Annotated in this window: 63 protein-coding genes and 1 tRNA gene (2 of these 64 only partly in view); 18 read left to right on the top strand and 46 right to left on the bottom strand. The window is 63.7% G+C overall.

All coding sequences use genetic code 11. The features are described from left to right. Nucleotides 1-887: the 3' portion of a GTP cyclohydrolase II gene (gene ribA, locus C8N32_RS03915; RefSeq protein ID WP_107891161.1), read on the top strand. 205 nt of this gene lie to the left of the window's left edge; 887 of the gene's 1092 nt are visible here — the last part of the coding sequence; its start codon lies beyond the left edge, outside the window; the stop codon is at nucleotides 885-887. 2 nt (nucleotides 888-889) lie between these two features. Here ribA and C8N32_RS03910 read toward each other — a convergent pair whose 3' ends face one another. Further along, nucleotides 890-1072: a hypothetical protein gene (locus C8N32_RS03910; RefSeq protein ID WP_107891160.1), complete on the bottom strand. Its 183-nt coding sequence runs from the start codon at nucleotides 1070-1072 to the stop codon at nucleotides 890-892. A 127-nt stretch (nucleotides 1073-1199) separates the two neighbouring features. Here C8N32_RS03910 and C8N32_RS03905 point away from each other — a divergent pair, with 127 nt between their 5' ends. Beyond that, nucleotides 1200-1700: a L,D-transpeptidase family protein gene (locus C8N32_RS03905; protein ID WP_107891159.1), complete on the top strand. Its 501-nt coding sequence runs from the start codon at nucleotides 1200-1202 to the stop codon at nucleotides 1698-1700. On the opposite strand, the gene C8N32_RS03900 is transcribed toward C8N32_RS03905, so the two are convergent. The 3 genes from C8N32_RS03900 to C8N32_RS03890 form a co-directional block, all read right to left on the bottom strand. Then, complete coding sequence (locus C8N32_RS03900) at nucleotides 1691-2344, bottom strand: YggS family pyridoxal phosphate-dependent enzyme (protein ID WP_107891158.1); 654 nt, start codon at nucleotides 2342-2344, stop codon at nucleotides 1691-1693. The genes C8N32_RS03905 and C8N32_RS03900 overlap by 10 nt on opposite strands. Next, entirely contained in the window at nucleotides 2331-4487 is a 2157-nt protein-coding gene (locus tag C8N32_RS03895) for a tetratricopeptide repeat-containing sulfotransferase family protein (RefSeq protein ID WP_107891157.1), read from the bottom strand. Before C8N32_RS03895 ends, C8N32_RS03900 begins: the two co-directional genes overlap by 14 nt. A gap of 89 nt (nucleotides 4488-4576) precedes the next feature. After that, the gene (locus C8N32_RS03890) at nucleotides 4577-5590 is read right to left on the bottom strand and encodes a porin (protein WP_107891156.1); all 1014 of its coding nucleotides are present in this window, start codon (nucleotides 5588-5590) and stop codon (nucleotides 4577-4579) included. Between the two features lie 239 nt (nucleotides 5591-5829). Between C8N32_RS03890 and C8N32_RS03885 the strand changes: the two genes are divergently transcribed. The 4 genes from C8N32_RS03885 to holA all read left to right on the top strand — a co-directional run bounded on the left by C8N32_RS03885 (nucleotide 5830) and on the right by holA (nucleotide 10517). Next, nucleotides 5830-6342 carry a DUF3576 domain-containing protein gene (locus C8N32_RS03885; protein WP_170106726.1) on the top strand — a complete coding sequence of 171 codons (513 nt, stop codon included), beginning with the start codon at nucleotides 5830-5832 and terminating at the stop codon, nucleotides 6340-6342. Nucleotides 6343-6425: 83 nt separating this feature from the next. Continuing rightward, complete coding sequence (gene leuS, locus C8N32_RS03880) at nucleotides 6426-9017, top strand: leucine--tRNA ligase (RefSeq protein ID WP_107891155.1); 2592 nt, start codon at nucleotides 6426-6428, stop codon at nucleotides 9015-9017. After that, nucleotides 9004-9498 (top strand): LPS assembly lipoprotein LptE, encoded by a 495-nt coding sequence (lptE, locus tag C8N32_RS03875; RefSeq protein ID WP_107891154.1) that lies wholly within the window; start codon nucleotides 9004-9006, stop codon nucleotides 9496-9498. Before leuS ends, lptE begins: the two co-directional genes overlap by 14 nt. Next, nucleotides 9495-10517, top strand: coding sequence for a DNA polymerase III subunit delta (holA, locus tag C8N32_RS03870; protein ID WP_107891153.1), 1023 nt, complete (start codon nucleotides 9495-9497; stop codon nucleotides 10515-10517). Before lptE ends, holA begins: the two co-directional genes overlap by 4 nt. On the opposite strand, the gene C8N32_RS03865 is transcribed toward holA, so the two are convergent. Continuing rightward, nucleotides 10514-11686, bottom strand: coding sequence for a TIGR03862 family flavoprotein (locus C8N32_RS03865; RefSeq protein ID WP_107891152.1), 1173 nt, complete (start codon nucleotides 11684-11686; stop codon nucleotides 10514-10516). The two genes, holA and C8N32_RS03865, sit on opposite strands and share 4 nt — an antisense overlap. Nucleotides 11687-11759: 73 nt before the next feature. Here C8N32_RS03865 and C8N32_RS03860 point away from each other — a divergent pair, with 73 nt between their 5' ends. Then, a complete protein-coding gene (locus C8N32_RS03860; RefSeq protein WP_107891151.1) occupies nucleotides 11760-12065 on the top strand; it encodes an HNH endonuclease family protein in 306 nt (101 codons plus the stop codon). On the opposite strand, the gene C8N32_RS03855 is transcribed toward C8N32_RS03860, so the two are convergent. Next, nucleotides 12062-12688, bottom strand: a complete 627-nt coding sequence (locus C8N32_RS03855; protein WP_107891150.1) for an enoyl-CoA hydratase/isomerase family protein — start codon at nucleotides 12686-12688, stop codon at nucleotides 12062-12064. The two genes, C8N32_RS03860 and C8N32_RS03855, sit on opposite strands and share 4 nt — an antisense overlap. Continuing rightward, nucleotides 12685-13437, bottom strand: a complete 753-nt coding sequence (locus C8N32_RS03850) for an SDR family oxidoreductase (protein WP_107891250.1) — start codon at nucleotides 13435-13437, stop codon at nucleotides 12685-12687. Before C8N32_RS03850 ends, C8N32_RS03855 begins: the two co-directional genes overlap by 4 nt. 130 nt (nucleotides 13438-13567) lie before the next feature. Here C8N32_RS03850 and C8N32_RS03845 point away from each other — a divergent pair, with 130 nt between their 5' ends. The 6 genes from C8N32_RS03845 (at nucleotide 13568) to lpxK (ending at nucleotide 19725) form a co-directional block, all read left to right on the top strand. Next, nucleotides 13568-15064, top strand: coding sequence for a DUF2125 domain-containing protein (locus C8N32_RS03845; RefSeq protein ID WP_170106725.1), 1497 nt, complete (start codon nucleotides 13568-13570; stop codon nucleotides 15062-15064). A 50-nt stretch (nucleotides 15065-15114) separates the two neighbouring features. Continuing rightward, nucleotides 15115-16458, top strand: a complete 1344-nt coding sequence (locus C8N32_RS03840) for a TldD/PmbA family protein (protein ID WP_207187009.1) — start codon at nucleotides 15115-15117, stop codon at nucleotides 16456-16458. After that, a complete protein-coding gene (locus C8N32_RS03835) occupies nucleotides 16445-17215 on the top strand; it encodes an inositol monophosphatase family protein (protein ID WP_107891148.1) in 771 nt (256 codons plus the stop codon). The genes C8N32_RS03840 and C8N32_RS03835 overlap by 14 nt, the downstream gene beginning before the upstream one ends. Nucleotides 17216-17282: 67 nt before the next feature. Next, nucleotides 17283-17528, top strand: coding sequence for a DUF4170 domain-containing protein (locus C8N32_RS03830; RefSeq protein ID WP_107891147.1), 246 nt, complete (start codon nucleotides 17283-17285; stop codon nucleotides 17526-17528). Between the two features lie 44 nt (nucleotides 17529-17572). After that, the gene (locus C8N32_RS03825) at nucleotides 17573-18736 is read left to right on the top strand and encodes a 3-deoxy-D-manno-octulosonic acid transferase (protein ID WP_170106724.1); all 1164 of its coding nucleotides are present in this window, start codon (nucleotides 17573-17575) and stop codon (nucleotides 18734-18736) included. Beyond that, a complete protein-coding gene (gene lpxK, locus C8N32_RS03820; RefSeq protein WP_107891145.1) occupies nucleotides 18736-19725 on the top strand; it encodes a tetraacyldisaccharide 4'-kinase in 990 nt (329 codons plus the stop codon). Before C8N32_RS03825 ends, lpxK begins: the two co-directional genes overlap by 1 nt. Here lpxK and C8N32_RS03815 read toward each other — a convergent pair. The 3 genes from C8N32_RS03815 to C8N32_RS03805 are packed head-to-tail and all read right to left on the bottom strand — an operon-like array spanning nucleotide 19703 to nucleotide 22044. Beyond that, nucleotides 19703-20854, bottom strand: coding sequence for a CaiB/BaiF CoA transferase family protein (locus tag C8N32_RS03815; protein WP_107891144.1), 1152 nt, complete (start codon nucleotides 20852-20854; stop codon nucleotides 19703-19705). The genes lpxK and C8N32_RS03815 overlap by 23 nt on opposite strands. Further along, nucleotides 20851-21510 (bottom strand): DsbA family protein, encoded by a 660-nt coding sequence (locus C8N32_RS03810; RefSeq protein ID WP_107891143.1) that lies wholly within the window; start codon nucleotides 21508-21510, stop codon nucleotides 20851-20853. Before C8N32_RS03810 ends, C8N32_RS03815 begins: the two co-directional genes overlap by 4 nt. Then, nucleotides 21511-22044, bottom strand: coding sequence for a DUF721 domain-containing protein (locus C8N32_RS03805; RefSeq protein WP_107891142.1), 534 nt, complete (start codon nucleotides 22042-22044; stop codon nucleotides 21511-21513). Between the two features lie 84 nt (nucleotides 22045-22128). Here C8N32_RS03805 and C8N32_RS03800 point away from each other — a divergent pair, with 84 nt between their 5' ends. Together C8N32_RS03800 and C8N32_RS03795 are read left to right on the top strand one after the other, a co-directional pair. Next, nucleotides 22129-23208 (top strand): A/G-specific adenine glycosylase, encoded by a 1080-nt coding sequence (locus tag C8N32_RS03800; RefSeq protein WP_107891141.1) that lies wholly within the window; start codon nucleotides 22129-22131, stop codon nucleotides 23206-23208. 37 nt (nucleotides 23209-23245) lie between these two features. Beyond that, nucleotides 23246-24376, top strand: coding sequence for an alkane 1-monooxygenase (locus C8N32_RS03795; protein ID WP_107891140.1), 1131 nt, complete (start codon nucleotides 23246-23248; stop codon nucleotides 24374-24376). Nucleotides 24377-24430: 54 nt separating this feature from the next. On the opposite strand, the gene C8N32_RS03790 is transcribed toward C8N32_RS03795, so the two are convergent. From C8N32_RS03790 to C8N32_RS03780, 3 genes are all read right to left on the bottom strand, one after another. Beyond that, nucleotides 24431-25537, bottom strand: a complete 1107-nt coding sequence (locus tag C8N32_RS03790; protein ID WP_107891139.1) for a site-specific DNA-methyltransferase — start codon at nucleotides 25535-25537, stop codon at nucleotides 24431-24433. Between the two features lie 104 nt (nucleotides 25538-25641). Beyond that, the gene (locus C8N32_RS03785) at nucleotides 25642-26256 is read right to left on the bottom strand and encodes a ribonuclease HII (RefSeq protein WP_107891248.1); all 615 of its coding nucleotides are present in this window, start codon (nucleotides 26254-26256) and stop codon (nucleotides 25642-25644) included. A 44-nt stretch (nucleotides 26257-26300) separates the two neighbouring features. Then, nucleotides 26301-26753 (bottom strand): hypothetical protein, encoded by a 453-nt coding sequence (locus tag C8N32_RS03780; protein ID WP_107891138.1) that lies wholly within the window; start codon nucleotides 26751-26753, stop codon nucleotides 26301-26303. A gap of 163 nt (nucleotides 26754-26916) precedes the next feature. Here C8N32_RS03780 and C8N32_RS03775 point away from each other — a divergent pair, with 163 nt between their 5' ends. Further along, nucleotides 26917-27210: a hypothetical protein gene (locus C8N32_RS03775; protein ID WP_107891137.1), complete on the top strand. Its 294-nt coding sequence runs from the start codon at nucleotides 26917-26919 to the stop codon at nucleotides 27208-27210. Further along, the gene (locus tag C8N32_RS03770; protein ID WP_107891136.1) at nucleotides 27182-27886 is read left to right on the top strand and encodes a winged helix-turn-helix domain-containing protein; all 705 of its coding nucleotides are present in this window, start codon (nucleotides 27182-27184) and stop codon (nucleotides 27884-27886) included. Before C8N32_RS03775 ends, C8N32_RS03770 begins: the two co-directional genes overlap by 29 nt. Nucleotides 27887-28079: 193 nt before the next feature. Here C8N32_RS03770 and rpmD read toward each other — a convergent pair whose 3' ends face one another. The 33 genes from rpmD to C8N32_RS03605 form a co-directional block, all read right to left on the bottom strand. Further along, nucleotides 28080-28268 carry a 50S ribosomal protein L30 gene (gene rpmD, locus C8N32_RS03765; RefSeq protein WP_107891135.1) on the bottom strand — a complete coding sequence of 63 codons (189 nt, stop codon included), beginning with the start codon at nucleotides 28266-28268 and terminating at the stop codon, nucleotides 28080-28082. A 12-nt stretch (nucleotides 28269-28280) separates the two neighbouring features. Next, nucleotides 28281-28853, bottom strand: a complete 573-nt coding sequence (gene rpsE, locus C8N32_RS03760) for a 30S ribosomal protein S5 (protein WP_201132419.1) — start codon at nucleotides 28851-28853, stop codon at nucleotides 28281-28283. A gap of 7 nt (nucleotides 28854-28860) precedes the next feature. Then, on the bottom strand, nucleotides 28861-29220 hold the full coding sequence (gene rplR, locus C8N32_RS03755; protein WP_107891134.1) for a 50S ribosomal protein L18: 360 nt from the start codon (nucleotides 29218-29220) through the stop codon (nucleotides 28861-28863). An 11-nt stretch (nucleotides 29221-29231) separates the two neighbouring features. After that, nucleotides 29232-29765 (bottom strand): 50S ribosomal protein L6, encoded by a 534-nt coding sequence (gene rplF, locus C8N32_RS03750; protein WP_107891133.1) that lies wholly within the window; start codon nucleotides 29763-29765, stop codon nucleotides 29232-29234. A 10-nt stretch (nucleotides 29766-29775) separates the two neighbouring features. Further along, nucleotides 29776-30174, bottom strand: coding sequence for a 30S ribosomal protein S8 (rpsH, locus tag C8N32_RS03745; RefSeq protein WP_201132418.1), 399 nt, complete (start codon nucleotides 30172-30174; stop codon nucleotides 29776-29778). A 13-nt stretch (nucleotides 30175-30187) separates the two neighbouring features. After that, the gene (gene rpsN, locus C8N32_RS03740) at nucleotides 30188-30493 is read right to left on the bottom strand and encodes a 30S ribosomal protein S14 (RefSeq protein ID WP_107891132.1); all 306 of its coding nucleotides are present in this window, start codon (nucleotides 30491-30493) and stop codon (nucleotides 30188-30190) included. Nucleotides 30494-30512: 19 nt separating this feature from the next. After that, entirely contained in the window at nucleotides 30513-31076 is a 564-nt protein-coding gene (rplE, locus tag C8N32_RS03735) for a 50S ribosomal protein L5 (protein ID WP_107891131.1), read from the bottom strand. Then, entirely contained in the window at nucleotides 31069-31383 is a 315-nt protein-coding gene (gene rplX, locus C8N32_RS03730; protein WP_107891130.1) for a 50S ribosomal protein L24, read from the bottom strand. The genes rplE and rplX overlap by 8 nt, the downstream gene beginning before the upstream one ends. Before the next feature lies 1 nt (nucleotide 31384). Beyond that, nucleotides 31385-31753: a 50S ribosomal protein L14 gene (rplN, locus tag C8N32_RS03725; protein ID WP_011567679.1), complete on the bottom strand. Its 369-nt coding sequence runs from the start codon at nucleotides 31751-31753 to the stop codon at nucleotides 31385-31387. A 68-nt stretch (nucleotides 31754-31821) separates the two neighbouring features. Next, nucleotides 31822-32055 carry a 30S ribosomal protein S17 gene (rpsQ, locus tag C8N32_RS03720; RefSeq protein WP_107891129.1) on the bottom strand — a complete coding sequence of 78 codons (234 nt, stop codon included), beginning with the start codon at nucleotides 32053-32055 and terminating at the stop codon, nucleotides 31822-31824. Between the two features lie 15 nt (nucleotides 32056-32070). Continuing rightward, the gene (gene rpmC / locus C8N32_RS03715) at nucleotides 32071-32271 is read right to left on the bottom strand and encodes a 50S ribosomal protein L29 (RefSeq protein WP_107891128.1); all 201 of its coding nucleotides are present in this window, start codon (nucleotides 32269-32271) and stop codon (nucleotides 32071-32073) included. Between the two features lie 91 nt (nucleotides 32272-32362). Beyond that, entirely contained in the window at nucleotides 32363-32776 is a 414-nt protein-coding gene (gene rplP / locus C8N32_RS03710; RefSeq protein WP_107891127.1) for a 50S ribosomal protein L16, read from the bottom strand. A gap of 19 nt (nucleotides 32777-32795) precedes the next feature. Next, a complete protein-coding gene (rpsC, locus tag C8N32_RS03705) occupies nucleotides 32796-33494 on the bottom strand; it encodes a 30S ribosomal protein S3 (RefSeq protein ID WP_107891126.1) in 699 nt (232 codons plus the stop codon). After that, complete coding sequence (rplV, locus tag C8N32_RS03700; RefSeq protein WP_107891125.1) at nucleotides 33494-33874, bottom strand: 50S ribosomal protein L22; 381 nt, start codon at nucleotides 33872-33874, stop codon at nucleotides 33494-33496. The genes rpsC and rplV overlap by 1 nt, the downstream gene beginning before the upstream one ends. Nucleotides 33875-33879: 5 nt before the next feature. Beyond that, the gene (rpsS, locus tag C8N32_RS03695) at nucleotides 33880-34158 is read right to left on the bottom strand and encodes a 30S ribosomal protein S19 (protein WP_107891124.1); all 279 of its coding nucleotides are present in this window, start codon (nucleotides 34156-34158) and stop codon (nucleotides 33880-33882) included. 3 nt (nucleotides 34159-34161) lie between these two features. After that, nucleotides 34162-35001: a 50S ribosomal protein L2 gene (gene rplB, locus C8N32_RS03690; protein WP_107891123.1), complete on the bottom strand. Its 840-nt coding sequence runs from the start codon at nucleotides 34999-35001 to the stop codon at nucleotides 34162-34164. Nucleotides 35002-35095: 94 nt separating this feature from the next. Then, a complete protein-coding gene (locus tag C8N32_RS03685) occupies nucleotides 35096-35392 on the bottom strand; it encodes a 50S ribosomal protein L23 (protein ID WP_107891122.1) in 297 nt (98 codons plus the stop codon). After that, nucleotides 35389-36009 carry a 50S ribosomal protein L4 gene (rplD, locus tag C8N32_RS03680; protein WP_107891121.1) on the bottom strand — a complete coding sequence of 207 codons (621 nt, stop codon included), beginning with the start codon at nucleotides 36007-36009 and terminating at the stop codon, nucleotides 35389-35391. The genes C8N32_RS03685 and rplD overlap by 4 nt, the downstream gene beginning before the upstream one ends. Further along, nucleotides 36006-36731, bottom strand: coding sequence for a 50S ribosomal protein L3 (rplC, locus tag C8N32_RS03675; protein ID WP_107891120.1), 726 nt, complete (start codon nucleotides 36729-36731; stop codon nucleotides 36006-36008). The genes rplD and rplC overlap by 4 nt, the downstream gene beginning before the upstream one ends. Nucleotides 36732-36746: 15 nt before the next feature. Next, the gene (gene rpsJ / locus C8N32_RS03670; protein ID WP_037209276.1) at nucleotides 36747-37055 is read right to left on the bottom strand and encodes a 30S ribosomal protein S10; all 309 of its coding nucleotides are present in this window, start codon (nucleotides 37053-37055) and stop codon (nucleotides 36747-36749) included. A 56-nt stretch (nucleotides 37056-37111) separates the two neighbouring features. Beyond that, a complete protein-coding gene (tuf, locus tag C8N32_RS03665; RefSeq protein ID WP_107891119.1) occupies nucleotides 37112-38287 on the bottom strand; it encodes an elongation factor Tu in 1176 nt (391 codons plus the stop codon). An 85-nt stretch (nucleotides 38288-38372) separates the two neighbouring features. After that, on the bottom strand, nucleotides 38373-40514 hold the full coding sequence (gene fusA, locus C8N32_RS03660) for an elongation factor G (protein ID WP_107891118.1): 2142 nt from the start codon (nucleotides 40512-40514) through the stop codon (nucleotides 38373-38375). A 23-nt stretch (nucleotides 40515-40537) separates the two neighbouring features. Then, a complete protein-coding gene (gene rpsG / locus C8N32_RS03655; protein WP_107891117.1) occupies nucleotides 40538-41008 on the bottom strand; it encodes a 30S ribosomal protein S7 in 471 nt (156 codons plus the stop codon). A 12-nt stretch (nucleotides 41009-41020) separates the two neighbouring features. Then, on the bottom strand, nucleotides 41021-41392 hold the full coding sequence (gene rpsL / locus C8N32_RS03650) for a 30S ribosomal protein S12 (RefSeq protein ID WP_035253348.1): 372 nt from the start codon (nucleotides 41390-41392) through the stop codon (nucleotides 41021-41023). 277 nt (nucleotides 41393-41669) lie between these two features. Continuing rightward, on the bottom strand, nucleotides 41670-45890 hold the full coding sequence (gene rpoC / locus C8N32_RS03645; RefSeq protein WP_107891116.1) for a DNA-directed RNA polymerase subunit beta': 4221 nt from the start codon (nucleotides 45888-45890) through the stop codon (nucleotides 41670-41672). Nucleotides 45891-45957: 67 nt separating this feature from the next. After that, nucleotides 45958-50094 carry a DNA-directed RNA polymerase subunit beta gene (rpoB, locus tag C8N32_RS03640; protein ID WP_107891115.1) on the bottom strand — a complete coding sequence of 1379 codons (4137 nt, stop codon included), beginning with the start codon at nucleotides 50092-50094 and terminating at the stop codon, nucleotides 45958-45960. Between the two features lie 246 nt (nucleotides 50095-50340). Next, nucleotides 50341-50721, bottom strand: a complete 381-nt coding sequence (gene rplL / locus C8N32_RS03635) for a 50S ribosomal protein L7/L12 (RefSeq protein WP_107891114.1) — start codon at nucleotides 50719-50721, stop codon at nucleotides 50341-50343. 70 nt (nucleotides 50722-50791) lie between these two features. Then, a complete protein-coding gene (rplJ, locus tag C8N32_RS03630) occupies nucleotides 50792-51310 on the bottom strand; it encodes a 50S ribosomal protein L10 (RefSeq protein ID WP_107891113.1) in 519 nt (172 codons plus the stop codon). Nucleotides 51311-51757: 447 nt separating this feature from the next. Then, nucleotides 51758-52456: a 50S ribosomal protein L1 gene (gene rplA / locus C8N32_RS03625; RefSeq protein ID WP_107891112.1), complete on the bottom strand. Its 699-nt coding sequence runs from the start codon at nucleotides 52454-52456 to the stop codon at nucleotides 51758-51760. Between the two features lie 5 nt (nucleotides 52457-52461). Next, nucleotides 52462-52890: a 50S ribosomal protein L11 gene (gene rplK / locus C8N32_RS03620; protein WP_107891111.1), complete on the bottom strand. Its 429-nt coding sequence runs from the start codon at nucleotides 52888-52890 to the stop codon at nucleotides 52462-52464. Between the two features lie 101 nt (nucleotides 52891-52991). Then, on the bottom strand, nucleotides 52992-53525 hold the full coding sequence (gene nusG, locus C8N32_RS03615) for a transcription termination/antitermination protein NusG (RefSeq protein WP_107891110.1): 534 nt from the start codon (nucleotides 53523-53525) through the stop codon (nucleotides 52992-52994). Nucleotides 53526-53708: 183 nt separating this feature from the next. Beyond that, a complete protein-coding gene (gene secE, locus C8N32_RS03610) occupies nucleotides 53709-53900 on the bottom strand; it encodes a preprotein translocase subunit SecE (RefSeq protein ID WP_107891109.1) in 192 nt (63 codons plus the stop codon). An 86-nt stretch (nucleotides 53901-53986) separates the two neighbouring features. Further along, a tRNA-Trp gene (locus C8N32_RS03605) sits at nucleotides 53987-54062 on the bottom strand. 95 nt (nucleotides 54063-54157) lie between these two features. On the opposite strand from C8N32_RS03605, the gene C8N32_RS03600 reads away from it, so the two are divergent. Next, nucleotides 54158-54628, top strand: the 5' portion of a protein-coding gene (locus C8N32_RS03600; protein WP_170106723.1) for a class I SAM-dependent methyltransferase. The gene runs 375 nt beyond the window's last position; only the first 471 of its 846 coding nucleotides appear in the window; its start codon is at nucleotides 54158-54160; its stop codon lies off the right edge, out of view.

Genomic DNA, 54628 nt, shown 5'->3' with positions numbered 1-54628 from the left:
GGGCGCGCCCCTATGACGGGGACATCGCGCGCCTGATCCTGCCGCCGGATGTCGGACCCGCCTGGGTTCAATCGGTGGCCGACCCCGCCGATGACCTGACGAACCCGTTGCTCGGCCCGTTCCCCAGCCTGCGCGACGGCGACCCGGCCCCCTGCCGCACGGCGATTCGGCTGGCAAAGTCGGCACGTCTGCTGCCCGCCGTTCTGGCTCTGGACGTTCCGGCCCCCGAAACCTTCGCCGCCCGACACGGGCTGACCCGCATTGCGCTGACGGAGGCGGAGATCGCGTTATCCGCAGCCAGCCCGATGCACCCGGTCACCGCCGCACGGGTGCCCCTGAAAGTCTCGAAGGCCGGGCGTGTGCATGTCTTTCGCCCCGAAGATGGCAGCGAAGAGCATTACGCCGTCGAAATCGGGGCGCCCTCACGCGGGGTCCCGGTGTTGGCACGGTTGCATTCGGCCTGTTTCACCGGCGATCTGATCGGCAGCCTGAAATGCGATTGCGGTGCACAACTAAAGGCCGCTCTGGCTCAGATGGGGGCCGAGGGCGCCGGCGTTCTGCTCTATCTCAATCAAGAGGGGCGCGGCATCGGGCTGGCCAACAAGATGCGGGCTTATTCTCTTCAGGATCAGGGCTTTGACACGGTCGAGGCCAACCACCGCCTCGGCTTTGAAGACGATGAGCGCGATTTCCGAATCGGCGCCGGCATTCTGCGCGAGATGGGTTTTTCCGCAGTGCGGCTTCTTACGAACAATCCCGCAAAAATCCGCATGATGCAGGCCCACGGCATCGGCGTGGTCGAACGCGTGCCGCTCCGGGTCGGGAAAACCTGCGAAAACGCGGAGTACCTTGCCACCAAGGCGGCGAAATCGGGCCACCTGCTGTAGCGTCAGCCCTGACTTGGGGCGCGCATCATCTTGATTGCGGCCTGGATTCCCCGCCATTGCTCACTTTGGGCCGTATCGCCGCTGTCCTCGAACTGCCGGGCTTTGCGGGCGGCTTCGGCCTCGGCCTTATCGCCGTGAGCATCATAAAGCGCGCGGGCATATTCCGTGATCTTGGCCATTTCCATGGGACCTCTCCTTGATCTTGGATCAACCTCTCCGTGCAGGTCACCATAGCACATCCCGCATGCCCACGGACAGTCAGCCTGCCGCAGGGGCTTTTCTCCGACGCGAGACTGGGCCAAAGTCGCGCCCATGTCACCCGATGATCTGATCCTGACCCGGACTCACCTGCGCTTTGCCGGGCGGCGCTTTCCCTGCGCCACCGGACGCGCCGGCGTGCATGAGACCAAGCGCGAAGGCGACGGCGCCACCCCCCACGGCGTGCACCGCATCGCTGGCATGTTGTACCGGCCCGATCGCCTTGCCCCGCCCGCCCCCTGGGCACGCCCCATCGGGCCGGGCGACCTGTGGTCCGACGACGGTGCGGACCCGGCCTACAACCACCTTGTCCGTGCCCCCCACCCCTTCAGTCACGAACGGTTGTGCCGGGCCGATCCGCTGTATGACATCGTGCTGATCACCGATTGGAACTGGCCCGATGCCAAGCCGGGGCGTGGGTCCGCGATTTTTCTGCACCAGTGGCGCAAACCGCGCCATCCCACCGAAGGCTGCATCGCCTTCCGCCGCGATCACCTGCGCTGGATCGCCCGGCGAATCGTGCCGGGCAGCCGGGTGATCGTGCCTCACCCGTAAGCCCGCGCCCCGAAAATGGCCGACCCGACGCGGACATGGGTTGCGCCCAACGCGACGGCGGTCTCGAAATCGCCGCTCATCCCCATGGAAAGACCCGCCAGACCGTTACGCGCCGCGATCTTGCCCAGCAGGGCGAAATGCAAGGCCGGTTCCTCCTCCACCGGGGGGATGCACATCAGCCCGCGCAGGGGCAGATCCATCGACCGGCACTCCGCGATGAAGGTATCGGCATCCCCGGGCAAAATCCCGGCCTTTTGAGGTTCCTCACCGGTGTTCACCTGGATGAACAGATCCGGGCAGGCGCCGCGCTCCTGCGCCAGATCGGCCAGCCGGCGGGCCAGCTTCGGACGATCGACGGAATGGATGGTGCTGAACAGCTCCACCGCCTGCCGCACCTTGTTGCCTTGCAAAGGACCGATCAGGTGCAGATCCACACCCGTGAACCGGGCCATAAAACCCGGCCATTTTCCGGTGGCCTCCTGCACGCGATTTTCCCCGAACACGCGGTGGCCTTCTTCCAGCACGGCCTCGACCCGCTCCGGCGGCTGCACCTTGGACACGGCGATCAGCGTCACGTCTTCGGGCGCCCGCCCCACCCCCCGCGCAGAGCTGGCAATCCGGGCCTGAATGTCACTCAATCCCATCTGGGTCTCCGTCTTCGTTCAGCGCCGCGAACAGGGGCGCAAGATCATCCTTGTAGTGCTCCCACGCCGCGACCGAGGATTTGTAGATCGGCTGGCGCACCTGGTAGACGCTTAGCGTGCTGACCCGGCGGTCGGTTTCGTGGAAGGACAGGCAGGCGTCTTCCCACGGCAGGCCGCAGGCGGCAATCAGCTTGCGCGTTTCCACTTCGGGCGCCGCGATCAGGTCTTCGTACTGTATCTCGTGGAACCCCCCGGGAAGAACAGCCCGCCAGAACCCGACCATCTCTTCGAACAGGCGGTAGTAATGCCCCAGATCGCGCAGGTCATAGGCATAACGGTGCGTCCCTTCGGCGAACATGTTCTTGTAGATCGAAAACAGCGTATCCCGCGGATCACGGCGGACCAGTACGATATGCGCGCGCGGCAGAATCTTTCGCACCGCTCCCATGACCATGTAGGTCTGGATGGATTTGTCCGTCACTCGCCCGGCCTCCGAAAGTGCCCGCAGGCGCGTTTCCAGATTTCCGGCGATCTCGCGCAGGGTCGTGTCGGGAACATCCGCAAACGGTAAAAAGCCCTTGGGCGCGGCCATCGCCCCCGTCACCGCCCCGGCGAAATACCCCACCTCCCCCGCGCCGCCAACACGGGGGTGACTGGCGAGGATCTGCTCCACCAGCGTGGTGCCGGAGCGCGGCATCCCGGTCACGAAAATCGGGGCGAAATCCGGTGCATCGGGACTCGGGGTCAAATCTGCCCCCGAGAAGGCAGCCTTGAGACCGTTCACCTCGGCCCGACGCGCGGCAATGTCATAGGGGTAGCGGCGGCGCATCAGCGCGTTGCCGGTCACGAGGTAGGGAAAGACCTTGTCATGGGCCTTGACGGCCTCCTGCGCGCGGGCAAGGGCAAAGGCCAGATGCATGCGGCTGGCCACGCTCAGGCCGGGCTTTTCGTAGAGCGCCTCCATCTCCGCGATAAGGGGATCGCCGGGCCGGAACTTCACCGTCGCGGCGTAGACGCGGTAATGTTCCCCGTTTTCCGGCTCCAGCGCAATGGCGGCGCGGAAATCCCGCGCGGCGTCCTCGAAACGACCGAGGGTTTGCAGGAACAGCCCGCGCGCGCTGTGGGCAAAGGCCGATTCCGGGTCCAGGTCCAGCGCGGCTCCAAAGGCGGCCTCCGCCTCCGCATCCCGGCCCTGCGCCGCAAGGGCCTGCGCCAGCCGCACCCGAACAACGGCCGTATCGTGGCCGGCCTCCCGTGCGTCATGCAGGACTGTCTCCGCCGCCTCCGGGTCATGACCGACCATAAGTTGTTGGGCCAGCGCCAGATGCGCCTCCCGCAGCCGGGGCGCTGCGGCGACGGCCTTTCGCAAGGCGGCGATAGCCTCCTGCGCCCGGCCCTTGCGGGCCAGCGCCAGCCCAAGGTTGCAAAGCGCCGGCGGCAGCGCGGGCGCGTGACGCAAAGCCGTCTGGAAACTGGCAAGGGCGGCGTCCACCTCACCCCGGTTCAGCAAGACACGGCCAAGGTTGTTATGCGCCTCGGCATACTCGGGCGCACGCGCGATCGCGGCGCGAAAAGCGGCAAGGGCCTGTTCGGGGTTGCCCAGATCCCGCAGGCAGGTTCCGTGTATATTGGCCAGCAGGGCCACATTGGGGTGCGCCTTGCGCAGCGCGCGGGCGCGTTTTTCGGCACCGGCAACATCGCCCGATTTCAACCGCGCGACCAGTGCGCCGATCTCTCCCGGATCGGCATCCCCCGTCCCGATCCGGGTCTGACCCCGCGCGGACAGGCGGTCCTGAAGCGTCACGGTCAGCCTGGCAGGCAGGCGGGCGGCCTTGGCCTCTTGCAAGAACGCGCGGGCCCGCGCCGGATCGCCGAGCCGGGCCAGCAAGTCGGCCTCCTGTATCCAAAGGGCGGTTTCCCGCGGCTTCTGCTGCCGGGCCCGGGCCAGATGCGCCAGCGCGGCCTCCGTATTGCCACGGGCCTGCGCGATCCGGGCCAGTTGCACATGCGCCTCGGTCAGTTGAGGGGCGGCACGCAACAATGCGGTGTAAGCGGATTCGGCCTGATCGAAACGCCCCGCCTTATGCAGGCGCAAGGCGTCGTTGAACTGGCGTTTGATGGCGGCGGGGTTAAGCGGAAGCATGGGCGTATCCTCGGGTCTTCCCCGGCCATAACGCAAAAGAAAAGAGCGGGCAAATCGCCCGCTCTTCCCGCTTGAAAGTTCCGTGGAACTTAGAAGCTCATCGCGATACCCAGCGAGTAGGAATCGGCGTCGACGTCGATGTCGGCGTCGTCGAAGTCAACGTCGCTGTTGCCGTAGCCGAACTGAACGACGGCACCGCCGCCCAGGTCGTAGTTGGCAATCAGGCCGAAGCCTTCGGCTTCGTTGTCGCCGTTGAAGTCGTACTTACCGTAGTTGGCCGCCAGGGTCAGGGCGTCCATGGTGTAGGCAACACCAATGCCGATGTGGTCGGCATCGTCGTCGTCGCCGGTGTCGTCGATGTCGAGGCTGGAGTAGTTCAGCGCGGCTTCGAAGCCGTTGCCGAAGTCACCATAGATCGACACACCGTAGACGTCGGCGTCGTCGGTGGTCTGGTAGCCGAGACCGAAGCCGATGGTCATACCCGAGGCCAGGTTGGCGTCATAGGACACACCCACACCCCAGATTTCGTCGCTGCCTTTTCTGCCATCGTCGGTTTGCGCCAGCGAGGCCGAAATACCGAAGTTGCCGAAGTCGTAGTCGTAACGCAGGTTCTGCTCATCCCCGTACGGGTCGAGACCGGCGTTGCCGTTGAAGCCGGCATGCTCGGTTTCGTCGTCGGCGATGGAGCCACCGGCAAGGGCGACTTCTTTCAGGCGCTTGTCGTAGGCACCGTCGGTTTCACCCAGGGTCAGCGTGCCGAACGCACCCGAGATGAACACGGTTTCGTTGTCGTAGGACGAGTCGCCGTTGATCCGGGCCGGCGAGTTCGATTCTTCCAGTTCGACGTGGAAGCCGAAGGTCAGGCCGCCATCGGTTTCACCGGTGCCGTCAACGGCGATGGTGAAATCGTTGTGGAACTGAATGTCGTCGTTACTGACTTTCTCGCGGACCGTGCCGAGGGTATCGTCTTGATACTCGGTCACGTAATCGTAGCGCTCACCCCCGACGACACCCATTTCGGCGGAGCCGGAGATGGTGATGTCGGCGGCGGCGTAGCCCGCGGTGGCAACCAGTGCGGTGGTCGCGAAGAGAACCTTTTTCATGGTTTTCCCTCATGTTTTTCAGGTGCACCCCAATTCCCATCGAACTGGGTATGGGGATTTATCTCGCTCTTTGACCGGTCAAATGCAAGGAAACCGGCAGGCCTCCGGGCACAGGCGGGCAGAATGATGCAGCTTTGCCACACACCCGCCGGGGGGCGTTCCAGGACTTAACCCTGAAATAACTTGTTCCTGCTTCTGGGCTCGGCTACAGAACGGATGAGCGAAAAGAGGCGAATTCTATGGTGGTTTCCCCCAAGATACGCATGGCGGTTTGCGGTCTGGTCCTGGTTGCACTTTCCGGTTGCGGCGGCGGTGGCAACGGCTTGTTTGACCGGCGGCCCGCCAGCGAAGAGGCGCTGGAAAAACAGCGCGTCAACACCCCCGTCGGCGAACGCGAAGCGGAGAACCGCTCCACCATCTGGGACCTTTTCGAGAACCGCGACGACCCCAATACAACCGTCGAGGTCAACAAATATCTCTGGAACGCCTCTCTGGACGTTCTGAATTTCCTGCCGATCCAGTCGGTCGATCCGTTTTCCGGCGTGATCGTGACCGGCTATGGCACGCCTCCGGGTGGCGGGCGGGCCTATCGTGCCACCGTTTACGTGCAGGATCCGGCGCTGGACGCGCGGTCGCTGAAGGTGGCGCTGGCCAGCCGCGCCGGCCCCGTCAGCCCCGACACCGTGCGCGCCGTCGAGGACGCGATCCTGACCCGCGCCCGCCAGTTGCGTCAGCGTGACAGCAGACTCTAGGCCCACTGGACGCGGCCGCGCCGCAGCATTATCAAACCGCCGGGCCTTCGCGCCCGGCGTTTCACCTTGAAGAGGGACAACACATGGCGCGCTTTGCCCCGAGCGAGATCGAGCCGAAATGGCAACAGGCCTGGGAAAAGGCCGGCACCTTCACCGCCCGCCGCGAGGATGACAAGCCCAAATACTACGTGCTTGAGATGTTCCCCTACCCATCGGGCCGCATCCACATGGGGCATGTACGCAACTACACCATGGGAGACGTGATCGCGCGGTACAAATCCTCCTGCGGGTTCAGCGTTCTGCACCCGATGGGCTGGGACGCCTTCGGCATGCCTGCCGAAAACGCCGCCATGGAGCGCGGCGGCCACCCCAGGGAGTGGACCTATTCCAACATCGCCGTGATGCGCGATCAGATGAAACCCCTGGGGCTGAGCATCGACTGGTCGCGGGAATTCGCCACCTGCGATCCGGACTATTACGGACAGCAACAGGCAATGTTCATCGACATGATGGAGGCCGGGCTGGTTTACCGCAAAAACGCCACCGTCAACTGGGACCCGGTGGACATGACCGTGCTGGCCAACGAGCAGGTGATCGAGGGCAAGGGCTGGCGATCCGGCGCGCCAGTGGAACGGCGCGATCTGACACAGTGGTTCTTCCGCATATCCGATTATGCCGGGGAGTTGCTGGAGGCCCTGGGCGGTCTCGACAACTGGCCCGAGAAGGTCAAGCTGATGCAGCGCAACTGGATCGGGCGGTCGCGCGGGTTGCAGATGGCGTTCTCGACCATCGACGCCCCCGAGGGCTTCGACCGGATCGAGGTCTATACCACCCGCCCCGACACGCTGCTGGGTGCCAGTTTCATCGGGATCTCCCCCGATCACCCGCTGGCCAGGGCGCTGGAACAGGACAATGCCGCTCTCGCCGCCTTCAACGCCGGGTGCCGCCGCATGGGCACCAGCGAAGAGGACCTGGAAAAGGCCGACAAGAAAGGATACGACACCGGCCTGCGCGTGCGTCACCCTTTCGATACCGCGTGGGAGTTGCCGATCTATGTCGCCAATTTCATCCTGATGGATTACGGTACCGGCGCCATCTTCGGGTGCCCCGCCCACGATCAGCGCGACCTCGACTTTGCCCGGAAATACGGCCTGCCGGTGCTGGATACCTTTGTCGCGCAGAACAACGGCCAGCCTGTCGGGAACGAGGCCTTCGTTCCCCCGAAAAGCGAGACGGTCCGCTGGCTGCGCGCCTATGCCTGGGATGAGATCGCCACCGGGGAAGAGGCCATCGAGGCCGCCATCCGCTTTTGCGAATCGAACGGTGTCGGCCAGGGCGTGACCAGGTTTCGCCTGCGGGACTGGGGCCTGTCGCGCCAGCGTTACTGGGGCTGCCCGATCCCGGTCGTGCATTGTGGCGCCTGTGGCGTAGTGCCGGAGAAAAAGGAAAACCTGCCCATCCGCCTGCCCGATGACGTTACCTTCGACAGGCCGGGCAACCCGCTGGACCGGCACCCCACCTGGCGCGACTGCGCCTGCCCCGCCTGCGGCGCCCCGGCAAAGCGCGAGACCGATACGATGGACACGTTCGTGGACAGTTCGTGGTATTTCGCCCGTTTCACCGCACCGCGCGCCGCCACGCCCACCACCCCGGACGAGGCTGGCTACTGGATGAATGTCGACCAGTATATCGGGGGCATCGAACACGCGATCCTGCATCTGCTTTATTCGCGGTTTTTCGCGCGCGCGATGCACAAAACCGGCCACCTGCCCGCCAAGGCGATCGAACCTTTCGACGCGCTCTTCACCCAGGGCATGGTGACCCATGAGATCTACCAGACCCGCGATGCGAAAGGCCGCCCCGTTTATCACCTGCCCGAAGAGGTCGAAAACGGTCACCTGAAGGCCACGGGCGAGGCGGTGGAGATCATCCCCTCCGCCAAGATGTCGAAATCCAAGAAAAACGTGGTGGACCCGGTCAATATCATTTCAGGGTACGGCGCCGACACCGCACGCTGGTTCGTGCTGTCCGACAGCCCGCCGGAGCGTGACGTGGAGTGGACCGCCGCCGGCGCCGAGGCGGCCCACAAGCACCTCTCCCGCGTCTGGCGCCTCGCTGACGGTATCACGCAGGAGTTCAACGAAGGCGGTATCGCCGCTTATGAGGCCGAGGGTGCGGGCGCGGCAACAGAGGGGGAAGACGACCTGACCCTGCGCCGCGCCCTGCACCGGACGATCCATGATGTAACGATGGGGATCGAAAGCTTCGGGTTCAATACGTCCGTAGCAAAACTTTATGCCTTCACGAACGTTCTGGCGAAAACGAAGGCCGGTCTCGCGGCCCGGCGCGAGGCGATCATGACCATGGCGCAGCTGATGGCCCCCATGACTCCGCATCTTGCCGAAGAAATCTGGGAGATGCTGGGCGGTGCCGGCCTTGTGGCCGAAAGCCCCTGGCCCAGGGCCGATCCCGCGTTGTTGATCGAAGAGACGGTGACCCTGCCGATCCAGATCAACGGCAAGCGGCGCTCTGAACTTCAGGTCGCCCCGGACATGCCCAAGGAAGAGGTTGAAAAGCTGGTGCTGGAGGACGATGCTGTGCGGAAGGCGCTGCAAGGCGGCGCCCCCAAAAAACTGATCGTCGTTCCGGGCCGCATCGTCAATGTCGTCATCTGACCGCCGCACCTTCCTGTCGGGTCTCGCCGCGTTCGTTCCGGCGGGCTGCGGGTTCCGGCCGCTTCATGGAACGGAAGGCGCGGGGGGCGACCTGCGCGGGAGAGTGGCCATCGCGCCGCCCGAAACCCGGGACACCTTCGTTCTGAACGCCCGGCTGGAAGACCGTCTGGGCCGGGGAGAGGCCGCCGCCTACTCCCTGTCCTACGATCTTTCCACCCGGCGGGTCAGCCTTGCGATCAGCCGGACACAGGATACCACGCGCTACAACATCGAAGGCGCCCTGCGCTTTGCCCTGCGCGATCTTTCCACCGGCGCGGTCGTGCAAAGCGGGCAGGTACAAAGCTTTACCGGCTACTCGGCCACCGGCACGCCGATGGCCGCGCAGGTGGCCGAGAACGATGCGCGCGCGCGGCTGATGGTGATCCTCGCCGACCAGCTTGTCACCCGGCTGATGGCAGGGGCGGCAGGCCGGGCGCCATGAAGCTTGCCCCCCGCGATGCCCCGCGCTACTTCGCGCGACCGGAGCCAGACCGCACCGGCCTTCTGATTTTCGGGGGGGACGCGATGCGTGTTGCCCTGCGCCGCCAAGAGGTCATCGCCGCGCTGCTTGGCCCGCGGGGCGAGGAAGAGATGCGCCTCACCCGAATACAGGGCGGCGATCTGCGCGGCGACCCGGCGGCACTGTCCGATGCGATCAGGGCACAGGGATTCTTCCCCGGCGCGCGGGTGGTGTTCGTGGAGGACGCCACCGATGCCCATGCCCCAGCCATTTCCGCCGCAATGGAGGGCTGGCAGCCAGGCGATGCCCAGCTTCTCGTCACCGCCCGGCAGCTGGCGCCCAAATCCGCCCTGCGCGCCCTGTTCGAAAAACATCCCAACGCCTACGCCGCCGGGATTTACGACGACCCGCCCTCGCGCGCGGAAATCGAAGCGACGCTGGAAAAGGCCGGACTGGCACGGATCGATCGCCCGGCGATGGACGACCTGCTGGCGTTGGCGCAGGTGCTGGACCCCGGCGATTTCCGCCAAACAGTGGAAAAGCTGGCGCTTTACAAGCTGGGCGATGACACACCGGTTGCCTCCGCCGACGTTTCGGCCTGTGCCCCCGGCACGACGGAGGCCGCCCTTGATGACCTCATTCACGTCGTGGCCGAGGGGCGCGGAGGGGAGGTTGGCCCGCTTTTGTCACGGTTGGCGGCGCAGGGGGTACAGCCGGTCGGGCTGTGCATCGCCGCCAACCGGCATTTTCGCGCCCTGCACGCGGCCGCCAGCGATCCCGGCGGTCCGGCCAGCGGCATGTCCCGTCTGCGCCCACCGGTGCATTTCAAGTCCCGCGACCGGATGGTGCGGCAGGCACAGGCATGGGGCATGCGACGGCTGGAACAGGCGTTGTCGCTTCTCGTTGAGACGGACCTGACGCTGCGGTCCTCCCAACGCGGGCCGGCCATGGCGGTGATGGAGCGCAGCCTGATCCGGCTGGCGGTGCTGGCGCGACGCTAAAGCCGGCGCGCCGCGGCCTGCCCCGCCCAGCGCCCGGTGGCGAGACAGCCGGTCAGCAGGTACCCCCCCGTAGGGGCTTCCCAGTCCAGCATTTCCCCCGCACAAAACGTGCCCGGCCGGGCGCGCAGCATCAGGCCCTCATCCAAAGCGGCCCAGCGTACCCCCCCGGCGGTGGAGATCGCCTCCTCCAGCGGGCGCGGCCCTCTGTGTCGAACGGGCAACGCCTTGAGCACTTCCGCCAGCGCCTGTGGTTCTTGCGGCAAAGGGCGGGCGAATTCCTGCACCAGCGCCAGCCGCGCCCCCGTCAGCCCCAGCGTCTTGCGCAAATGGTTGGACAGGCTCATCTTGCCACGGTTGCGGGACAGGCGCGCCACCACCTGCGCCGGAGTCACGTCCGGCAGCAGGTCGATCTCCAGCGCCGCGCCCTCGCGCAGCGGACGGGACAGCGCGTAAATCGCGCCCCCTTCCAGCCCCCGGCGGGACAGGACGAACTCCCCGCGCTGCCATCCCCCACCGGCCCGTTGCGCGGTTCCCTTCACCGGTGCGCCGAACCAGCGCGCCATCGGGGCCGACCAAATCACCGTCAGGCCCATGTTGGCAGGGCGGAACGGCGCCATCTCCACCCCCTCTTCGGTCAGAAGCGGCGCCCAGCGCCCGTCAGAACCCAGCCGCGGCCAGCTTGCCCCACCCAATGCCAGAACCGTGACCGGCGGGGTCAATCGCACGCGCCCATCTGGGGTGTCGAAACATACGGCCTCCCCCTGCCACCCCGTCCAGCGCCAGCGGGTGCGCAGGTGAACACCATGCGCGCCCAACCGAGACATCCATGCCCGCAACAGCGGCGAGGCCTTCATCGCTTCGGGAAACACGCGCCCGGAACTGCCGGTGAAAACCGGCTGGCCAAGACCGCGCGCCCAATCCTGCACAGCGTCGGACCCAAAGGCCTCCAGCATCGGGCGCAGGTGCGGCGCCGCCTCGGCATAGGCCGTCAGGAATGTCTCGGGCGGGTCGGCCTTGGTCAGGTTCAGGCCCGATTTGCCCGCCATCAGCAGTTTGCGCGCGACCGAGGGCCGGGCCTCTGCCAACAGCACGGGGTGCCCGGCTTGTGAAAGGGCCTCCGCCGCCATCAGGCCCGCCGGCCCTGCCCCAATCACCAATGCACGATCCATTCCGCCCCCTTGCATGGTCACGCGACTGCGGGGCATGCTTTGCCCGCGAACCCCACCCCGCGCAAGGCCTGCGATGTCCGACATCCCCGTTTGTCCCCTGTGCGGGCGCCCCATCCCGCGGCACGCACCGCAAAGCGACCACCACCTCATCCCGCGGCTGCGGGGCGGAAAAGGCGGGCCGGTGGTGCGCCTGCACCAGATTTGTCACAACGAGATTCACGCCAGCCTGACCGAGACCGGGCTTGCCCGCGGCTACACCACAGTCGAAGCCCTGCGCAGCCATCCGCGGTTGGCGAAATTCATTGCCTGGATCCGCAAGCGCCCCGACGATTTCCACGCCGGGTCCCCCGGACCGCGCCGGGCGAGCCGCCGCCGCTAGAAGGATCGCCCCTCGCACATGGCCTTGATCCTGGCGCGGACCTGCGGATCGGCCGCCAGCGCAGGAGCGGCCAGATCCGCGACGGTGGCCTCAAGCGCCTCGGGTACGACGATGCGGTCGATCAGACCGAAGGCCAGCGCCTCCTCCGCGCTCAGCCGGGTATTGCCCATCAACAGCAGCTTGGCCCGCGCGGGACCGACCAGCGCCGCCAGGCGCGCCGGATCCGAAGGCTGAGGCAGGAACCCGAGCTTGATCGCCGGATAGAAAAACCTTGCCCCCGGCACCGCCAGCCGCAGGTCGCAGGCCAGAACCATGCCAAAGGCGCCCCCCGCCAGCGTCCCGTTGAGGGCGGCCACCGTCAGCGCCGGCAGCCGTGCAAGGGTACCCGAAACGCGTTCCCACACACCATCCGTGGCCAGGCCGTCATGGGCCTCCTCAAGGTCGGCGCCGGCGCTGAAAACCTTTCCGGTGCCGGTCAGCACCAGTGCCGCGGCCCGGGCGGCCTCGGCCTCCAGGGCAATTTCCTCGATCCGGGCCAGCATGGCGCGGGTCAGGGAATTGGCCTTTTGCGGACGGTTCAGGGTCACCCTCCACAGCCCGCCGTCTTTTTCCAGGCCGATCATGCCAGCCCCACACGGCGGCGGATCGCCTGCTCTCTGAGGGAAACCTCCTGCCCCAGAAATTCATCCGCTTCGGGGCCGCTCATCCAGACCAGCGCCCTGGCGGGCCAGGCGGGGGGGATGTGCTCTGCCCAGTCGAGGCGGCTGATCCGGTTCACACCGCTTTCGCGAATCCGTCGCTGCATGTCGGTTGCAACGGTACCGGGGGACAAGCCGAGGGCGCGGATCCCCCTGGCACGGTTTTCCCGGTCGGCGCTGCGGGTCAGCATCGCCACTCCGGCCTTGGAGGCGCAATAGGCGCTCCAGCCGTCCAGCGCATTGTGAGCGGCGCCGGAACTGACCGTCAGGATGGTGCCCCCCCCGGCCGAGATCATCCCCGGCAGCACCGCGCGCATCCCGTTGAAAACGCCTTTCAGGTTGATATCGATCAACGCCCCCCATGCTGCGGGATCGGCCTGTGCCAATGGCCCGATAGGGTCTATCACGCCTGCGTTGTTGACCAGAATGTCAAGCCCTCCAAACCGGGTCCGCACCTCTGTAACCACCTGGGAAAGGGCGGTGAAATCGGCCACGTCGCAGGGCAGGGCCAGCGCGCTTTCCCCGATTTCGCGGGCGAGCGTCGCAATCGCCGCGCCACTGCGGGCCACAAGCGCAACCCGCGCCCCGGCCTGTACGAATTCGCGCGCCGCCGCCGCGCCGATTCCCCGGCTGGCCCCGGTGATAAGAACCGTCTTGCCTGTAAGTCGTGCCATGTGTTCCTCCATCTTCCACCGGAGGTAACCCGGCACGGCGGGGTTTTCCAGTTGCAAGAGCGCATTGACTTACCCCACTGCAAGGAAGAAGGTTGCGCCGAAGTCATTGAAAGGGTCCGAGATGCGTTATATGAATTCTGTCCGTACAGGGGCTTTTGCCCTTTGTGTGTTCTCCTCCCCTGCCCTTGCGGACCTGACAGCCCGGCAAGTCTGGCAAGATTGGGGCAGCCATTCCGCCAGCTACGGGCAGACGGTCACCGGAACCGAGATGACCGTGGGCGATTCACTGGTCGTGACCGACATCAAGATATCGATGAAGCTGCCCGGGGGCGAGGTAAACGGCGCCATCGACCGCGTGGAATTCAAGGAAAACGGGGATGGTACGGTAACCGTGATCCTGTCGCCGGATTATCCGGTGAGCCTGAAAACCAAAAACCCCGACGGCGATGTGGAGGAGATGGAGACCCTCTTCCGCCAGGACGGGTTGAAAATGATCGCGTCAGGAGACGAGACGACCATACGCTATGATGTTACCGGCCCCGGGCTGAGTTTCGAGATGACGCGCCTGACGGTGAACGGGAAAGAGCGACCTCTGGAGCTTCTGATCCGCATCGCGGATATCGCGGCAAGTTATGGTTTTACTCTGACCGAAACCGGCCAGCGATCTGTCATGAGCGAGGGCACCGCCAGGTCCGTGAACTTTCGCGTCGCCTCTTCCGTGCCCATGGATGAGAGTGCCCCCGGAGAAGTCTCTTCGGCGCTGTTTTTGGGTGAGATAACCGATATCAGCGGGAAGTCTTCGTCCATCGTTCCCGACGGGATGAACTCGCTGAATCTGTGGACGGCAATCGGGACCGGCTTTGTTGGTGAGGGTGAGATTTCATTTGGTGCAACCTCCTACAGCAGCACGGTAAAAATGCCAGACCAGGAGGCAACAACCACGGCTGTCCGTTCCGGGGCGGGAAAGCTGGCGATTGAGCTTAGCGAAGCGGGTTTGCGCTACGGAGTCACCCAGACGGATGTCGTCCTCAGTTTCACATCTCCGATTTTGCCGATCCCCGAGCTAAATGTGGCCATGGAGCGCAGCGAAAGCCGGTTGATGCTGCCGCTCGTTCCATCTGATGAGCCGCGCGATTTTGCCCTGATGTCCACTACGAAGGGCCTGACCCTCAATGAAGATTTTTGGGCGATGTTCGACCCGTCCGGCGTGCTGCCGCGCGACCCCGCTACGATGGTGCTGGATTTGTCGGGGAAGATGCGCTTGCCGGTCGATGTTTTAGCCCCGACCCTGAAGAATTACCGGCCTGAGGTTGAGGTCGAAAGTGTCGCGCTCAACGATCTGACCCTTAGCATGGGCGGCGCCATCCTGACCGGTACGGGGGCGTTCACCGTCGACAATTCCACCGCTGTCCCCAACCCCGACGGCACGGTGAACCTGCGTCTCGAAGGTGGGAATGCACTGCTCGACAACCTCGTGACGATGGGGCTTGTGCCGCCCGATCAGGCCAACGGGCTGCGGATGATGATCGGGCTCTTCGCCCGCCCCGGCGAAGGGGAGGATACGCTGGTTTCCGACATCACGTTTAAAGACAGGCAAATTCTGGCCAATGGCCAGCGGCTCAAGTAAGCCGGACGGGGCACCTTCGGGTGCCCCGTCTCAACAACCGCCCGAGAATCATGCCCAACCCGGAAACCCTGCCCCAGACCCTGATCGAGGCCGCCCGCAAAGCGGGTGCCGACGCCGCCGATGCCATCGCCATCCACGGCACATCCCTGTCCATCGACGTGCGCGAGGGTGCTCTGGAACAGGCGGAACGCTCGGAAGGAACGGAAATCGGCCTGCGGGTCCTGGTGGGGCAGCGGCAGGCCTGCGTGTCGGCCTCTGACACACGTCGTGAAACGATCACCGAAATGGCGGCCCGCGCCGTCGCCATGGCCCGCGAAGCCCCCGAGGACGTGACCCTTGGCCTTGCCGCCTCCGCCGAACTGGCCCGTGACCGGGACATCGCCGCGCTGGAACTGGCCGATCCCGCCCCCGAGCCCGCACCCGCCGCCCTGGAGGAAGACGCCCGTCGCGCCGAGGCCGCGGCCCTGTCGGTCCGGGGGGTAACGCAGGTTCAGGCGGCCTCCGCCGGATATGGACGCCACGACATCCGGCTTGCGGCAAGCAACGGCTTTTCCGCAGGCTACAGCCGCACCGACCGGGGCATAACCTGCGTGGCGATCAGCGGAACGGGAACCGGGATGGAACGTGACTATTGCAGCGAAACCCGCGTCTTTCAATCCGATCTGCCCAGCCCGGAAGGGATCGGCGCCCTGGCCGGGAAACGGTGCGTCGCCCGCGCGGCCCCGCGCCGCCCGCAGACCGGCGCGTTTCCGGTTCTTTACGACGAACGGGTGTCGGCCTCTCTGGTGGGGCACCTGCTGGCCGCCGTGAACGGGGCGGCCATCGTGCGCGGGGCCTCCTGGTTGCGCGACGCGCTGGGCGATCGGGTCTTGCCTTCCGGGCTCTCCCTGATCGAGGAGCCACACCGCCCGCGTATCGCCGCCTCACGTCCCTTCGATGCCGAAGGGCTGCCCACGGCCCGTCGCGCAATCGTTGAAAACGGCGTCCTGACAGGCTGGGTTCTGGATCTGGGAACCGCACGCAAGCTGGGCCTTTCCAGCACCGCCAATGCCGTGCGCGGGGCCTCCTCTCCCCCCGCCCCTTCGGCCGGGAACGTCACGCTGACACCGGGGGGGCGCAGCCGCGCCGATCTGATCCGCGACATGGGAACCGGGCTTTTGGTAACATCTCTGATCGGATCGACGATCAACCCCAACACGGGGGATTATTCGCGTGGCGCAGCGGGGTTCTGGGTGGAAAACGGCGAAATCGTCTACCCGGTCAATGAATGCACCATCGCAGGTAACCTGCGGGACATGCTGCGCAGCCTGCACCCCGCCAACGACGCCCGCCCGCATTTGTCCCGGCGGGTCCCCAGCCTGCTGGTCGAGGGGCTGACCCTTGCCGGAGACTGATCTCGCGCTGTTGGTCCGCGCTGCACAGAAAGCCGGGGAGATCGCCCGGAACCACTGGGGAAAGGCGCCGAAGGTCTGGCACAAGCCGGGGCAAGGCCCCGTGAGCGAGGCCGACCTGGAAATAGATGCCGCCCTGCATGCCATCCTTTCCCCGGCGCGGCCCGATTACGGCTGGCTCTCCGAGGAAACCCCCGACAGTTCCGATCGCCTCAGCGCCGAACGTCTGTTCATCGTCGATCCGCTGGATGGAACCCGCGCCTTCCTGAACGGCGACAGGGGTTTCGCCCACGCGCTGGCCGTGGCGCGGGCCGGTGCAGTACAGACGGCGGTGGTTTTCCTGCCGCTGCTGGACAAGATATATACCGCACAGGCAGGACGGGGCGCGTGGCTCAATGGCGTCTCCCTTGCCGCCAGCACGCGGACGGACCCCGAAGGGGCACAGGTGCTGACCGGGCGCCCGGCGCTTGACCCCCAGCACTGGGCGGGCACGGTTCCGGCGCTGCGGCGTGCCTATCGGCCCTCGCTGGCCTATCGGCTTTGCCTTGTGGCCGAAGGGCGTTTCGACGCGATGCTGACCCTGCGCGACAGCTGGCACTGGGATATCGCCGCCGGGGCGCTGGTGGCACAGGAAGCCGGGGCGCGCGTCAGCGACAGCCGGGGCGGGGCGCTGCACTTCAACATTTTGCCCCCGGTGGCAATCGGTGTTCTGGCTGCGCCGCCGGCCCTGCACCTTGCCCTGACCGCGCGCCTGAGGTGACTTTTACCCGTCGCGGGCTTGGTCTAGGGTGCGCCCGCAAGATACGCGCGAAACTCCGGAGGATCTTATGCCACAGCGCCTGCACCTCGTCTTTGGCGGCGAACTGGTCGACCCCAGCAAGACCGCCTTCAAGAATGTCGACGAGATTCACATCGTCGGGATGTTTCCCGATTACGCCAGCGCCTACGAGGCCTGGAAGGCCGAGGCCCAGAAGACGGTGGACAACGCGCATATGCGTTATTTCATCGCCCATATTCACCGTTTGCGCGACGAAGAGGCCGAGGCCAGCCCGACCGAAGAGCTGGACAACTGAATCCCATGCCCCGACCGGGACAGCGATCTCTGACACGGGCACACATGGACGACGGGCCAGGGGACGGTCCCCTGCCCGCCCGCCCCGAAGGCCCGCTGATCTGGCTGCACCACCCCCCTGCGGCAGCCGTCGGTATGCTTGAGGAGATGCTTTCCCAGGTTCGCGAAGAACACCCGGACCTCACCGTCCTGCTGAGCCACCCCCCAGAGCACGGCAACGGCGGGATGCCTCCCAACGCCTGGACAATCGTCCAACACGACCCGCCGCCGGAGCGGGCCGCCAGCGCCGATTTCGTCGCTCATTGGCGGCCCGATCTCGCGTTCTGGTTCCCCGATGACGCGGTGTCCAGGCTCTCCAACGCCTGCATGGACAGCGGCACACGGAATTTTCTCGTCGCGACCTCGGTCCCCGATCGGTGGCGCGCACGCTGGGGCGGCCGCCGGTCGCGCAACCGCTTGCGCCGGTTCGACCACCTTTTCGTATCCCAGCCGCACGACCTGCCTCTTTTCCGCAGCTTTGGCTTCTCCCCGGATCAAATCAGCCTGGCAGGGCCCCTTGCACCACTGACCAAACCCCCCGCCTGTGACGAAGCCCTTCAGGACGCGCTGTCGTATCTGTTTGCCGGACGTCCCATGTGGCTGGCCATCGGCACCAGCCAGGCCGAAGATCCCCTGATTTGCGCGGCACAGGCCAATGCGATGCGGCTGTCGCACCGGCTGCTTCTGGTGCTTGCGCCCGACCGCCCCCAGCGAGCCCCGGCACTGGCCGATGCGCTGAGCGCGAAGGGCTGGCGCGTCGCCCGCCGCAGCCTGGGCGAAGAGCCGGAAGAGGACACTCAGATCTATCTGGCGGACAGCCCCGGGGAGGCGGGCCTGTGGTACCGGCTGGCCCCAATCTGTTTTCTGGGCGGTACGCTCGCCGGGGGTCGCGCACGCGACCCCTACGCCCCCGCTGGGCTGGGCGCCGCGATCCTGCACGGACCCTTCACAGGGGGATACGGCGAACGCTACCAGAGGCTGAACCAGATGGCCGGGGCCTGGCAGGTGCGCGACGCATCGGGGTTGGCGGAGGCGCTGAATGCCTTGCTCTCCCCCGAGCGTGCCGCCGCAATGGCGCTTGCCGCATGGAAAGTGGCAACCGAAGGGGCCGAAGCCGCCAATCGTATCGGCAGCCATGTGCTGCGTGCCCTCAGGGAAGGGGGCCACTGATGCGCCCGCCCCGCTTCTGGTACAGCGATCCGGACCGTCCTGCCCTTGCAGCCCGCGCCCTGGCCCCGATCGGCGCGCTTTATGCCCGCGCAACCGCCCGGCGGATGGCCCGGCCGGGGTTGCGCGCCGGAGTTCCGGTAATCTGTGTCGGGAACCTCAACGCCGGGGGCACCGGGAAAACCCCCACCGCCATTGCCCTGATCTTGCGCCTGACGGAACGCGGCCTGCGCGCACATGTCGTCAGCCGAGGCTATGGCGGGCACCTTGCGGGGCCCGTGCGCGTGAGGGAGCGCACCCATAGGGCCGCCGATGTCGGGGATGAACCGCTTCTCCTGGCGGCCTTCGCGCCGACCTGGGTCGCAAAAGACCGTGCGGCGGGCGTACAGGCGGCACAGGCAGGGGCGGATGTGATCGTGCTGGATGACGGGTTTCAGAACCCTGCGGTGATCAAGGACCTTTCCATTGTCACCGTCGATGCCGCCAAGGGGTTTGGCAACGGGCGCGTGCTGCCCGCAGGCCCCCTGCGCGAACCCGTGCCCACGGGCCTTGCCCGGGCGGACATGCTGCTGTCGATCGGGCCGCGCCCGGCCCAGCGCCACTTTACCAAAACCTGGGCGCATGCCCTGACCATACCCCACCTGACCGGTGTGCTGCACCCACTTCCCACCGGAATGGACTGGGACGGCATGCCGGTTCTGGCGTTTGCCGGAATTGGCCACCCGGAGAAGTTCTTCGCCACGGTCGAAGCCTTGGGCGCGCGGCTGATCCGGGCCGAGGCGCTGGAAGATCACCAGCCCCTGACCGAAGCCCTGATGAAGCGCCTTGAAATCGAGGCCCGGACCCTGAAGGCCCAGCTTGTCACGACGGAAAAGGACGCCGTTCGCCTGCCGCCCGCCTTCCGGCGGCAGGTGCTGACGGTTCCCGTACGACTGGTCCCGGACGATTGGGCGCCGGTGGACGCCGCGCTTACCCGGCTTTTCGGCGCGTAAGCGCGGCGCGCACTTCTTCCCCATGCTGATCGAGCCGCGGCGCGGGATCGTCCAGCGACAGCGTCGCGGCGGAAAAGGTGATCGGCGTGCGCACACCCGGCAGGCCGCCCGCATCGGTCTGGATCGCGCGGTGCACGATCTGTGGGTCGGCAAAGACTTCGGCCATGCTGTTGATCGGACCGGCGGGCACGCCGTGGCTCTCACACGCGTCCAGCAGCCCGGCCCTGGTAAAGCCACGGGTGGCTGCGGTCAGGCGTTCGGTCAGGCCGGCGCGGTTCATGACCCGGTCGGCATTGGTCGCGAACTCTGCCGCTTCGGCCAGCGCGGGCAGGCCCAGAAGGGCGCACAGGCGTGCGAACTGCCCATCATTGCCGACGGCGATGATGACATGCCCATCCGAGCAATCGAACACCTGATACGGTGCGAGGTTGGGATGCGCATTACCCATCCGCGTCGGCGCGGTGCCGGTGGTCAGGTAGTTCATCGCCTGGTTGGCGGTGATCGCGGTGGCCACATCCAGAAGCGACATGTCCACCTGCTGGCCCTTGCCGGTCGCGTTGCGCTGATGCACGGCGGCCAGGATTCCCACTGCGGCATAGATACCCGTGAATATATCGGTCACCGCCACGCCCACCTTCTGGGGCTGGCCACCGGGATCGCCGGTGATGGACATCAGCCCCGACATGCCCTGGATGATGAAGTCATATCCCGCGCGGTGGGCGTAGGGGCCATCCTGTCCGAAGCCCGTCACCGAACAATAGACCAGCCGCGGGTTCACCTGCTTGAGGCTGTCGTAGTCGAGCCCGTACTTGGCCAGCCCGCCGACCTTGAAGTTCTCGATCACGATATCCGCGTCGACCACGAGATCGCGCACCAGCCTTTGTCCCTCGGGGGTGCGAAAATCCGCCGCGATGGAGCGTTTGCCCCGGTTGCAGGCGTGGAAATAGGAGGCCGTGCGCTCCCCCTGCCGCTCTACGAACGGGGGGCCCCAGCGGCGGGTATCATCGCCCTGAGGGGCCTCGACCTTGATGACCTCGGCCCCGAGATCCGCAAGAATCTGCCCGGCCCACGGACCGGCAAGGATGCGGGCAAGTTCAACGACCTTCAGGCCGGAAAGGGGTGCTGTCATGGTTTGCTGGCCAGTTTCTCGTCAAGGATGGATTTCAGATCGGCATAGGACATGTTGGAATATTTCCGGCCGTCGATGACAAGGGAGGGCGTCGCGTCAATGCCATGCTTGGCAGTCTGCTCGTCCGACCACGCCACCAGCGCCTGCGCGGTATCTCCATCCTGCATGCAGGCAGAAAGCGTTTCCTCGGAAATGCCGGCACTGCGCCCGATTTTTTGCAGCGCGGCGGCGACATCGGCGGGTTCCCCGGCCTTGAGCCAGGCGCGCTGACGGTCGTAGATCATGTCCACGAGGCCGAAAAAGCGCATCTCCCCCCCGCACCGGGCAACCATCCCGGCCCACAGGGCGTACCTGTCCCAGTAGACTTCCTGATAGGCGAAATGCACCTTTCCGGTATCGATGTAATCTGCCTTGAGCCGCTTGAACACATCATCGTGGAAGTTGCCGCAATGCCCACATGTGAAAGAGGCGAATTCCTGCACCTTCACCGGTGCCTGCGGATCGCCCAGCGTCATCGCCGTGATCGCAACCGGCTTTGCCGTCTGCGCCTGCGCGGGGGCAATCGGCGGGAGTGTGGGGGTCTGGGTCGTCAGCCAGAAGCCGCCCAGGGCGGCCACGGCCAGTACGCCAAGCAACATGTGCGGGTAACGCGGCATTCAGGTCTCCTTTGCTTTCGGTCGGGACAGAACATTGCGGGCCAGTCGCTCCAGCGCGGTACGCAGGCTTTCATCCTGAACATCGGCGGAAAGCTTTTCGGCCCGCACGGCGGTCCCCGGATCGGGCGTGGCCGGGGCGCGGGAACGGGGCGCGAATTGAACCTGCCCTTCGGCAAAACCCGTGGAGGCCGTCTGGGTCAGGTGAATCCGGGCGATGGCGGCATAGCCGTAGCAGGCATTGACCTGTTCACGAACGGCCTCTTTGCGCATTTCCAGAACCGGCGCCAGCGCACCGGTCGTCAGGAGAGTCAGCGTGGCGCCAAAGCCTTTGCGCCCATATCTGATCTCCACCGGACGGCAGGTGGCGGCGATCTCCGGTCCCACGATCTCGGGCCAATGGGTCAGCAGGCGCGACTCGGCAAAGCCCCGTGTTTCCCCGACCTTGCGGATGCGCGGCTGGAGCAGCACCGAGGCGCGTTCAAATCCGCGCCCGCGCCGGGTCGCCGCCTTGGAAACGGTGGAGGTGCCTGTCATGCCTGTCAAAATCTCCCTTTCGGGCTATTCTATGCGGCTGATCGGGCGTCAGCCAGCGAAATGACCGGAAAAAGGGCATAAAACTTGCGTGACAAGGCACTTAGCAAAAACCTTCTGGAGTGGTACGACACCCACGCCCGAATCTTGCCCTGGCGGGTGGGACCGAAGGAACAGGCGACAGGTGTGCGCCCCGATCCATACGCGGTCTGGCTGTCGGAGGTGATGCTGCAACAAACAACTGTCGCGGCAGTGAAAGACTATTTTCACCGTTTCACCATGCGCTGGCCCGACATACGGGCACTGGCGGCAGCGGACGATGACGAGGTCATGGCCCAATGGGCCGGGCTGGGATATTACGCGCGGGCGCGCAACCTGCTCAAATGCGCCCGGACGGTGGCCGCGTCGGGCGGGCGGTTCCCCGACACGCGGGCGGCGTTGCAGGAACTGCCGGGTATCGGCCCCTACACCTCCGCCGCGATTGCCGCGATCGCCTTCGACAGGGCCGAACCCGTGGTGGATGGCAACGTGGAACGCGTGATGGCCCGCCTCTTCGCCATAGAGACCCCTTTACCAAAGGCCAAACCGGAACTGACCGCCCATGCCGCCGCCCTCACGCCCGGTCACCGCCCGGGCGATTACGCCCAGGCGGTGATGGATCTCGGAGCCACGGTCTGCACACCGAAATCGCCGGCCTGCGGAATCTGCCCCTGGCGCGGCCCTTGCGCCGCACGGGCGAGGGGCGCACAGACGGATCTGCCGCGCAAGATCCGCAAACCCCCAAAACCCACCCGCCACGGCATTGTCTATATCGGGCGACGGATGGATGGCGCGTGGTTGCTGGAACGACGCCCCGCCAGCGGCCTGCTGGGCGGCATGCTGGGCTGGCCGGGCAGCATGGGGGGTGAAACCCCGGCCTCCGCACCTCCGGCCCCCGGCCCATGGCGGCCACTGGGGGCTGAAGTGCGCCATACCTTCACCCATTTTCACCTGCGGCTGGAAGTGCAGGTCGCCTCACTGTCCCAAAACACCACGCCCGAGCGCGGCTTCTTCCTTGATCGTCAAGCCTTCGCCCCCGGCACCTTGCCCACGGTGATGCGCAAGGCCTTCGGTCTGGCCGCGACCTGCTGGACCGTTGAGGAAACCCGGGACTTGCCGCTAAAATGATCCGCGATGAAAGCCCCGTTTCCGCGCAAGGACCGCCATGACCCATATTGCCGCCTTCCGCAATGCCGCCCCCTTCTGGATCTCGCTGGGGATGGTGCCCCTTGCCCTGCTGGGGGCCCTTGCCGGCGGGTGGACGGTGGTCCTGCTGCCGGTTTATGGCTGGGTTTCGGTCACGCTGCTGGATGGCGTTCTGGGCCGCAACACCGCCAACCCCGACCCCGACACCCCGGAAGAAGACCTGTTCTGGTATCGGGTCGTCACGATGATCTGGTTCCCGATCCAGTTTCTGACGATCTTCGGCATGATCTGGTGGGTGGGCCGCGCCCCGCATCTGGGAACTTTGGAAACCATTGTGCTGTTTTTCGGCGTCGGCGTGATCTCGGGAACGGTCGGGCTGGTGTATGCCCACGAACTTCTGCACCAGCGCAACCGCCTGGAACGCTGGCTGGGCGACCTTCTGCTGGCCTCGGTGCTGTACAGCCACTTCCGGACCGAACATCTCCTGGTTCACCACCCCCATGTGGGGACGCCACGCGATGCCGTGACCGCCCGCTACAACGAGGGCTTTCATCGTTTCTTCTGGCGCGTGCTGCGGGAGGGACCCCGCTCTGCCTGGCGGGCTGAGCGGCTGATGCTGGCCCGCCGCGGGCTCCCTGTCTGGCACCGCTCCAACCCGTTCTGGCGTTACGGCGCGTTGCAACTGGGCGCACTCGCGCTGGCGCTGGCCCTGGGCGGCCCGGTGGGGCTGATGTTGTTCCTGTGGCAGGCGCTGGTTGCGATCTGGCAACTGGAACTGACGAACTATGTCGAGCATTACGGCCTGACGAGACGCTATCTGGGCGAGGGCAAATACGAACCCGTCCGCCCGCATCACAGCTGGAATGCCGATCACAAGGCGTCGAACTGGCTTCTGATCAACCTTCAGCGCCATTCGGACCATCACTACAAGCCCGCACGGCGGTTCCCGCTGTTGCAGACCTATTCCGAAGAGGAGGCACCGCAACTTCCGCTCGGATACCCGGCGATGACTTCTCTGGCGATGATCCCGCCCCTGTGGCGGCGGCGGATGAATCCCCGCGTGCGGGCATGGCGGCGACGGCACTACCCCGATATCGAAGACTGGGCGCCATATAAGGCGGCCGAGTTCCCGTGGCCTGCCGGCTCCTGAGATGCGGGATATACGGGGGGGGGCGCGAACGTGTGAGGCCCGCCCCGCCAGGGGTCAGTTCGGGCGGTCGGCCATTTCATCCCGGATCTGCTGGCGCAACCGATCGATGGGCACGGTCTTGCCATCGCGGCGAAAATGCCAGTATGTCCAGCCGTTGCAGGAAGGTGCGCCTTCGAACGCCGCACCAACCTGGTGGATCGACCCCTTCACGTCCTCCCCGACCAGCGTGCCATCGGCGCGGACACGGGCGGTCTTGCCGCGCGGGGATGTCAGGACTTCGCCCGGGCGCAGCAGGCCACGCTCCACCAGTTGACCAAAAGGAACACGTGGTGCGGCCCGCTTCGAAGCCGTGACCGTCAGGGCCTCGGCATCCAGTTTGCGCACCCGGGAAAGACGCCTGGCGGCAAGGTCGCGGTAGGTGGTTTCGCGTTCGATCCCGATGTAATTGCGGCCCAGCATCTTGGCCACGGCGCCGGTGGTGCCGGTACCGAAGAACGGGTCCAGCACCACGTCGCCGGGATTGGTGGTGCCGACCAGAACCCGATGCAGCAGGGATTCGGGCTTTTGCGTCGGGTGAGCCTTGTCCCCCCTGCCATCCTTGAGGCGTTCATGCCCGGTGCAGATCGGCAGTACCCAGTCGCTGCGCATCTGGATACCTTCGTTCAGCGCCTTCAAAGCCTCATAGTTAAAGGTGTATTTCGCCCCTTCGGATTTCGAGGCCCATATCAGGGTTTCATGCGCGTTGGTGAGGCGCTTGCCGCGGAAATTCGGCATCGGGTTGGACTTGCGCCAAACCACATCGTTGAGAATCCAGAACCCCTGGTTCTGAAGCTCCGCCCCCAGGCGGAAGACATTGTGGTAACTGCCGATCACCCAGATCGCGCCATTGGGTTTGAGGATGCGGCGCGCGGCCTTCAGCCAGTCCCGCGTGAAGGCGTCATAGGCGGCGAAGCTGTCGAACTGGTCCCAGTGGTCGTCCACCGCGTCCACGCGCGAATTGTCCGGGCGATGCAGATCGCCCCGCAGTTGCAGGTTATACGGCGGGTCGGCGAAGATGAGGTCCACGCTCTCCTCGGGAAGGCGGTTCATCACCTCGATGCAGTCGCCGGGCAATACTGTATCTAGTGGGAGCACAGGCGCCCCCTTTGCTGGTTTCGTCATATCTGCCTCAATGGTTCGCGCCTGTTTTTGGCGTCGTGTTATGAGGCCAATCTGAGTCATGGGCGATTCAGCGTCAATTTATTTTTGAATCAAGAGGTTAAGACTTATCCACAACACAAGATGTTGTGGACGGGGGCAAAGGAACGTCTATGGTGGGGGGTGACGCCAAGGCTTTGCAGCGCCGCCAGATGCGTCCTGGTCGGATAGCCGGCGTTCTTTTCCCAGCCATATCCCGGAAAATCCCGTGCGAGTCCCGCCATGATCCGGTCACGTGTAACCTTGGCAACGATGGAGGCCGCGGCGATCGACAGGCTGCGCCCGTCCCCTTTGACCACCGCCTGACCGGGGCAGGGCAGATCACGGGGCAGCCGGTTGCCGTCAACCAGCGCCAGTTCCGGTGCGCGGGGCAGTCCCGCCACCGCCCGGCACATGGCAAGGTGGCTGGCCTGAAGAATGTTGAGCCGGTCGATCTCTGCGACGCTGGCATGGGCAACCGAAACCTCCGCACCGGCCAGGATCGCCCCGAACAGGGCGGCACGGCGTGAGGCGGTCAGTTTCTTGGAATCGTTCAATCCGGTCGGCAGATTGGCAGGGTTCAAGATCACGGCAGCAGCAGTGACCGGCCCGGCCAAAGGTCCGCGGCCGACCTCATCGACGCCCGCGACGATGCGAACGCCAGCAGCCTCTTCGAAAGAGAGATCCGGGGCGGGGGCCGTCATGATGCCATCAAGCGCCAATCCGCCCCCGCCCGCAAGAGCAAAGCTCAGTGTCGGGCGACGCGATAGCCCTTCTGCCGCAGGCAATGCGCCCCATAGCCAAGGCGATCCCCCCGGCGGGTTTCCACGATGACCTCACAGGCACGGGGCAGACGCCCGCGATAGCCTTGCCGTTCCAGGCAGCGTTGCCCAACAACCTTCCGCGTCGCCCCCCGGCGGGTTTCGATATGGCGCACGCAGGCCCCCGGCAGCGCCCGTTTGGCACGGGATGGCGCGGGGCGGATTATCTCCTGACGCGGACGGTGGGGTTCAACCCTCGGGCGGCGGTCGCGCTGTGCGCGGGGCTTGTCGTCTTTTTCCAGCCCCTTGACGATCACGAACAGGGTCGCCGCCCCGAACAGCGCCTTGGCAATGTCATCGGCATCCGCAGCGCGGGCAGGGGCCGCACCGGCAACAGCCAGCGACAGCGCGGCGACGGCAGAGACAAGAAATTTAGGCATCTCAGGGTCCTTTCCGGTTGGGGCAGAACGCCCCGGTTGCAATACACCGACCCTGCCGGCTGCCCCCGCGGACAGGCAATAACGCGCCCCGGTTATCGGGTAACACCCCCTCAAACGCGGCTTGTTATTGAATAGCGGCGCGATCCGCCCCATCCTCAAGACCATGAAACACTGCTTTGTCTTTCCCCTCGGGCTCACCGCCCTGCTGCTCGCCGGACCTGCACTGGCGGGATGCTACGCCGACTACAAGGCCAAGCAGGACGATCCCCTGCGCCTGCATTACGGCGTCATCGAACTGCCCGATTCCGCCTGCTCCGGGCCCGGCGCCGCACGGGACGAAATCGCCCGCCGGATCGGGCACGGCGGCTGGTCTCTTCTGAACGTCATGTCGCTGTTCGGAGAGGAGGGGCTGAACGAAAGGCGGGACAGTGCCGGACATTACTTCCTTCGCTACTGACGCCCGGCGCGGCCTTGGCCGCGTGGTCACGGCGGGCATCGTGGGCATCGTGCTCCTGCTGGCAGCCGCGGCGGGTCTTCTGTTTACTGCCCTGCCCGACGCCAACGCCTTCAACGCCCGCGTGGAACGTCTGTTCATGGAGAACGATGCGCTGACCGGCGACGCGGAATTACGCCTGCTGGAAATCCTTGCCCGGTCGGGAACCGCATTTTCAGATGTCCTGGCATCCTACAGGATGGTGATTTTCGTACTGCTTGTCTTTGCCACAGCCCTGTTGGTGGCGGCGCTGGTATTCCTGGTGGCACTGGTCGTGCTGAGCCGCCGGATGGAGGAAATCGCGCGCAAGGGGATTCAGGTTTCCTCGTTGCTCATCAGTCGGGAAGAAAACACCGTGTTCCTCAACAACATGGAGTTCCGCCTGACCCCCGCCGCAATCGAAACCCTCGCCGTCCTGGCCGAAGCCCGGATGGACGACGACATCCTCTCCGGCGCCCAGATCGAGGCCGTGATCTCCGGCCGCGCGGAACATGACTGCGACGAGGCCTCCGGCGCCACCCGCATCAAGCGCCTGCGCGATGCCCTGGGCAACCAGATCGTCAGCGAACTCCTGATCCGGAACATCGCCCGGCGGGGGTACATGCTGAGCGTCGAGAAGGACGTGATCCGCATGCTGTGACCGGCGGGGCAAGGGCCGGCCCCCGTAGCGTACCCGCCGACGCGCCCCCGGACGTATCGGAAGCATCCCGTGCCCTGCGCTCTGGGCTGGAGCGGTGCGGTGCGGTGCGGCAGTCGTGGCTGCACAGGGCAGAACGGTCAAACGCAAAACGCCCCGGCTTCTGACCGGGGCGGAGCGAAGATCCTTGAGAGGCTCAGCCGCGCTCTTCGACGATCTCTACCAGATGCGGAATCTTGGCAACCATTCCGCGAATCGCGGGAGTGTCTTCCAGTTCGCGCGTCTTGTGCATCTTGTTCAGGCCCAGCCCGATCAGCGTCTGACGCTGGATGGCCGGGCGGCGGATCGGACTGCCGATCTGCTTGACAACGATTGTCTTCGCCATGGGTCGGTCTCCTTACGCTTCGGCCCTGGCCGGGGCGTCTGCCTCGGCATCGGGCTTTCTCAGGATATCGGCCACCTTCTTGCCGCGACGTTGCGCAACCTGACGGGGCGAGCTTTCCTTGGAAAGCCCATCCAGCGTGGCCCGGATCATGTTGTAGGGGTTCTGAGACCCGATCGACTTGGCGACCACATCCTGAATGCCCAGCATCTCGAAAACGGCACGCATCGGACCGCCCGCGATGATACCGGTCCCGGTGGGAGCCGTACGCATCACCACGCGACCGGCGCCATGGCGCCCTTCCATGTCATGATGCAGCGTGCGGCCTTCCCGCAGAGGAACGCGGATCAGGTTCCGCTTCGCCTGCTCGGTCGCCTTGCGGATCGCCTCGGGGACTTCCTTGGCCTTCCCCTTGCCGAAGCCGACACGGCCCTTCTGATCTCCGACCACGACAAGCGCGGCGAAGCCGAAGCGTTTCCCGCCCTTCACGGTCTTGCTGACACGGTTGATCGCCACGAGACGATCGGCGAATTCCGGGGTTTCCTCGCGGTCGCGACGGTCCCGACGGTTGTCTTCTCTTGCCATCATCGTCTCCTTAGAACTTCAGCCCGCCTTCACGCGCAGCGTCGGCCAGAGCCTTCACCTTGCCATGAAACAGAAAGCCACCCCGATCGAAGTAACATTCCTCGACCCCGGCCTTCCTGGCGCGTTCGGCGATCGCCGCGCCAACCTTGGCAGCGGCCTCGGCGTTGTTCTTGCCAGCCACACCCAGATCCTTCTCCAGAGAGGAGGCCGCGGCAAGCGTCACACCGTTTACATCGTCGATCACCTGAACGCTGATGTTCTTGTTGCTGCGGTGAACACTCAGGCGCGGACGCCCTGCGTTCATCTTGCGAAGTTTGTTCCGGACGCGCAGGCGGCGTTTCAGGAACAGGTCTCTTTTGCTGTTTGCCATCTTTCGCGCCCTTACTTCTTCTTGCCTTCCTTGCGGAAGATATACTCGTCCTTGTAGCGAATACCCTTGCCCTTGTAGGGCTCCGGTGCGCGCCATTCGCGGATGTTAGCCGCGACCTGTCCGACGAGTTGCTGATCAATGCCTTCCACGACCACTTCCGTGGGCTTCGGCGCCGTAACGGTCACCCCCTGAGGTACTTCGAAATTCACTTCGTGGCTGTAGCCCAGCGACAGCTTCAGGACATTGCCCTGCATCTGCGCGCGGTAGCCGACGCCCTGAATCTCGAGTTCCCTCTTGAACCCGCTGGTCACACCCGTGACCAGATTCTGCACCATGCTGCGGGCCATGCCCCACTGCTGGCGGGCCCGCTTGGAGCTGCCGCGGGGAGTAACGGTCACATTGTTGTCTTCGACCGCGATGGTGACATCGTCGGTCGCGGTGAAGTTGCGGGCCCCCTTCGGACCCTTTACTTCGATGGTCTGGCCGGAGACGGACGCCGTAACACCCGACGGCAGCTCGACCGGTCTTTTACCAATACGAGACATTCCGACCTCCTTAGAACACCGTGCAGAGCACTTCACCGCCAACGTTGGCGGCGCGCGCTGCTGCATCCGACATCACGCCCTTGGACGTGGAGACGATGGAAACGCCAAGGCCCTGACGAACCTGGGGGATTTCCTTCACCCCCATGTACACGCGGCGACCGGGCGTCGAAACGCGTCTGAGTTCGCGGATCACCGGGGTGCCCTCGTAGTATTTCAAGGCGACTTCCAGTTCCGGCAGGCCACTGGTCCCGGTCACGGTCTCGTAGCCGCGGATGTAGCCTTCGTCCAGCAGCACATCCAGAACCCAGGCGCGCAGCTTCGACGCGGGCGTGCGCACCTTGGACTTGCCACGCATTTGCGCATTGCGAATCCGGGTGAGCATATCACCGAGAGGATCGTTCACAGACATCTCATTCCCCTCCTTACCAGCTCGATTTCACCAGGCCGGGGATCTGGCCCTGAGAGCCCAGTTCCCGCAGCATGATCCGCGATACTTTCAGCTTGCGGTAATAGGCGTGCGGACGCCCCGTCAGCTGGCAGCGGTTGTGCAGACGCGTCGGAGACGAATTGCGCGGCAGCTTCGCCAGTTTCAGGCGCGCCTTGAAACGCTCTTCCATCGGTCGCGCCTCGTCGTTGGCGATCTCCTTGAGCGCGGCCCGCTTGGCGGCATGTTTCTCCACCAGCTTCCGGCGCTTGATCTCGCGTTCGACCATTGCTTTCTTAGCCATGTTTTCTCTCCTCCCGCGATCAGCTGTTGAACGGCATGTTGAAATGCTTCAACAGCGCCTTCGCTTCCGCGTCGGTCTTCGCGGTGGTCGCAATGACGATGTCCATGCCCCAGACCTCATCGACCTTGTCGAAGTTGATCTCGGGGAAAACGATGTGTTCTTTCAGGCCCATCGCATAGTTCCCGCGACCGTCGAAAGATTTCCCGGAAACCCCGCGGAAGTCGCGGACACGGGGCATCGCGACGGTGATCAGACGATCCAGGAATTCATACATCCGGTTGCCGCGCAGGGTCACCTTGGCGCCAAGCGGCATGTCTTCCCGCACACGGAAACCGGCGATGGATTTCTTCGCCTTGGTCACGACGGCACGCTGGCCGGCGATGGTGCTCAGGTCTTCCTGAGCGGACTTGACCTTCTTGGAATCGCGAACCGCCTCGGCACCGGCACCGATGTTCAGAACGATTTTGTCCAGACGCGGAATCTGCATGTCGTTCTTGTAGCCGAACTCTTCCTTGAGAGTGGGGCGGATCGTTTCACGATAAAGCGTCTTCAGACGCGGGGTATAGGTGGCGGCATCAAGCATCGATCACTTCCCCCGATTTCTTGGCATAGCGGACCTTCTTGCCGTCTTCCATGCGGAAGCCGACACGGGTCGGACCACCGTCCCTGGGGTCGACCAGAGCAAGATTCGACAGATCGACCGGCATCGCCTTGGGCAAGCGTCCGCCCTGGGACTGTTGCGACTGGCGGGTGTGGCGAATCGCCATGTTGATACCGTCCACAACCGCCTTGCCGACTTTCGGGTCTACCGAGGCAATGGTACCCTCGCGCCCCTTGTCCTTACCGGCCAGAACGACGACCTTGTCGCCTTTTTTCAGCTTCGCAGCCATCTTACAGCACCTCCGGGGCGAGCGAGATGATCTTCATGAAGTTCTTCGCCCGCAACTCACGCACGACGGGGCCGAAGATGCGGGTGCCGATCGGCTCGTTGTTGTTGTTGAGAATCACTGCGGCGTTGCGATCAAAGCGGATGGCAGTCCCATCTTCACGGCGCACTTCCTTGGCAGTACGCACGACCACGGCCTTGCGCACGTCGCCCTTCTTCACTCGGCCGCGCGGGATGGCTTCCTTCACGGACACAACGATGATGTCACCCACCGACGCGTATTTCCGCTTGGAACCACCCAGGACCTTGATGCACTGAACCCGGCGCGCGCCGGAGTTGTCAGCAACATCCAGATTGGTCTGCATCTGGATCATGTGGTTTCTCCCGACCTATGGGGATGTTCCCGAAAGGGCCCCAGGGTTTCGATCAAACCGGGATGTGGTCAGGCTTGCGCCACCACCTCCCAGCGTTTCGTTTTGGACTTGGGCGCGCATTCCTGAATGCGAACCACATCCCCAACCTTGTACTGGTTGTTCTCATCGTGAGCCCGGTACTTCTTGGACTTACGAATCGTCTTCTTCAGAACCGGGTGCGTGAAGCGACGCTCAACCGAAACGGTAACGGTCTGGGCGTTCTGTTCGCTGGTCACGGTGCCTTGCAAAATACGTTTGGGCATCTTTTCAGGCTTCCCTTATTTCGCCGCCTGCGCGGCTTTTTCGTTCAGCACCGTTTTCACGCGGGCAACGTCACGGCGAACGGCACGCATGCGGGCAGTGTTCTCAAGCGCAGCGGTCGCTTGCTGAAACCGAAGGTTGAAAGCCTCCTTCTTGAGGCTCGCCAGCTCTTCGCGCAGCTGATCGGGCGTCTTGTCTCTCAGTTCCTGGGCGTTCATCGCCTCGTCCTCTCATCAGAAGTCACCAGACAGAGCCGGCGCTTTTCCAACAGAATAACCGGACCCCCGCCACCGGAGGTCCGAATAAAACTCACCAGTCTTCGCGCTGTACGATCCGGGTCTTGATCGGCAATTTCATCGCAGCCAGACGGAGCGCTTCTCTTGCCACAGTTTCGGATACGCCGTCAATCTCAAACATGACGCGACCGGGTTTGACCTTGGCCGCCCAGAAATCGACAGATCCCTTCCCTTTCCCCATCCGAACCTCGGTCGGCTTCGACGACACCGGAGTGTCGGGGAAAATGCGAATCCAGACGCGGCCCTGACGCTTCATGTGACGCGTCAGCGCCCGGCGCGCGGCTTCGATCTGGCGCGCGGTGATGCGCTCGGGCTGGGTGGCTTTGAGGCCGAAAGTCCCGAAGTTGAGCTCAAAACCGCCCTTCGCCTGGCCGTGGATGCGACCTTTGTGAAGTTTGCGGAACTTCGTACGCTTGGGTTGAAGCATGATGTCTCTCCTTCAGGGCTCAGCGGCGCGGACGGGACGGCCCGCCCTCCTGGAGCTCCTGCTGGCGACGGTCGCGGGCACTGGGATCGTGCTCCATGATTTCGCCTTTGAAGATCCAGACCTTGATCCCGATAATGCCGTAGGGCGTGGAAGCCTCGGCTTGCGCATAATCGATATCGGCGCGCAGGGTATGCAGCGGCACACGTCCCTCGCGGTACCACTCGGTCCGGGCGATCTCCGCCCCACCAAGACGACCCGCAACGTTGACCCGGATTCCCTGAGCCCCCATGCGCATGGCATTCTGCACGGCGCGTTTCATGGCCCTGCGGAAACTGACGCGGCGCTCCAACTGCTGCGCGATCGATTCGGCGACCAGCTGCCCGTCCAGTTCCGGCTTGCGGACCTCGACGATGTTCAGGTGCAGCTCACTGACGGTCATGTTCGCCAGCTTCTTGCGCAGAACCTCGATATCCGCGCCCTTCTTGCCGATGATCACACCGGGGCGCGCGGTATGGATGGTCACCCGGCACTTCTTGTGCGGGCGCTCTATGATGATGCGGCTGACACCGGCTTGCCGGCACTCATCCTTGATGAACTCGCGGATGCGGATATCCTCCAGCAGCAGATCGCCGTAATCCTTCGTATCGGCGTACCAGCGGCTGTCCCAGGTGCGGTTCACCTGCAGGCGCATGCCGATCGGATTGACCTTGTGACCCATTACACTTGCTCCTCGACCTGGCGAACCTTGATGGTGAGTTCGGAGAACGGTTTCACGATCCGGCCAAAACGGCCGCGCGCCCGCGGGCGCCCCCGCTTCATGACCAGATTCTTGCCGACATAGGCCTCGGCAACCACCAGTTCATCCACATCCAGGTTGTGGTTGTTCTCGGCGTTCGCGATGGCGGACTGAAGGCATTTCTTCACGTCCTGCGCAATCCGTTTCTTCGAGAAAGTCAAGTCGGCCAACGCCGTCTCGACCTTTTTGCCCCGTATCATCGCGGCGACCAGATTCAGTTTCTGCGGTGAGGTGCGAAGCATGCGGGCCTTGGCCATCGCTTCGTTCTCGGCCACGCGGCGGGGGTTTTTAGCCTTACCCATGACGCTTACCTCTTTTTCGCTTTTTTGTCGGCCGCGTGACCGTAATAGGTCCGCGTCGGCGAATATTCACCGAATTTCTGGCCGATCATGTCTTCGGTCACCAGCACGGGGATATGCTTCTTGCCATTGTAGACGCCAAAGGTGAGGCCCACGAATTGCGGCAGAATCGTCGAGCGGCGCGACCAGATCTTGATGATTTCCTTGCGACCCGACTCGCGGGCTTTCTCGGCCTTCCTGAGGACATAAGAGTCGACAAAAGGGCCTTTCCAAACAGAACGTGCCATGACTTAGCGACCCTTCTTGCGAGCGTGGCGTGAGCGGATGATGAACTTGTCCGTCGCCTTGTTCCGGCGCGTACGCGCGCCCTTGGTGGGCTTGCCCCAAGGCGTCACCGGATGACGGCCCCCCGAGGTCCGGCCTTCACCACCGCCATGGGGGTGATCGATCGGGTTCATGACGACACCGCGGACCGACGGACGCTTGCCCAGATGACGGTTGCGCCCGGCCTTGCCAAGGTTCTGGTTCGAATTGTCCGGGTTCGACACGGCACCGATGGTGCACATGCATTCCTGGCGAACCATACGCAATTCGCCCGAAGACAGGCGGATCTGGGCGTAACCACCATCGCGGCCAACGAACTGGGCGTAGGTACCCGCAGCGCGGGCCAGCTGACCGCCCTTGCCAGGCTTCAGTTCCACGTTGTGAACAATTGTCCCGATCGGCAGGCCGGAGAAAGGCATCGCATTCCCCGGCTTCACGTCAGCCTTGGCAGAGGCGATCACCATGTCGCCGACGCCAAGACGCTGCGGTGCGAGAATGTAGGCCTGTTCGCCGTCTTCATAGCGGATCAGAGCGATAAAGGCCGTCCGGTTCGGATCATACTCGATCCGCTCCACAGTGGCCGGAATATCAAACTTCGTACGCTTGAAATCGACGATACGGTAAAGACGCTTCGCGCCACCGCCACGCCGGCGCATCGTGATCCGTCCGGTGTTGTTCCGGCCGCCCTTCTTGGTCAACCCCTCCGTGAGGGATTTGACCGGACGCCCTTTCCAAAGCTCCGAACGGTCGATCAGAACCAGCCCACGCTGGCCCGGCGTCGTCGGTTTATACGACTTGAGTGCCATGCTTTCTGTCTTCCGTCAGCTTGGAGGCAAATGCCCCGGGTTACAAATGGCCCGGCCCCGGGCGAACCCGGGGCCGGAGATTCGGCGCCTTCTATCAAAGACCGGTGGTCACGTCGATAGTATTTCCCTCTTCGAGGGTCACATAGGCTTTCTTCACGTCGCGGCGGCGGCCCATAAGGCCCCGAAACCGTTTCGCCTTGCCCTTGGCGATCGTCGTATTCACGGCCTTCACCTTCACACCGAAAAGGCTCTCGACAGCTTCCTTGATCTGGGGCTTGTTCGCACCCATCGCCACCTCGAACACCACGGCGCCGTTTTCGGACGCCAGGGTGGCTTTCTCAGTGATGACCGGCTTGCGGATCACATCGTAATGTTCGGGCTTCACGCTCATTTCAGTCGGGCCTCCAGTGCTTCGACACCGGCCTTCGTGATCACCAGCGTGTCACGGCGCAGGATGTCGTAGACGTTCGCACCCACCGACGGCAGAACATCGAGACCTTCGATGTTGCGCGCGGCCTGTGCGAAGTTTTCGTTCACGCTGACCCCATCGATCACCAGCGCGCGCTTCCAGCCCAGGGCCTTGACCGACTTCGCCAGAAGCGAGGTTTTGGCTTCGGCGATCTCGGCGCTGTCCAGCACAACCAGTTCACCGGCTTTCGCCTTGACGCTCAGCGCATGGCGCAAACCCAGCTTGCGGAATTTCTTCGGCAGGTCATGGGCATGGCTGCGCGGGGTCGGCCCCTTGTACACACCACCTTTGCGAAAGATCGGCGCGTTGCGATCCCCGTGGCGGGCACCCCCGGTGCCCTTCTGACGGTAAATCTTCTTGGTCGAGTAGCTGGTCTCAGACCGGGTTTTCACCTTGTGGGTACCAGCCTGCGCCTTGTTGCGCTGCCAGCGAACCACACGGTGCAGGATATCGGCGCGCGGATCCAGACCGAAGATCTCGTCACCGAGATCGACGGTTCCGGCCTTGGCGCCATCCAGCTTGATCACGTCAAGTTTCATTCTTCGCCTCCTTCGGCCGGCGCTTCGGCAGCGGCGGCCTCAGCCTTGGCCGATTTCAGGGCCGCAGGCAGAACCACGTTTTCCGGAACCGGCTTTTTCACCGCATCCTTGATGGTCACCCAACCGCCCTTGGCACCGGGAACCGCCCCTTTGATCATGATCAGCCCACGTTCGGAATCGGTTTTGACAACCTGCAGGTTTTGCGTGGTCACACGGGCAGCGCCCATATGGCCGGCCATCTTCTTGCCCTTGAACACGCGGCCCGGATCCTGACACTGGCCAGTCGAACCGTGCGAGCGGTGGCTGATCGACACCCCGTGGCTGGCCCGCAGACCGCCGAAGTTGTGCCGCTTCATCGCACCGGCAAAGCCCTTGCCGATCGAGGTCCCGGAAACGTCCACATACTGACCTTCGAAATAGTGATCCGCGGTAATCTCCTCGCCTACGGCGATCAGGTTTTCCGGGGCCACGCGAAACTCGGCCACCTTGCGTTTCGGGGCCACGCTGGCCTTGGCAAAATGCCCGCGCATCGGGGCGGATACCCGCTTGGCCTTGGCCGTACCGGCCCCCAGCTGAACCGCGGTGTAACCGTCGGTCTCGGCAGTGCGCTGTGCAACGACCTGACAGCCGTCAAGCTGAAGGACCGTCACGGGAATCTGCTTCCCGTCCTCCATGAACAGCCGGGTCATGCCGACTTTCTTTGCAATTACTCCAGAGCGCATCTCTCCGTGCCCTCCTTAAACCTTGATCTCGACATCGACACCGGCGGCAAGATCGAGCTTCATGAGCGCGTCCACCGTCTGCGGGGTCGGGTCGATGATGTCGAGAAGCCGCTTGTGCGTGCGGATTTCCCACTGATCACGGGACTTCTTGTCGACGTGGGGACCACGAAGAACCGTGAATTTCTCAATCTTGTTCGGCAGCGGAATGGGCCCGCGCACCTGTGCACCGGTCCGCTTGGCCGTGTTGACGATTTCCTGCGTGCTGGCATCCAGAACGCGGTAGTCAAAGGCCTTCAGCCGAATGCGGATATTCTGACTTTGCATGTTTCTAGCCCTTCAGGCTGAAGGGCGGGCACCACGGCCCGCCCGGCCATTTGCGGTTACTCGATGATTTTGGAGACGACGCCTGCGCCGACGGTACGTCCGCCTTCGCGGATGGCGAAGCGCAGTTTCTCTTCCATCGCGATCGGCGCAATCAGTTCGACCTTGAACGACACGTTGTCCCCCGGCATCACCATCTCGGTGCCTTCGGCCAGTTGCACGGTGCCGGTCACATCCGTCGTGCGGAAGTAGAACTGCGGACGGTAGTTCGCGAAGAACGGCGTGTGACGGCCGCCCTCATCCTTCGTCAGGATGTAGGCCTCCGCCTCGAACTTCGTGTGCGGCGTCACCGAACCGGGCTTGCACAGCACCTGGCCACGCTCAACCTGGTCACGGTCGATCCCCCGCAAAAGCGCCCCGATGTTGTCTCCAGCCTCGCCTCGGTCCAGAAGCTTGCGGAACATCTCAACGCCCGTGCAGGTCGTCTTCTGCGTCGCCTTGATCCCGACAATCTCAACCTCGTCGCCAACGTTGATGACCCCGCGCTCAACTCGGCCCGTCACAACCGTGCCACGGCCCGAAATCGAGAAAACGTCCTCAACCGGCATCAAAAACGGCTGATCAACCGCACGCTCGGGCGTCGGAATGTAATCGTCAACCGCTGTCATCAACTCACGGATCTTGTTTTCCCCAATCTCGGGATCGCGCCCCTCCATCGCGGCAAGTGCAGATCCCGCCACAATCGGAATGTCGTCGCCGGGATACTCATACGAAGACAGAAGCTCGCGAACCTCCATCTCGACAAGCTCCAGAAGCTCCGCGTCGTCAACCTGATCAACCTTGTTCAGAAAAACGACCATCGCCGGAATGCCAACCTGGCGGCCAAGAAGAATGTGCTCTCGCGTCTGCGGCATCGGACCGTCAGCAGCGTTCACAACCAAAATCGCGCCGTCCATCTGCGCCGCGCCCGTGATCATGTTCTTCACGTAGTCCGCGTGACCGGGGCAGTCCACATGCGCGTAGTGACGGTTCTCCGTCTCGTACTCAACATGCGCCGTCGAAATCGTGATCCCGCGTGCCTTCTCCTCAGGCGCGCCATCAATCTGGTCATACGCCCGAAAATCCCCGAAATACTTCGTGATCGCAGCCGTCAGCGTCGTCTTCCCGTGGTCAACGTGACCAATCGTGCCGATGTTAACGTGCGGTTTCGTACGTTCAAACTTTGCCTTAGCCATTATGGCCTCCTTGGTTTCGGTGTCGGTGCGTGCACGGCACGCACCCTACGGGGTGGTAGGGTGCGCCCAAAGGCGCACCGAAAAATCACGCGTACTTCGCCTGAATCTCTTCGCTGATATTCTGCGGTACCGGCTCATAGTGATCGAACTGCATCGTGAACTGCGCGCGGCCCGAGGACATCGAGCGCAGGGTGTTGATGTAGCCGAACATGTTGGCCAGCGGCACGAAGGCATTGATGACGATCGCATTGCCGCGAGTCTCCTGCCCCTGCACCTGGCCACGCCGCGAGGTCAGGTCGCCGATGATGCCGCCGGTGTATTCCTCCGGGGTCACGACCTCGACCTTCATGATCGGCTCAAGCAGCTTGGCACCGGCCTTCTTCAGGCCTTCGCGCATGGCGGCCCGTGCCGCGATCTCGAACGCCAGAACGCTGGAGTCCACATCGTGGTAGGCCCCATCGATCAGCGCGACCTTGAAGTCGATCACCGGGAACCCGGCCAGCGGACCCGAATCCATGACCGACTGGATGCCCTTTTCGACGCCGGGAACGTATTCCTTCGGCACGGCGCCGCCAACGATACGGGATTCGAAGCTGTAGCCTTCGCCCGGCTCGGTCGGAGCCAGAACCATCTTGACGCGCGCGAACTGACCGGACCCGCCCGACTGCTTCTTGTGCGTGTAGTCGATCTCGGCCTCATGGCTGATGGTCTCACGATAGGCCACCTGCGGCGCCCCGATATTCGCCTCGACCTTGAATTCCCGCTTCAGACGATCGACAAGGATATCCAGGTGAAGTTCGCCCATACCCTTCATGATGGTCTGGCCGGACTCGATGTCGGTTTCGACACGGAAGGACGGGTCTTCGGCGGCCAGACGCGCCAGCCCCTGGGACATCTTCTCCTGGTCGGCCTTGGTTTTCGGCTCTACCGCAATCTCGATCACCGGATCCGGGAAGGTCATGGTCTCCAGAACCACCGGCGCTTTCGGATCGCACAGGGTGTCGCCCGTCGTAGTATCCTTCAGACCGGCCAGCGCGATGATGTCGCCGGACCCCGCCCATTCGATCTCTTCGCGCGAGTTGGAGTGCATCATCATCATACGCCCGATGCGTTCGCGCTTGCCTTTTGTGGAGTTCAGGACGCTGCCACCCTTCTCCAGGCGACCCGAATAAACCCGCGTGAAGGTCAACGAACCGACGAACGGGTCGTTCATGATCTTGAACGCCAGCCCGGCGAAAGGCTCATCGTCGCCCGGCTTGCGGGCGATGTTGCGGGTTTCGCTCTCATCATCGGGCGAGAAGCCCATGTAAGGCGGAACGTCCAGAGGACCCGGCAAGTAGTCGATCACCGCGTTCAGCAACGGCTGCACACCCTTGTTCTTGAAGGCGGACCCACACAGAACCGGCACGAAAGTCATGCTCAGCGTGCCCTTGCGGATCAACTCGCGCAGGGTGGCGATATCGGGCTCGTTGCCTTCGAGATAGGCCTCCATCGCGTCGTCGTCCATTTCGACGGCGAGTTCGACCAGTTCGGCGCGCATTTCCTCCGCCTTGTCCTTCAGGTCATCGCGGATGTCCTGAATGACCCAGCTTGCGCCCAGATCTTCACCTTTCCAGACCCATTCCTTCATCGTCACAAGATCGACAATACCTTCCAGCGCGTCTTCCGCGCCGATGGGCATCTGGATCGGCGCCGGGGTCGCCCCGGTGCGGTCCTTGATCATGCGGACGCAATTGAAGAAATCGGCACCGATCTTGTCCATCTTGTTGACGAACACAACGCGCGGCACCTTGTAGCGGTCAGCCTGCCGCCAGACGGTTTCGGTCTGCGGTTCGACACCGGCGTTGGCGTCCAGAACGGCCACGGCCCCGTCCAGAACGGCCAGAGAACGCTCCACCTCGATGGTGAAATCGACGTGGCCGGGGGTGTCGATGATGTTGAAGCGGAACTTGGCCCCCTGAACGTCATCCCCGTAATCGGAGGTCGGCGTCTTGCCGTCCTCGGTGCGGAACCAGAAGGTCGTGGTCGCCGCCGAGGTGATGGTGATGCCGCGCTCCTGCTCCTGCTCCATCCAGTCCATGGTGGAGGCCCCGTCATGGGTCTCCCCCATCTTGTGGGATTTGCCGGTGTAGAACAGGATACGCTCGGTGCAGGTGGTTTTCCCCGCATCGATATGGGCCATGATACCGAAGTTACGGTACCGTTCCAGAGAGTATTCGCGTGCCATCGGTCTGTCCTGCGCCTAGTCGGTTACCAGCGGTAATGGCTGAAAGCCTTGTTGGCTTCGGCCATCTTGTGGGTGTCTTCACGCTTCTTGACGGCCGACCCGCGGGATTGCACCGCATCGATCAACTCGCCTGCCAGGCGCTCTTCCATGGTGTTCTCGTTACGGCCGCGACTGGCGGTGATAAGCCAGCGGATCGCCAGCGCCTCGCGCCGCTCGGGGCGCACCTCTACGGGCACCTGGTAGGTGGCACCGCCCACACGACGCGAGCGCACCTCGACCGAGGGCTTCACATTGTCAAGCGCCTCGTGGAACACCTCCACGGGGGCCCGCTTCAGCTTCGTCTCGATCCGGTCGAGGGCGTTGTAAACGATGCTTTCGGCGGCAGATTTCTTGCCGTCGATCATCAGGTTGTTCATGAACTTGGTCAGCACGCGATCGCCATACTTGGCGTCGGGCAGAATTTCACGTTTCTCGGCGCGATGGCGACGGGACATAGACGTCTCTCCTTACTTCGGACGCTTCGCGCCGTATTTCGAGCGGCGCTGCTTACGGTCTTTGACGCCCTGGGTATCCAGCACACCCCGCAGGATGTGGTAACGGACACCGGGAAGGTCCTTGACCCGGCCGCCGCGGATTAGCACGACCGAGTGTTCCTGAAGGTTGTGGCTTTCGCCGGGGATGTAGCTGATCACCTCGAACCCATTGGTGAGGCGCACTTTCGCCACTTTCCGCATGGCGGAGTTCGGCTTCTTGGGTGTGGTGGTATAAACGCGCGTGCAAACCCCGCGCTTCTGCGGACAGGCCTGCAGATGCATGGATTTCTGGCGCTTTACTTTCGGCTGCCGCGGCTTGCGGATCAGCTGTTGGATCGTCGGCATTCCGGTTCCCCGTGTTGCAACCCGTTCAAATCTCAAAAGCGTCTCATGCGTCCACGAAACGCCAATACCGCATGCGTTCCCCTTGATGTTCCGGGAACGACGCGGTGGAATTCCAGAGGATCGGGGCATAACGCCCGGATCATGACCACTTCAGTTCTGATTTTCAGACACGGCAAGCAAGGCCGCCGGCCCGAGTGCGCGCGGTATAAGCAGAGTCGCAAGACTTGTCAACACCGCCCCGCACATCCCCCGGCCCCAAAAGGGCCGGGGGCATTTTTCATTCCTCGCCCGAAAACTCGGCCCCCGGCGAAGTCTCCTCTTCCGGCGCGACAAGCGCGGCGGCGGCTTCCGCCTCGGCGCGACGCGCCTCGATGACTTTCTGATCCCGCTCACCCGCAATCCGGCGGACCCGCTGGGTGGCCCCGCCCGTTCCCGCCGGGATCAGGCGCCCGACGATGACGTTCTCTTTCAGACCAACCAGCTTGTCCACCTTGCCCTGTACCGAAGCCTCGGTCAGGACGCGGGTGGTTTCCTGGAACGACGCGGCCGAAATGAAACTGCGGGTCTGCAACGACGCCTTGGTGATCCCAAGCAGGATCGGTTGCCCCTGCGCAGGGCGTTTGCCCTTGGCCAGAGCCTTCTCGTTGGCGGCCTCGAACTCGGTCTTGTCGACATGCTCACCCTTCAGAAGCGTCGTTTCCCCGCTGTCGAGGATTTCCCACTTCTGAAGCATCTGGCGCACAATGACTTCGATGTGCTTGTCATTGATCTTGACGCCTTGCAGACGATAGACCTCCTGCACCTCGTCGATCATGTAATCGGCCAGCGCCTCGACTCCCATGATCGCCAGGATGTCATGCGGGGCCGGGTTACCGTCCATGATGTAGTCGCCCTTCTGCACGAAGTCGCCTTCCTGCACCGGGATGTGCTTGCCCTTGGGCACCATGTATTCCACCGGGTCCAGCGTGTCGTCGGCGGGTTCGATGGAGATGCGGCGCTTGTTCTTGTAGTCGCGCCCAAAGCGGACATACCCGTCGATCTCGGCAATGATGGCATGATCCTTCGGGCGACGCGCCTCGAACAGTTCCGCCACCCGCGGCAGACCGCCGGTGATGTCCTTGGTCTTGGCCCCTTCGCGCGGGATGCGTGCAACCACGTCACCGGCCCTGATGTCCTGCCCGTCCTCGATCGAAAGAATCGCATCCACCGACATCGGGTAGGTCACCGGGTGGCCGGCCTCGTTGCGCACGGGCTCCCCGGTCGCGGAGTCCACGACCAGAATTTCCGGCTTGAGGTCGCTGCCCTTGGGCGCGGCGCGCCAGTCGGAAACGATCTTCTGGGTCATGCCGGTTGCATCGTCCGTGTCCTCGCGCACCGAAATCCCGGTGACAAGATCCACATATTTCGCCACACCGGCCTTCTCCGCAATGATCGGCAAAGTGTAGGGATCCCACTCGAACAACTTCTCGCCACGCTGGACCTTCTGCCCGTCCGCGACAAACAGCTTGGTACCATAGCCCAGCTTGAAACTGGCCCGCTCCACGCCGTTCTCGTCAATGATCGCAATCTGCATGTTGCGCCCCATGACAATCAGGTCGCCGCCGGCATTGGTCAGAAGGTTGGCATTGCGATACTCGATCTTGCCGTCCTGGCCGGCCTCCTGGAACGATTGCTGGCCGCCCTGCGCGATACCGCCGATGTGGAAGGTCCGCATCGTCAGCTGCGTGCCGGGTTCCCCGATCGACTGGGCCGCTATAATGCCGACGGCCTCGCCGACATTGACCATCGTGCCGCGGGCCAGGTCGCGCCCGTAACAATTGGCGCAAACGCCTTCTTCGGCCTCGCATGTCAGCGGGCTGCGGATACGCACGCTGGCAAGCCCGGCGGCCTCGATGGCATCGGCCTTGCGCTCGTCGATCAGTTCGTTGCGGCTGGCGATCACCTCGTCGGTGCCCGGCTTGAGCACATCCTCGGCAGCAACGCGGCCCAGCAGACGTTCAGCCAGGGTGGCCACGATCTCACCGTCATTCACCGCGGCTTCGCAGGTAATGGCGTTCTCGGTGCCGCAATCCTGGCTGCGCACGATGCAGTCCTGCGCCACATCCACCAGACGTCGGGTCAGGTACCCCGAGTTGGCGGTCTTGAGCGCGGTATCGGCCAGCCCTTTCCGGGCGCCGTGGGTGGAGTTGAAGTATTCCAGAACCGTCAGGCCTTCCTTGAAGTTCGAGATGATCGGCGTCTCGATGATCTCTCCCGAAGGCTTGGCCATCAGGCCCCGCATCCCGCCCAGCTGTTTCATCTGCGCTGGCGACCCTCGCGCCCCGGAGTGGGACATCATGTAGACGCTGTTGGGCTCCTTCTCGGCACCGGCGTCATCCACCCGAACGGCCGAGATCTCTTCCATCATCGCGTTCGCCACCGCGTCCGAGCATTTCGACCACGCATCGACAACCTTGTTGTATTTCTCACCCTGGGTGATCAGGCCGTCCATGTATTGCTGCTCGAATTCCTTGACCTGGTCGCGGACCCCTTCGACGATCTCCCACTTCCTCTCGGGGATGACCATGTCGTCCTTGCCAAAGGAAATCCCGGCCTTGAACGCCTCGCGGAACCCCATGCCCATGATCTGGTCGCAGAAGATCACCGACTCCTTCTGCCCGCAATAGCGGTAGACGGTATCGATGACCTGCTGAACCTCCTTCTTGCGCAGCAGGCGGTTGACCAGTTCGAACGGCGCCTTGGCGTTGAGCGGCAGCAGCGCACCCAGCCGGACACGCCCCGGCGTGGTCTCATATCGCTTGAAAACCTCGTTGCCCTGGTCGTCGATCTGCCTGATCCGCGCGGTTACCCTGGCGTGCAGATGAACTTCGCCGGCATCCAGTGCATGCTGCACCTCATCCACATCGGCGAAAACCATGCCTTCGCCCTTCATGCCCTCACGCTCCATCGTGATGTAATAGAGGCCAAGGATCATGTCCTGCGACGGCACGATGATCGGGGCGCCGTTGGCGGGAGACAACACGTTGTTGGTAGACATCATCAGCACACGCGCTTCCAGCTGGGCCTCAAGGCTCAACGGAACGTGCACGGCCATCTGGTCGCCGTCGAAGTCCGCATTGAAGGCCGAACAGACCAGCGGGTGAAGCTGGATCGCCTTGCCCTCGATCAGCACCGGTTCGAACGCCTGAATGCCCAGCCGGTGCAGCGTCGGCGCACGGTTCAGCAGCACCGGGTGCTCGCGAATCACCTCGTCGAGAATGTCCCAGACTTCGGGGCGTTCCTTCTCCACCAGTTTCTTCGCCTGCTTGACGGTGCTGGACAGCCCCTTCGCCTCCAGCCGCGAGTAGATGAACGGCTTGAACAGTTCCAGCGCCATCTTCTTGGGCAGGCCACACTGGTGCAGTTTCAGTTCAGGCCCGGTCACGATCACAGACCGGCCCGAGAAGTCCACCCGTTTGCCCAGAAGGTTCTGGCGGAAACGGCCCTGCTTGCCCTTCAGCATGTCGGAGAGGGACTTCAGCGGACGCTTGTTGGCCCCGGTGATGACGCGCCCGCGGCGGCCGTTGTCGAAGAGCGCATCGACCGATTCCTGCAACATCCGCTTTTCGTTGCGGACGATGATATCGGGCGCGCGCAGCTCGATCAGCCGCTTGAGACGGTTGTTCCGGTTGATCACCCGGCGATACAGGTCGTTGAGGTCCGACGTTGCGAAGCGGCCGCCATCCAGCGGCACCAGCGGACGCAGTTCCGGCGGAATCACCGGGATAACCGTGAGAATCATCCATTCCGGCCGGTTTCCGGATTCAAGGAAACTCTCGACGACTTTCAGCCGCTTGATGATCTTCTTGGGTTTCAGTTCCCCCGTGGCTTCGGCCAGTTCCTCGCGCAGGCGCTCGGCCTCGGCCTCCAGATCGATCGCCGACAGCATCTCCCGGATCGCCTCGGCGCCGATCCCGGCGGTGAACGCGTCCGTCCCGTACTGGTCCTGCGCGTCGAGGTATTCTTCCTCGGTCATCATCTGGCCATAGCTCAGGTCCGTCAGGCCCGGCTCGATGACAACGTAGTTTTCAAAATACAGCACCCGCTCCAGATCGCGCAGGGTCATGTCCAGCATCAGGCCGATGCGGGAGGGCAGAGACTTGAGAAACCAGATATGCGCAACCGGCGCGGCCAGTTCGATGTGGCCCATGCGCTCCCGCCGGACCTTTTGCAAGGTAACCTCGACCCCGCATTTTTCACAGACGACACCGCGGTATTTCATCCGCTTGTACTTGCCGCACAGGCACTCGTAGTCCTTCACCGGGCCGAAGATGCGCGCACAGAACAGGCCGTCGCGCTCGGGCTTGAACGTCCGGTAGTTGATCGTCTCGGGCTTTTTGATCTCACCGTAGGACCACGACAGGATCCGTTCCGGCGAGGCCAGCGAGACCTTGATCTCGTCAAACTGCTTGGGCGAGGCCAGCGGGTTGAACGGGTTGGGGGTAAGTTCCTGGTTCATTTTCAAATCCTTGAATTCGGGCAGAGGGGGACGCGGCCCGCTGACCGGGCCGCGCGGCGCGATGCCGTCAGTCCTCGTCCTCCACGTCCAGGAGTTCCATGTTCAGGCCGAGGCCACGGACTTCCTTCACCAGAACGTTGAAGGATTCGGGCACACCGGCCTCGAAATTGTCCTCGCCCTTGACGATGCTTTCGTAGACTTTCGTCCGCCCGGCCACATCGTCCGACTTGACCGTCAGCATCTCCTGCAGGGTATAGGCAGCCCCATAGGCTTCCAGCGCCCAGACCTCCATCTCCCCGAAACGCTGACCGCCGAACTGCGCCTTGCCGCCCAGCGGCTGCTGGGTGACGAGGCTGTAGGGCCCGGTTGACCGCGCGTGGATCTTGTCATCCACCAGATGGTGCAGCTTCAGCAGGTACTTGACGCCGACCGTGACGGGGCGAGCGAACTTCTCGCCCGTACGGCCGTCGAACAGGTCGCTCTGGCCACTGGTGTCGAACCCGGCGCGGGACAGCGCCTCGTTGACATCCGCTTCCTTGGCGCCATCGAAGACCGGCGTGGCGATCGGCACCCCGCGGGTGACGTTGCCGGCCGCCTCGACCAGCCGCGGCTCGTCCATGCCCTGGATGCCTTCCTCGTAGACATCGTCGCCATAGGCAATACGCATCGCCTCACGCACCGGCGTCAGGTCGCCTGAGCGACGATACTCATCCAGCGCATCGTCGATCTTGAGACCAAGGCCGCGCGCGGCCCAGCCCATGTGGGTTTCAAGGATCTGCCCGACATTCATACGCGAGGGCACCCCCAGCGGGTTGAGTACCAGATCCACCGGCGTCCCGTCAGACAGAAAAGGCATATCCTCCATCGGCACGACCTTGGAGACGACCCCCTTGTTTCCGTGGCGGCCGGCCATCTTGTCGCCCGGCTGAAGCTTGCGCTTCACGGCGATGAAGACCTTGACCATCTTCATCACCCCCGGCGGCAGGTCGTCACCCCGGCGCACCTTCTCGACCTTGTCTTCGAAACGATGCTCCAGCGCACGCTTCTGGGCCTCGAACTGGGCGTTCAGCGCCTCGACCTGCGCGGCGTCGGCCTCATCGGCCAGCGCAAGTTGCCACCACTGGCCCTTCGACAGGGCTCCCAGCAGATCTTCGGTGATTTCCGAATTCGCCTTGACGCCCTTGGGCCCCTTCACCGCGGCCTTGCCCAGAATCATGGTTTTCAGGCGCGCGTAGATGTTGCGCTCAAGGATGGCAAGTTCATCGTCCCGGTCGCGGGCGAGACGCTCAACCTCTTCGCGCTCGATCTGAACGGCACGCTCGTCCTTGTCCACGCCATGGCGGTTGAAAACCCGCACCTCGACGACGGTCCCGTAATCCCCCGGCGGCAGACGCAAAGACGTGTCGCGGACGTCGGATGCCTTTTCCCCGAAAATGGCGCGCAGCAGCTTTTCCTCCGGCGTCATCGGGCTTTCGCCTTTCGGGGTGATCTTGCCCACCAGAATGTCGCCCGGCCCCACCTCGGCCCCGATGTAGACGATCCCTGCCTCGTCGAGGTTGCGCAGGGCTTCCTCCCCGACGTTGGGAATGTCGCGGGTGATCTCTTCCGGCCCAAGCTTGGTATCGCGGGCGGCGATCTCGAACTCCTCGATATGGATCGAGGTGAACACATCGTCGCGCACGATCCGCTCGGAAATCAGGATCGAGTCCTCGTAGTTGTAACCGTTCCACGGCATGAACGCCACGACCACGTTCTTGCCGAGCGCCAGTTCCCCCAGGTCGGTGGAGGGACCATCTGCAACGACCTCGCCCTTTCCGACGGTGTCGCCCACCTTTACCAGCGGGCGTTGGTTGATGCAGGTGTTCTGGTTCGACCTCTGGAACTTGCGCAAGCGATAGATATCCACCCCCGGATCGCCCGGCTCCAGGTCCTCGGTTGCGCGCACAACGATCCGGGTGGCATCCACCTGATCGATCACGCCCGCGCGCCGCGCCATGATCGCAGCCCCCGAATCCTTGGCCACGACCCCCTCGATCCCGGTTCCCACGAATGGGGCGTCAGCCTGCAGAAGCGGCACAGCCTGACGCTGCATGTTCGCCCCCATCAGGGCACGGTTGGCGTCGTCGTTCTCAAGAAACGGAATCAGCGACGCCCCGACCGAAACCAGCTGTTTGGGGCTGACGTCGATCAGGTCCACCTGCTCGCGCGGGGCCAGCATGTATTCCCCCGACTGCCGGGTGCTGACCAGATCGTTCTGGAAACGGCCCTGATCGTCCAGATGCGCATTGGCCTGGGCCACGGTGTGGCGCATTTCCTCTGTGGCGGACATATAGTGAACCTCGTCGGTCACCTGCCCGCCCACGACCTTGCGGTAGGGGGTCTCGATGAAGCCATACTTGTTCACGCGCGCATAGGTGGCGAGGCTGTTGATCAGGCCGATATTCGGACCTTCCGGTGTCTCGATCGGACACATCCGACCATAGTGGGTCGGATGCACGTCACGCACCTCGAAGCCCGCGCGTTCCCGCGTCAGACCACCCGGCCCAAGCGCCGAAAGCCGGCGCTTGTGGGTGACTTCCGACAGCGGGTTGGTCTGGTCCATGAACTGCGAAAGCTGCGAGGACCCAAAGAACTCCCGCACCGCCGCCGCAGCGGGCTTGGCATTGATCAGATCCTGGGGCATGACCGTGTCGATCTCGACCGAGGACATGCGTTCCTTGATCGCGCGCTCCATTCGCAGCAGGCCGACGCGGTACTGGTTTTCCATAAGCTCGCCGACCGAGCGCACCCGGCGGTTGCCCAGATGGTCGATATCGTCGATCTCCCCCTGGCCGTCGCGCAGTTCCACCAGTGCCTTCACACAGGCGATGATGTCCTCCCGGCGCAGCGTGCGCTGGGTATCCGGCGCATCCAGATCAAGGCGCATGTTCATCTTGACCCGGCCAACGGCAGACAGGTCATACCGCTCGGCATCGAAGAACAGCGTATCGAAAAGGGCGCTGGCGGCCTCAACGGTGGGCGGCTCACCCGGACGCATGACACGGTAGATATCCATGAGCGCGGTCTCCCGGCTCATGTTCTTGTCCTGCGCCATGGTGTTGCGGATGTAAGGGCCGACATTGACATTGTCGATGTCCAGAACCGGGATGTCGGTAATGCCCGCGTCCAGCAAATCCTTCAGCGTTCCGCCGGTGATTTCGCCATCCTTGTCGTAATCCAGCGTCAGTTCGTCACCCGCCTCGACATAGATCGCGCCGGTGTCTTCGTTGATGATGTCCCTGGCGGCAAACCGGCCGACGATATGGTCGAACGGCACCAGAAGTTCGGTGACCTTACCCTCGTCGATCAACTTTTTGACCGTGCGCGGTGTGACCTTCTTGCCGGCCTCGGCGATAACCTCGCCGGTCGCGGCGTCGATCAGGTCATAGGTCGGGCGCGTGCCGCGGACGCGCTCGGGGAAGAAGGTGGTAACCCACCCTTTTTTCTTCTCGAGACGGAACGGCACCGTATCGTAATAGGCATCCATGATGCCTTCCTGATCCAGCCCCAGCGCGTAGAGCAGCGTCGTCACCGGCAGCTTGCGACGGCGGTCGATGCGGGCAAAGACGATGTCCTTCGCGTCAAACTCGAAATCCAGCCAGGACCCGCGATAGGGAATGATCCGGCAGGCGAACAGCAGCTTGCCGGAGGCATGGGTCTTGCCCTTGTCATGATCGAAGAACACGCCCGGAGAACGATGCATCTGGGACACGATCACCCGCTCGGTCCCGTTGACGATGAACGTCCCGTTGGGAGTCATCAGGGGCATGTCGCCCATGAAGACGTCCTGCTCCTTGATATCCTTGACCGACTTGGCGCCGGTATCCTCGTCCACATCGAACACGATCAGGCGCAGAGTGACCTTCAGCGGCGCGCTGTAGGTCATGTCACGCTGCATGCATTCTTCAACGTCGTATTTGGGCCTCTCCAGCTCGTAGCGGACAAACTCCAGTACGGCAGTCTCATTGAAATCCTTGATCGGAAAAACCGACTGGAAAACCCCCTGAATCCCTTCGCCGTCGGCCGGCTCCGGCGCGTCGCCGGATTTCAGGAACAGGTCATAAGAAGATTTCTGAACCTCGATAAGGTTGGGCATCTCCAGGACTTCCCGGATCTTGCCGAAATATTTGCGAAGTCGTTTCTGGCCAACGAACGTCTGCGCCATGTGCCTTGTCACCTTTCGTCTGTCGCGTGCACGCACTGCCGTCGGGCTCCGGCGGCGCGCCGCTCACGAATGAAGGGGGTCAGGTTCCATTCCTGCGGCCGTCCCACCGGCCGCGCCCGAACCTCGAACCACGCCTTGGAAAAGGCTTTGCACCAAGCCCTTGCCAAGACAGGTTCGGCTGGGCCCGGATTCTTCCGGACCCAGCCTCGTCTCAATGGATCGCAAGCCTCACGGCCCGCGCCCGGATCACTTCAGCTCGACTTCGGCGCCAGCCGCTTCCAGCTTCGCCTTGATGTCTTCGGCTTCGGCCTTGTCGATGCCTTCCTTCACGGCTTTGCCGCCGGCCTCGACCAGTTCCTTGGCTTCCTTCAGGCCCAGCCCGGTGATGGCACGGACTTCCTTGATCACGTTGATCTTGGAGGCGCCGGCCGACTTCAGGATAACGTCGAACTCGGTTTGCTCCTCGGCCGCTGCGCCACCGGCGTCACCGGCGGGGCCAGCCATGACAACGGCGCCACCGGCGGCGGGCTCGATGCCGTATTCGTCTTTCAGGATGGTTTTCAGTTCCTGGGCCTCGAGCAGGGTCAAACCCACGATCTCTTCGGCAAGTTTTTTCAGATCAGCCATTTTCTGTTCCGTTCTTTCACGATTGTGTTCCAACGTCGGCGCTCAGGCCGCACGCGGGGTCAGAAGTTGCTCAAGCGGCTTCCGCACGCTCCTCGATGGTCGAGAGGATGCTCGCGATGTTGGAAGCGGGCGCGCCAATGGCACCGGCGATGTTGCTGGCGGGTGCACCGATACAGCCCGCGATGGAAGCAATGAGCTCCTCGCGCGACGGCATGTCGGACACTGCCTTGACACCGGCCCGGTCCAGGGCCGTCTCACCCATGGCACCGCCAAGAATCTCGAACTTCGAGTTGTCCTTGGCAAAGCCCTCCGCAACCCTGGCCGCAGCCACCGGGTCCTCGGAATAGGTCAGAACGGTCATGCCCGTCAGAAGGTCGGCAATGCTTGCGCAGGGCTTTCCTTCCAGGGCGATCTTGGCGAGCCTGTTCTTGGCGACACGAACGGACCCGCCCGCTTCACGCATACGCGCGCGCAGATCCTGCATCTCGGCAACCGTGAGACCCGCGTAGTGTGCAACCACCACGACGCCAGAGCTTTCAAAGATCTGGCCGAGTTCCTCGACCACTTTCTCTTTCTGGGCTCTATCCACAGTTTCACTCCAATTTGGGGGTCGCCCCCCGGCTCATGTTTGCCGGATTTCTCCGGCGTTCGGGTCCGTAAGGGTCCCGAGGCCAGGATCACCCGAGGAAATCCCCGTGAAATCAGTCTCGTTCCCCATCTCAGGAAGGAAATTAAGCCCGAAGGCACCCTCCGTCTCGGACAGGGCGGGGCGTAGCCCCGCCATTTTCCCGGCCCTGATAACGACCGGAAACCTTAAGGGCGCATGCCGACGAGCAAGCGCCCTTCATTCCTTACGCGATGGTCCGGCCGAAAACCGGGAACCTGACCCCACAACGCTCCTGCAAAGCAAGGGTTCCAATCGCACAGAGGGTTTCATAGACAGTGGCACCGAAAATGTGAAGCGAAAAAACACACGCCCTTGCGCCCCCGCCAAAACCCGCAGGGGAGGCAGACAACGCCCGCCCCCCGATATCTTTTAGTTGCCGGTCGCCGACACGATGTCGACCGAAACACCCGGCCCCATGGTCGAACTCAGCGAGACCTTCTTCATGTAGGTCCCCTTTGCCCCGGCGGGTTTCGCCTTGCTCACCGCACCGACGAAAGCACGCACGTTCTCGGCAAGCTTCGCCGCGTCGAAAGAGACCTTCCCGACCCCGGCATGGACCACACCGGCCTTCTCGACCTTGAACTGGACCTCGCCGCCCTTGGCTGCTTCGACGGCGGCCTTGACGTCCATCGTCACCGTTCCAACCTTCGGATTCGGCATCAGGTTACGGGGGCCCAGAATCTTGCCAAGCCGCCCGACAACCGGCATCATGTCCGGCGTGGCGATGCAGCGATCGAACTCGATCGTACCCCCCTGAATCGTTTCCATCAGGTCTTCGGCACCGACAATATCCGCCCCGGCAGCCGTGGCTTCGTCGGCTTTCGGGCCACGGGCGAAAACCGCCACGCGCACCGTCTTTCCGGTTCCGTTGGGAAGGGTCACCACGCCACGCACCATCTGGTCCGCATGGCGCGGGTCAACGCCCAGATTCAGCGCGATTTCAAGCGTCTCATCGAACTTGGCAGAGGCATTGGCCTTGATCAGATCGACCGCTTCCTCGACGGTGACATCTTCCTTGCCGGCGAAGGCTTCGCGGGCGGCGCGGGTACGTTTACCAAGCTTTGCCATCACGATTACCCCTTCACCTCGATGCCCATCGAACGGGCCGACCCCAGAATGATCTTCATCGCACCCTCAACATCGTTGGCATTGAGATCCTTCATCTTCGCCTCGGCGATTTCTTTCACCTGGGCGACGGTCACATAGCCCGCCGTGGCTCGACCGGGGGTATTGCCACCGGACTTCAGCTTGGCAGCCTTCTTGAGATAATAAGACGCGGGCGGCGTCTTGATGTCCATCGTGAAGGACTTGTCCTGGAAATAGCTGATAACCGTCGGACAGGGGGCACCGGGCTCCATGTCCTGGGTCTTGGCGTTGAACGCCTTGCAGAATTCCATGATGTTGATGCCGCGCTGACCCAGCGCGGGACCGACGGGCGGCGACGGGTTCGCCTGGCCGGCAGACACCTGAAGCTTCAGCGTGCCAATGAGTTTCTTGGCCATCGGGCCTCTCCTCTTCTAACCGCGCCCCCACGCGTGGGTGGCGCCTTGCGGTTCGTGGTCAGGCCTACGGGCGCGCCCGCGCAGCCCCCCACGCTTGCACATCAGGCCTGCTTGGTGACCTGCGTGAATTCCAGTTCGACCGGAGTCGCCCGGCCGAAAATCGATACCATCACCTTCAGGCGCTGGTTGTCGTCGTCCACCTCTTCGACCATACCGGCGAAACCTTCGAACGGGCCATCGGTCACGTTCACGTTCTCGCCCACCTCATAGGTGATGGTGGAGCGCGGCGCCGCCTCCCCCTCCTCGGCACGGTTCAAAATCTGGTTTACTTCGTCATCGCGCATGGGCATCGGCTTGCCCTGCGGCCCCAGAAATCCGGTCACCCGGTTGATCGAGCTTATCAGGTGGTAGCCCTGATCGGTCATTTCCATGCGTACCAGAACGTAGCCGGGCATGAACCGGCGCGGCACGGTCACCTTCTTGCCGCGGCGCACCTCGATCACCTCTTCCTCGGGCACGAGAACCTCTTCGATCTCTTCCCCGAGACCGGCCTCGGCAACGGCATGCCTGATCTGTTCGGCGATTTTTTTCTCGAAATTCGAGAGCACGCTCACCGAATACCACCGTTTCGCCATTCGCCCGTTACCCCATGTCTTGCGGCACCTCCCGCGGCGCCCGTTTGGCCGGGCCGTGGCCCGTAGCTCTGCGGAACAAAAAACAGCGCGCAACCCGAATCGATGCACGCCGGTCCCAAGAAACAGCGCCCCGATTACCGCCCCTTCCGTCAATTTTCAAGAGGGAGGCGCCGAAAACCCGAATCAGCTGAAAAAGCCCAGCAGACCCTTCAGGCCGGTGCGGATCAGAAAATCGACAAGGAAAAAGAAAATTGCCGTCAGGGTGGCCATCACGAACACCATGACCGTGGTAAGCGCCACCTCGCGCCGGGTGGGCCATACCACCTTCGACACTTCGCTGCGCACCTGCTGAATAAACTGAAGCGGGTTAGCCATGTTTCTTTCCTGTCTGATCCCGGCAGGGACTTACGCGCTTTGCGCCCGGCATTCAAGCCCGCGCCCGGCATCTTGGGAAAACGGCCTGGCAGGGGCGGAGGGACTCGAACCCCCGACCCTCGGTTTTGGAGACCGATGCTCTACCAACTGAGCTACACCCCTAAGGCCAAGGCGGGAATTATGACACCGCGCGCCGGGAATCAAGGCGGTTTTTTTGTCTTATGGCATTCCGCACCCAACTGTGGGAAACAGGTCCGATGGTACAGAAACTTTCCGCCGCGCAAACTTTCGCGCAGGCCCCCTGGGCCCAGCTTGACGCCTCTGTTCTGACACGGGCGCGCAGCGTCCCGACAATGCTCAACCCGGCGGAAGAAAAACTCTACTACTGGCTGGCTGCGCACTGGCTGCGTGGAACCGGCGACATCGTCGATCTCGGCTGCTTCGCCGGCGGCTCGACCGCACGGCTGGCCGAGGGGCTGCGCGCCGGGCGGCATCCGGGACATATTCATGCCTTCGACCGTTTCACCGCCCGCCCCCGCAACAAGGAAAACATCCTTTACCCCCATGGCATCGCACCGTTTTCGGGGCACGACATCCTGCCCCTTGCCCGCCGGCTGCTGGCCCCCTGGGACGACCTCGTGACACTGCATCCCGGTGAGATCGAGGACAATGGCTGGCAAGGTCGCCCGATCGAATTGCTGACCATCGACGCCGGGAAAACCGCCGCC

The sequence above is a fragment of the Rhodovulum imhoffii genome (assembly GCF_003046545.1).
Taxonomy (GTDB): Bacteria; Pseudomonadota; Alphaproteobacteria; order Rhodobacterales; family Rhodobacteraceae; genus Rhodovulum; species Rhodovulum imhoffii.
This window is presented reverse-complemented; position numbering and strand designations above follow the sequence as displayed.

Coding starts and splice junctions, on each gene's coding strand:
- C8N32_RS03910 (WP_107891160.1), bottom strand. CDS start 1,072: ATGGAAATGGCCAAGATCACGGAATATGCCCGCGCGCTTTATGATGCT.
- C8N32_RS03905 (WP_107891159.1), top strand. CDS start 1,200: ATGTCACCCGATGATCTGATCCTGACCCGGACTCACCTGCGCTTTGCC.
- C8N32_RS03900 (WP_107891158.1), bottom strand. CDS start 2,344: ATGGGATTGAGTGACATTCAGGCCCGGATTGCCAGCTCTGCGCGGGGG.
- C8N32_RS03895 (WP_107891157.1), bottom strand. CDS start 4,487: ATGCTTCCGCTTAACCCCGCCGCCATCAAACGCCAGTTCAACGACGCC.
- C8N32_RS03890 (WP_107891156.1), bottom strand. CDS start 5,590: ATGAAAAAGGTTCTCTTCGCGACCACCGCACTGGTTGCCACCGCGGGC.
- C8N32_RS03885 (WP_170106726.1), top strand. CDS start 5,830: ATGGTGGTTTCCCCCAAGATACGCATGGCGGTTTGCGGTCTGGTCCTG.
- leuS (WP_107891155.1), top strand. CDS start 6,426: ATGGCGCGCTTTGCCCCGAGCGAGATCGAGCCGAAATGGCAACAGGCC.
- lptE (WP_107891154.1), top strand. CDS start 9,004: ATGTCGTCATCTGACCGCCGCACCTTCCTGTCGGGTCTCGCCGCGTTC.
- holA (WP_107891153.1), top strand. CDS start 9,495: ATGAAGCTTGCCCCCCGCGATGCCCCGCGCTACTTCGCGCGACCGGAG.
- C8N32_RS03865 (WP_107891152.1), bottom strand. CDS start 11,686: ATGGATCGTGCATTGGTGATTGGGGCAGGGCCGGCGGGCCTGATGGCG.
- C8N32_RS03860 (WP_107891151.1), top strand. CDS start 11,760: ATGTCCGACATCCCCGTTTGTCCCCTGTGCGGGCGCCCCATCCCGCGG.
- C8N32_RS03855 (WP_107891150.1), bottom strand. CDS start 12,688: ATGATCGGCCTGGAAAAAGACGGCGGGCTGTGGAGGGTGACCCTGAAC.
- C8N32_RS03850 (WP_107891250.1), bottom strand. CDS start 13,437: ATGGCACGACTTACAGGCAAGACGGTTCTTATCACCGGGGCCAGCCGG.
- C8N32_RS03845 (WP_170106725.1), top strand. CDS start 13,568: ATGAATTCTGTCCGTACAGGGGCTTTTGCCCTTTGTGTGTTCTCCTCC.
- C8N32_RS03840 (WP_207187009.1), top strand. CDS start 15,115: ATGCCCAACCCGGAAACCCTGCCCCAGACCCTGATCGAGGCCGCCCGC.
- C8N32_RS03830 (WP_107891147.1), top strand. CDS start 17,283: ATGCCACAGCGCCTGCACCTCGTCTTTGGCGGCGAACTGGTCGACCCC.
- C8N32_RS03825 (WP_170106724.1), top strand. CDS start 17,573: ATGGACGACGGGCCAGGGGACGGTCCCCTGCCCGCCCGCCCCGAAGGC.
- lpxK (WP_107891145.1), top strand. CDS start 18,736: ATGCGCCCGCCCCGCTTCTGGTACAGCGATCCGGACCGTCCTGCCCTT.
- C8N32_RS03815 (WP_107891144.1), bottom strand. CDS start 20,854: ATGACAGCACCCCTTTCCGGCCTGAAGGTCGTTGAACTTGCCCGCATC.
- C8N32_RS03810 (WP_107891143.1), bottom strand. CDS start 21,510: ATGCCGCGTTACCCGCACATGTTGCTTGGCGTACTGGCCGTGGCCGCC.
- C8N32_RS03805 (WP_107891142.1), bottom strand. CDS start 22,044: ATGACAGGCACCTCCACCGTTTCCAAGGCGGCGACCCGGCGCGGGCGC.
- C8N32_RS03795 (WP_107891140.1), top strand. CDS start 23,246: ATGACCCATATTGCCGCCTTCCGCAATGCCGCCCCCTTCTGGATCTCG.
- C8N32_RS03790 (WP_107891139.1), bottom strand. CDS start 25,537: ATGACGAAACCAGCAAAGGGGGCGCCTGTGCTCCCACTAGATACAGTA.
- C8N32_RS03785 (WP_107891248.1), bottom strand. CDS start 26,256: ATGACGGCCCCCGCCCCGGATCTCTCTTTCGAAGAGGCTGCTGGCGTT.
- C8N32_RS03780 (WP_107891138.1), bottom strand. CDS start 26,753: ATGCCTAAATTTCTTGTCTCTGCCGTCGCCGCGCTGTCGCTGGCTGTT.
- C8N32_RS03775 (WP_107891137.1), top strand. CDS start 26,917: ATGAAACACTGCTTTGTCTTTCCCCTCGGGCTCACCGCCCTGCTGCTC.
- rpmD (WP_107891135.1), bottom strand. CDS start 28,268: ATGGCGAAGACAATCGTTGTCAAGCAGATCGGCAGTCCGATCCGCCGC.
- rpsE (WP_201132419.1), bottom strand. CDS start 28,853: ATGATGGCAAGAGAAGACAACCGTCGGGACCGTCGCGACCGCGAGGAA.
- rplR (WP_107891134.1), bottom strand. CDS start 29,220: ATGGCAAACAGCAAAAGAGACCTGTTCCTGAAACGCCGCCTGCGCGTC.
- rplF (WP_107891133.1), bottom strand. CDS start 29,765: ATGTCTCGTATTGGTAAAAGACCGGTCGAGCTGCCGTCGGGTGTTACG.
- rpsH (WP_201132418.1), bottom strand. CDS start 30,174: ATGTCTGTGAACGATCCTCTCGGTGATATGCTCACCCGGATTCGCAAT.
- rpsN (WP_107891132.1), bottom strand. CDS start 30,493: ATGGCTAAGAAAGCAATGGTCGAACGCGAGATCAAGCGCCGGAAGCTG.
- rplE (WP_107891131.1), bottom strand. CDS start 31,076: ATGCTTGATGCCGCCACCTATACCCCGCGTCTGAAGACGCTTTATCGT.
- rplX (WP_107891130.1), bottom strand. CDS start 31,383: ATGGCTGCGAAGCTGAAAAAAGGCGACAAGGTCGTCGTTCTGGCCGGT.
- rplN (WP_011567679.1), bottom strand. CDS start 31,753: ATGATCCAGATGCAGACCAATCTGGATGTTGCTGACAACTCCGGCGCG.
- rpsQ (WP_107891129.1), bottom strand. CDS start 32,055: ATGCCCAAACGTATTTTGCAAGGCACCGTGACCAGCGAACAGAACGCC.
- rpmC (WP_107891128.1), bottom strand. CDS start 32,271: ATGAACGCCCAGGAACTGAGAGACAAGACGCCCGATCAGCTGCGCGAA.
- rplP (WP_107891127.1), bottom strand. CDS start 32,776: ATGCTTCAACCCAAGCGTACGAAGTTCCGCAAACTTCACAAAGGTCGC.
- rpsC (WP_107891126.1), bottom strand. CDS start 33,494: ATGGGTCACAAGGTCAATCCGATCGGCATGCGCCTGCAGGTGAACCGC.
- rplV (WP_107891125.1), bottom strand. CDS start 33,874: ATGGGTAAGGCTAAAAACCCCCGCCGCGTGGCCGAGAACGAAGCGATG.
- rpsS (WP_107891124.1), bottom strand. CDS start 34,158: ATGGCACGTTCTGTTTGGAAAGGCCCTTTTGTCGACTCTTATGTCCTC.
- rplB (WP_107891123.1), bottom strand. CDS start 35,001: ATGGCACTCAAGTCGTATAAACCGACGACGCCGGGCCAGCGTGGGCTG.
- C8N32_RS03685 (WP_107891122.1), bottom strand. CDS start 35,392: ATGAGCGTGAAGCCCGAACATTACGATGTGATCCGCAAGCCGGTCATC.
- rplD (WP_107891121.1), bottom strand. CDS start 36,009: ATGAAACTTGACGTGATCAAGCTGGATGGCGCCAAGGCCGGAACCGTC.
- rplC (WP_107891120.1), bottom strand. CDS start 36,731: ATGCGCTCTGGAGTAATTGCAAAGAAAGTCGGCATGACCCGGCTGTTC.
- rpsJ (WP_037209276.1), bottom strand. CDS start 37,055: ATGCAAAGTCAGAATATCCGCATTCGGCTGAAGGCCTTTGACTACCGC.
- tuf (WP_107891119.1), bottom strand. CDS start 38,287: ATGGCTAAGGCAAAGTTTGAACGTACGAAACCGCACGTTAACATCGGC.
- fusA (WP_107891118.1), bottom strand. CDS start 40,514: ATGGCACGCGAATACTCTCTGGAACGGTACCGTAACTTCGGTATCATG.
- rpsG (WP_107891117.1), bottom strand. CDS start 41,008: ATGTCCCGTCGCCATCGCGCCGAGAAACGTGAAATTCTGCCCGACGCC.
- rpsL (WP_035253348.1), bottom strand. CDS start 41,392: ATGCCGACGATCCAACAGCTGATCCGCAAGCCGCGGCAGCCGAAAGTA.
- rpoC (WP_107891116.1), bottom strand. CDS start 45,890: ATGAACCAGGAACTTACCCCCAACCCGTTCAACCCGCTGGCCTCGCCC.
- rpoB (WP_107891115.1), bottom strand. CDS start 50,094: ATGGCGCAGACGTTCGTTGGCCAGAAACGACTTCGCAAATATTTCGGC.
- rplL (WP_107891114.1), bottom strand. CDS start 50,721: ATGGCTGATCTGAAAAAACTTGCCGAAGAGATCGTGGGTTTGACCCTG.
- rplA (WP_107891112.1), bottom strand. CDS start 52,456: ATGGCAAAGCTTGGTAAACGTACCCGCGCCGCCCGCGAAGCCTTCGCC.
- rplK (WP_107891111.1), bottom strand. CDS start 52,890: ATGGCCAAGAAACTCATTGGCACGCTGAAGCTTCAGGTGTCTGCCGGC.
- nusG (WP_107891110.1), bottom strand. CDS start 53,525: ATGGCGAAACGGTGGTATTCGGTGAGCGTGCTCTCGAATTTCGAGAAA.
- secE (WP_107891109.1), bottom strand. CDS start 53,900: ATGGCTAACCCGCTTCAGTTTATTCAGCAGGTGCGCAGCGAAGTGTCG.